This window comes from Methanobrevibacter sp., from assembly GCF_030539665.1.
GTDB lineage: Archaea > Methanobacteriota > Methanobacteria > Methanobacteriales > Methanobacteriaceae > Methanocatella.
This window is the reverse complement of the sequence record NZ_JAUNXR010000001.1, coordinates 280109-337779: the sequence shown is the minus strand read 5'-3', so window position 1 is coordinate 337779 and position 57671 is coordinate 280109. Positions and strand designations below refer to the sequence as shown.

Below are 57671 nucleotides of genomic sequence, written 5' to 3'. Positions count from 1 at the left end.
GGTCACATCATCCGCAAGACCCATATTTATAAAGCCGTTTTTATCATTTGCAAATGAATTGGTTAATTGCCTGTTATCCTCACAAATAACGATGCATGGAACACCAATATGGCAAATCTCATACATTGCTCTTCCTGCAGAAGTGATGACAATATCTGCTTTATGAATCAATTCACTCATACTTCTAACATCCTCATAAATGGCTACGTTATTGAATATTTCATATTTTTCTTCAAACTCTTTTTTATTAGGATAACCTACACCCAATAAAACATCAACAGAACCTGAATAACCTGAAGATAAAATGGCCTGCATTGCCTTTTCAGTGAGATTATGAGGGTCATTACCTAAAAACATAATGAGAACCCTGTTTACATTTTCCTTGATTTCCTTAGTTGGTTGGAAATAGAACTCATCATCCAAAATGTAATATTCATGGCCAGTATAAACGTTTGGAAGATCCAATCCATAATCGGATAAAGAATTGAAAACAAGATTTGCATATTCGACTCCAGGACCCAAATCTTCAAAATTAATAACAAAATAGCCACTTTCCCTTAATTTTGAAATATATTCTGATTTTGTATCTAAGATATCATTAATTACAAAATCCGGGTTCAACTTGTCAATAACATCAAAAATTTCATCGGAATCGTCATAGGTTACAATAGGATAGTTGTTTTCTTTAATGGCTTCGATTCCCATAGGATAATTAACATTTGATACAAAAATAACATCGTGGACAACTAATTTTGAAGCGATTGCAAGAGATCGCCTAATATGATTCAAACCTATTTCATCAAAAGCATTTACGACAATGACAACTCTTTTCTTATTATAATACTTTTCAGCCAACCACAAATCTTCAAATGTATCAACAACAATACTCTCCTTTTTGGACAATTCAACAAGATCTATATTGAGACCTAAAACTGATTCCCCATTTACAAAATGTCTGCGGGTAGCCAATATTGTTCCGGTTTCAATATATTGTGGAGGCAATCTATTAACGTCATCCCTATTAGAATAGATAGGGAAAAACCTCTTGTTTTCAGCGTCGAATCCCCATCTCAAATGCCTGTCTTCCTTAACTGAAATTATACTGTCGATGTTTGGATTATCGAATTTTTCAATGATCACGTTAAGGGAATTTACACTTAAAAGAGGAGCGTTTGGCTGAACAATAAGTATGATATCATATTCATCAAAAGCAGCTTTTTCTCTTTGAATCATTGCTTCCAAAATCTGAGATTCGAATGAAGCCTCTTCTTCTCCTGATGAGCCTCTAAATGGAGTCACACCATATAATTCAGAAATTCTTGCAATATCTACATCTTCCGTTAGCACAACAATATCATCCACATACTCCGATTCCTTCAAGGTATCAATAGTATGGGCAATAAGTGGTTTTTCTCCCAATAAACGAGTATTTTTACGAGGAATCTTTTCCTCACCACTCATTGCGGGAATGACTGCTAAAATTTTATTATTATTAAACATACTATCCCACGAATATAACAAATAATATTAATTAACATTAATATATATTAGACTAATATAATATTAGCTTTACTAAAATACTCTGGTGTTTAATAATGAAAAATCTTTCAAAAACCCTAATAAAAAAAATAAACGAAATAAAAACTCCCGTAAAAATAATGCATGTTTGTGGTTCCCATGAACATACAATAATGGAAAACGGAATAAGAACACTGCTTCCTGAAGAAGTGGAAATTGTTGCAGGGCCAGGATGTCCTGTTTGTGTTGTTCCTTCACGTGAAATCGATGAAGCACTTGAATTAATTGATAAAGGAGTTACAGTAACAACATTTGGAGATATGCTTAGAGTACCGGGGTCAAATGGATCATTAGCTGAAGCAAAAGCTGAAGGTGGAGATGTTAGGGTAGTATATGGAATTAATAAAGCTATTGAAATAGCTGAAAAAGAGGATAACGATGTTGTTTTTATTGCTGCAGGATTCGAAACAACAGCACCGACAACAGCGGCAGAACTATTAGCTACACCTCCTGAAAACTTTTCAGTACTTTCCTGCCATAGGCTAATACCTCCAGCAATTGATTATCTGATAAATTCCGGACAGACAAATGTAAACGCTTTGATTGAACCTGGCCATGTTTGTACAATTATTGGAACCAAACCATTTGATTATTTCTCAACCGAATATAAAATACCACAATCTGTAGCTGGTTTTAACCCATTAGATATTTTAATGTCAGTTTACATGATTTTAAGACAGATAAAAAATGATTCCCCAAAAATGGAAAATGAATACAATCGTGCAGTTCGTGAAGAAGGTAATGAAATTGCACAGGAAATGATGGAACAGGTATTTAATGTGGAAAGCAGAGAATGGAGAGGATTCCCACAAATTCCAAATTCTGTCCTTGAGATAAAAGACGAATTTTCAGAATTTAATGCACGGGAAAAATATGATATTGAAGTGAAAGAAGTTACAGAAGCTCCAAAAGGATGCATTTGCGGCCCTATTCTAAGAGGAATGGCAAGACCGGAAGATTGTAAACTATTTGGAAAAACATGCAACCCTCTTCATCCAATAGGAGCATGTATGGTAAGTAAAGAAGGAACATGTAACATAGCACACAGATATGCAAAAAGGTGATAGATATGAAAATTGAAGCAATCGCAGTAGATATAGACGGAACAATAACAGACTCAAAAAGAAGACTTTGCAATTCAGCCATGCAAGCCATTAGAAAAGCTGAAGAGATTGGAGTGCCAACAATAATAGTTACCGGCAATTTGGTAACTTTCGGATATGCAACAGCCACCCTTATAGGAGCTACAGGAGGGGTTGTTTGTGAAAACGGAGGAGTCATATTCAAAGAAGGCCTTAACGATACAAGAGTCCAAATCTTAACAGAGAAAACATATGTAAATAAAGCTAACGAATATTTGCTTGAAAAAATACCAAAACTTGCAAAAATCAGTGCACAGGATAATGATTATCGTGAAACAGAAGTGGCTTACTACAAATTTATGGAAAAAGAAGACTTAGAAAAAGCATTGATTGGATTTGAAGATGCTGACAAAGTAGAAATTTATGATAGTGGATTTGCACTTCACCTAACCGACAAAAGAGTAAGCAAAGGATCATCCCTCAAGATCTTATGTGAACAGACAGGCATAAACATTGACAATGTTATGGCAATGGGAGACAGTCAAAACGATATTGACTTTTTAAAATATGCAGGCCTTAAAGTTGCAGTTGCAAACGCCGATGAAGGGCTTAAGGAAGAAAGTGATTATGTTTGTGAAAAACCATATGGTGACGGTGTAGCAGAAGCTATTGAAAAATTCGTGCTCGGAGATGAATAATTTATGTTAATCGATAAAGGTGACGATGTAGTAAATGAGGTCTCAAAAATAGCTGAAGAATATGAGATATACATGGTTCAGGGAAAAGAGATTGAACTTGAATCCGAAAAGAACAGACTTAATTTTGCAAAAGAAGAGATAAGTGAAGGTATTGGAATCAGAGTAATAAAAGACAACAAAGTGGGATTTGCATTCACTTCAGACTTCTCAAAAATTAAGGAAACTGCAGAACAAGCTTTATCAAACACTAAATTAAATAAAGAAGACAAAAACATTAAGTTTGCAATGCCTGAAAAACAGATAAACGTCAAGAACATTTATGATAAAACATTTGAAAGCCTGGACATTGAAACAGCTATTGACAATTTGAACAATGTCATCCAACAGTCAGAGGAAAGGGGATGTGAAGTTACTTCATCTGGTTTTTCAGCTAATGAAATTGAAAGAGTCATAATTAATTCAAATGGAGTAAATTCAAGTTTACAAAAGACACTGTTCTCCATAGGATTATCCGTAAATGTTATAAAAGGAACAGACATTTCCACATCTTACGATTCAGTAGTATCCACCAATTACGACAACATAAAGGGTGACGAATTAAGTGAAAACGTTTGCAATCTTGCATTGAATTCTTTAGGAGGAAATAATATTGAAACCGATGATTATAATGTTGTTCTTGATTATCATGCCGCTACAGGCCTCCTTTCAACATTCATCTCAGCATTTTCCTCTGAAAACGTGGAGCGCGGAAGATCAATACTTAAAGGAAAAGAAGGTACACAAATCACTACAGAAGCATTAACACTAATAGATGATGGGGCATATGATGGCGGAATATATTCCAGGCCTTTTGATGGTGAAGGAACAGTAAGTGAAAACACCACACTCCTTGAAAACGGTGTTTTGAATTCATTTTTATATGACATAACAAATGCGAATAAAGCGAATACGAAAAGTACAAGTAATGGAAGCAGAAGTTATGCCTCAACACCATCCGTTGCACCGAGCAATTTGATTTTTAATTTTAAAGAAAGTGTTGGAATTAATGAAATTCAAAAAGGAGTTCTTGTATCAAGCGTTTTAGGAGCACATACTGCCAATCCGATTACTGGAGATTTCTCAGTGGAGGCAAATAATGCATTCAAAATAGAAAATGGAGAAATAACAACCCCTATTAAAAAGGCAATGATTTCAGGAAACATTTTTGAATTGCTAAAAGATTGCCAAAAAGTAGAATCCGATATCAAACAATATGGACCATATATCATTCCTAAAGTATTAGTCCATAATTTAAGAGTTATTGGACAAAATTGAATTTAAAATTAAAAAAAAAGTGAAGAAATTATAAACTATCTAATTTCTTCCTACATCTTTCTACAAAGTCACTGTTGCCGTCGATACTCAAATATTCTGAAAGTGGTTCCTTTTCAATATCAAAATCCTTGATTTTAGCTTTAGATATGTTTTCAATTTCATTATCCAAATTTTTCAGTTCAGCTTCAAATCCCATGTTGCTCTTGAACACATCAAGGTCGTTTTTTCTAGATAATCTTTTGAATTTTTTATCAAAATCACTTTCCTTTTTAGCCATACTATCACCAAATAATTATATCTTAATAATAGGAACTTGAATCTCAGTTATATAATTATCTACATCATCCGCATTATATTTGCTTTTAATCAAAATTTCAGTTGGTGATCCGATTATCTCATATCCATTGTTAACGGAATAGTCAACAATTTTTTCATAGGTATCCATTATTGAGCTGGTGTCTCCCTCATGAATTCCTGCCAAAACATTATGTTCAAATAAATCAACGATTCTGATTAAATCTGTCTTTTCAGGATCTTCATCATCACCCAAGACAATTCCAACATCGAATACGACATCTTCACCATTTCCAACTTCATGTCTTGGAGAATAATAAATAATGAACGGTTCGCCTTTAACATCAATCTCTTCTTCTTCAACCCAGCCCATTAGCTTAGCTACAAGAACATCCATATCTTCAATTGGTCCTTTATAATTAATTACTGCTAGTTTTTGATCAGGTATGTGTTTTTCCTCGCATTGCATTTTATCACACTATATCAATTTATTAAACAAGAATACTTCTACTTCTTCCCCTTCATCAACAAGTTCTACTGACTTAAGGACTTTAACATAACCATCAGCTGTTGAAAGTGAAAATATTGCTCCAGAATCTTTAAAAATAGGATATACCTTATCCCCATCAATTTTTACCAATTGATATTGCATCCTTCCAACAGGAGAATGAATTCTTTTTTGCAAAATTCCATTAATTGAATGTTCTGCAAAATTATAGTCGATTCCAGACAATTTTGTAATAGCTGGAGCTACAAATACATTAAATATCATTAATGCAGAAACAGGATTTCCCGGAAGCCCAATTATTATTTTATCATCTACAACCCCTACAATTGTTGGTTTTCCTGGCTGCACAGATATTCCATGAATATATACTTCACCCAATTCATCCAATACGTGCTTTATTACATCTCCAAGACCGGCAGAGGTTCCGCCTGAGCAGATTAAAATATCTGCCTCTTTTAAAGATTCCTGAATCTTTTGCTTAAGTTGGTCATAGTTGTCCTTGACTATTCCTAAAAATTTGGCATCTCCACCGCAGGAAATTACATCATTTTTAATCATGTTTCCATTAACGTCAAAGATTTTTCCGTAGGTTAATTCATCTTCCTGATCAATTAATTCATTTCCAGTAGATATTACTCCAACAGAAGGTTTTTTAAATACGTTGACAGTTTTAAATCCTTGAGAAAGCAACACTCCTATTTTACCTGGAGTTAAAACTGAACCTTTTTCCATGAGCAATTCTCCCTGACCAATGTCAGATCCTTTTTTAGCTACATCCAATGTTGGTGTTGCACTTTTTAAGATATCTACAGATTTTTCACCCTTATCACAGTATTCCACCATAACAACAGCATCTGCACCTTCAGGCATTGCAGCACCAGTACTTATTTCAATAGCCTTTCCGCTTTCAACTACCTTATCTGTTGTTGAACCGGCTTCAAGAAAATCTATAACTTCCAAAGTGTTTGGATTTTCATCATTTGCACCAAAAGTATCTTCTGCCTTTACTGCAAAACCATCTTTTAACGCCTTATCAAATGGAGGGAAATCCATTGGGCTTAAAACATCCTCAAAAAGAATTCTACCATAAGCATCAGCTACAGGAATTTCTTCACCTTCCGCACGGTAACATTCGTCAAAAAGGTTTTGGATAATTTCAGTAGCTTCTTCAGATTCTTTAATTTTTAAAAATTCTGTTCCCACTTTCATCAACTCATATTTGATTAAGATATATTATATGGAACTATTACTTTAAAGATTTCTATTTAGAATTATACAGAAATAAAAAGCAAAATGTGCTGTTAACTTACAATAAAATAGGATAATTAATCTTAATAAGAATTAAATAAAAACCTACCCAAAATTTAAATAATAACTTCCAACATATTTATTTATAATATAAAATTTTTACGGAGGATGAATATGAGTTGGGATGATGCACCATCACACATTTGTAGAGGCGGAGATAAAAGAGGATTAGCATTTTGCTGTCCGCCGGTAAAGCCATGTCCAATCATGTTTGCATTAGAGGAAGTAAATTTAACTCCACAAGAATATATTGACATTAAAAACAAATTTGCGAAGGAAACTAGATTAGGTGAAGGTCCTGGAACCTGTTTTGGATCTCTCGTATGGTGTTGTAAACCTTCTAAACCATGCCCATTACGTGACATGACCTTAAGAAATATCAATATGACTCCAGATGAATATTTGGACTTGAAAAAACAACTTTCAGAGGCATTGGTTGGTGAGGAAGGAAGTACTCTTGATGAAAATGCAATAGCTCTTTCTCAAAATTTCGATATTTCAAAAACTGAAGCATTGAAGGTATTGGAAGATTGCAATAACGATTTAAGAAAAGCTGTAAAATTATTAAAAGTCAAATCATTAGAAGATTCTGATTAAAATGAATTGGACTTCAATTTATCTTAAAACTGAAAATCATAATGTTTTTATTCTAGGTACTGGAGAAGTGGCTACTAGAAGAGCAAATAAATTTCTTGACCATGGGGCGAATGTTTGTCTGGCTGGAAACCATTTGGATGAAGGATTAAAAGAAAAAGGAGCTCTTTTGAAAAGCACTGATGAAGTTAACGAATTGGTTGAATGGGCAGACATTGTCATAATAGCTAGTGGCGATGAAGAACTTTGCGAATATGTATCTGAAATATCAAAGGATAAGCTGCTAAACCGGGCAGATTTTCCAGACAAAGGAAATATTATTGTTCCGAATAGCTTTTATGTAGGGGATATTGAAATTTCTATTTTTACAGGAGCAAAAAGCCCCTTGATTTCAAAATATCTCCGTAAAAAAATTCAAAGCATCATTACTGAAGAGGACATTATAAAAATCGAACTTCAGGATTATGCTCGAAAGATACTTAAAAAGAACATTGATGACCAGAAGGTTCGAAAGCAATATTTATATGAAATATTTGAAAATCCGAACCTTGAAGACTTAATTAAACAAAGAAAAATTGAAGAATCAAAAATATACATTAATAAATTAATTGCCCATATTTAGGAGGCTGTTTTTGTGATTATTAATATAAGAGTGGATTATACAGTTGCAGACATTGAAACAATGGAACATGTTTCAAAACAAATCGATGAGATTTTTGAAAGGCTTAAAGAAAAGTATTCTATTGATGAATACATTGAAATATCCACATGCAATAGAAAGGAATATTATATTCATAATGACAATTGTGTAATCGATGAACCGCTTCTTGATCATGAAAACAAGTCCATAATAATAGAACATGGTGATGTAGCTATAAATCACTTATTTAGAATGGCCTCAGGTTTGGAATCAATGATTGTTGGAGAGGACCAGATTTTAGGCCAAATTAAAGATTCTTTAAACATTGCTAAAAAAGAACGCCACTGTGGAAAAATTTTAGACACTATTTTTACAAAGGCCATCCATGTGGGACAAGTGGTGCGTAATAAAACCAACATCAACAAAGGTTCCGTCTCAATCGGGTCCGTAGCTGTTGATCTGGCTGAAAAACACTTTGAAACTCTTGAAAACAAGGTAGTTTTGGTTATCGGTGCTGGAAAAATGGGCAGTCTTGTTGCCAAATCATTGGCTGAAAAGAATCTGGAAGCCATTTTTGTAGCGAACAGAACATATTATACAGCAGTTCAATTAGCTAAAGATTTAAATGGGGAAGCAATATTCTTTGATGATTTGAATAAATATCTGAAAACAGCAGATGTTGTGATAAGTGCAACTGGTGCGCCACATCCAATAATTACTAAAAAAAGACTTTTGGAGATAGGAAATGATTTTGAAGGACTTTTTATGGTAGATATTGCAAATCCTCGTGATATCAGCAGTGATGTGGAAGATTTGGGTGTTAACTTATGTAATATAGATGATTTGCGTGAACTTGCAGAGTTCAATAAAAACCAAAGAAAAAGCGAATCAATAGAGGCCGAAATAATCATAGGTGAAGAGTTTGATTTGCTTAAAGAATCATTTAAAATAATGGAAATAGATGACATACTTGGCCATTTACGTTCATCTATGGAAGATATAAGACAACGTGAAACACAAAAAGCTATAGTAAAACTATCTGATGTAGATGGCAGTGTGAAAATCTTAGATAATTTGACAAAATCAATAGTGAATAAAATTTTTTATGATATAAACAAAAACCTAAAAGAAGCCGCAAAGAATGATGAAGAAAAGGTTATAGAAATGGCAGAATACATTTTTAAATAAAACTATTCGAACATTCCCTTTACTTCTGAATTTTTAACTTTGCCTGATTTAAATGCATATTCAATATCTGACATTTCCACAACATCCTTATCAATAGATATTGAATGATGAAGGGCTGTTTTAAGTATTTTTTCCTTAATGTCCCTTCCAGACATGTTTTTAGACAATTTAACTAGTTTTTCCATATCAAGATCATATTCAAGAGGATATGTTTTAAGATTATTTTCAAATATTGCTCTTCTCTCATCGTCATTTGGAAGAGTGAATTCTATTTCCTCTTCAAACCTACTTCTAACGGCAGAATCCAAGGAAGTCGGATTGTTAGTAGCTCCAATTGTTACAATAGCATCGTTCCTATTAATTCCATCCATTTCTGTTAAAAGCGCATTTACAATTTCAGTAACATCCCCTCTTAAAGACTGGAAAGACCTGTGAAGAGCTATTGCATCAATCTCATCGATAAAAATTATTGCTGGAGTATCCTTCTGAGCTTTGTCAAAAAGTTCCTCTATTTTAGATGCACCATCCCCAACATGATCGCCTATTAAAGAAGTGGCCTTGATTAAATACAATGGAACATCAAGCTCATTGGATAATGCCTTTACAAGCATGGTTTTGCCAGTCCCTGGAAGGCCATAAAATAAAATGTTTTTAGGAGCCCAATCACCGAATTTTTCAGGGTCCTGAATGTATTTAACTAAAACTTTGGTTTTGTTTTTAGCATTTTGCTGACCGACAACATCAGCAAGCATTATATTGGACTTGACTGATTTTATCTCATTATTTTTAGAAATAGACTCTTCAACCAATTCTATTTTAGTATTTTCAGAAATGGTGGAGTCATTAGGTTCTGCAGTCAATATCTGAAATCCAAAATCAGGAATGATTTTCTGATCAAAAAGATAAGAGCCTTCCCTTACAACAAGCCCCATCCACTGTTCACGAGCATACTGTTCAAAAAGGTCTTTATCAAGTATCTCCAAATCGTTTTCCATCAAACTGAAATCGAACGGATATCCAACAGCTTTAATAACAACCAATTCCGCATATTTAGTATTTTCAGAGTTTTTAACTACCTTAACGTTAACGGAACTTTTGCTTTCGACTTGTTTTGGATTACTTTTCAATCAAATCACCCTTTATCAATGTAGCTATAATTTTATAACTCATAGTATTTAAGTTAAAGCATTGAAAGATAGGTTTCTTTCATTAGAATTGCATCTTCATCACGATTAGGGGTTTCACAAATTATATTTGCATTCCAACCGTTGTCAATCAGAATTTCTAGCAAATCTTTAATGTCAGGCCCGAATTCATCACCTTCAGCCAATGTATGGTGTTTGATTTCACCCCCATCCCCATATTCAATTGTAGTGAAATGACAGTGCAACATGTCAATGTCCAAATTATCCTCAATGGCTGAAAAAATACAGTTATAATCATCCTTAGTGTTCAAGCAACCCCTTCCACGAGCATGAACATGAGCGAAATCTACAGTTGGTTCAAAATGTTCAAATTCGGAACATAGCTCAACAATTTCATGAACATTTCCCAATTGTGTACGTTTTCCGGTTGTTTCCGGAGAAAAAGTAAAATCTTCAATTCCTTCCTCTTCACACTTGTTCAGAAGTTTATTAATGGTTTTTTTAGCTTCACTCATAGCTATTTTCGGATCCCTTTTGCTGTAAAAACCAGGATGGAAAACAATTCTATAAGCACCCATCCATTCACCCGCCTGTGCTGCCTTAAATAGATGCCCAATGCTTTTTTCCATTGTCTCTTCACTTGTAGAACATAAATTGATATAATAAGGACCGTGCATTGAAACTAGAATATCATTGTCATTAGAACCTTCCTTCAGTACGTTTGCTGATTTTTCGCTGATCCTTACGCCATGAACAGCCCCATATTCAAAAGAGTCAAGACCCTCATCCTTAATATATTTAGTTGCTTTATAAACAGGGCCAGAATAATTAACAGGTTTTCCAGAAGGCCCAAATAGTACCTTTGATTTCATTGTATCAAAAAAAAAGAGTAATAAAGGAATTTATAAAATTCCCATTGCTTTATTAGTTTTAGCTATTGACTTTTCATTGTCGCTTTCCATTTCAAGCATTGCGCGGATTGCATCAACACTTTCAGGAACAACATCTGATTCTTGGTGAACAGCCTGCATATAGAAAAGTTCATTTCCTACAACATTTATTGATTCTCTCCAAACAGGAATCTCATATAGATCATTTCTATTTCTTCCAAGTTCCTTTGCATATTCCATGAGTTCTGCAGTAGAACCTAAACCGGCAGCAGCGTCAACAACCATTACTCTGGAACGTTTTTCCAAAGCGTCAATAACCTCATCGTTAGTTACTTCATTGTTAATCTCAACCATCAAATTATGTTGGTGCATTAATGTGGTTGGAACAAGTAAAGCCATTGTAGTAACATCAATGTCCCCCATTACGGTTTTTACGTCAGGACCGTGGTGTGATGGTACTTTAGGAGGATTTGGAACTATAGCATTAATAGGACCTTTTTTTACTTCACCAGGGTCGGATCCTCTTCTTACCATTACAGCTCTAACCTTTTTGATATCTACAATAGGATCAAGAGTGTGTAATGTACGGGTTAAACCAGTAGTGTTACATGAAACAACTCTAGTGTAATCTGCACCGTAAGAGTCATCATAATTTGCAAATGAATTAAATGAAAGACCTGTTAAATCATGGTCTTCTCCACCTTGATAAATAGCTTTTACACCTGCTTCCTTATACATTTCAAGGTTTTTAGGACCGATATTTCCAGGAGTACAATCAACAACAATATCTGCTTCCTGAATCATGTCTTCCACAGTTCCTGCAATTTCGATTCCAGCATCCTTAAATTGTTGTTCACGTTCTGGGATTCCGATGTATAAATCATAACCTTTTTCTTCAACAGCACTTCTAGCTTCATAGTTAGGTCTTGTTTTACTAACACCAATAACTTTCATGTCATCCTGAGCAGCTACTGCATCAGCTACTCTTTTTCCGATGGTTCCATATCCATTAATAGCTACAGATTTCATATTAACTTCCCTAAAAAAAATTTTTTATAAAATAATTTCTATTGTTTAAATTATATAAAATTTGATATTTAAAAAAAAAGAAAGTAGAATTGAAAAATTTATTCTACTTTAAAACCTGCTTCTTCAACAGCTTCGATTAAATCTTCATCATTGACTTTATCTGCATTGTACTTAACTTCTACATCACCTGTGTCCAAATTTGCTTTTGCTTCATCTACACCATCAATATCAGTTATGGATAATTCTACAGCAGCTACACATGATGGACAATGCATTCCAACAACTTTTAAAGTTTTTTCTTTTTCATTTGCCATTATAACATCTCCGTTATTTTTAATAGTAATTATATGATGTTATTTTATAAAAGATTATCCTTTTAATCTAGAATAATGAAATAAGTTAAAATAAAAAAAAAAGTTAAAGAATGTTATTTTTTGAACATTCTTCTTATTGGTAAAACAAATAACACTAATAAAAGTAATGCTATAGGATTACCAGTTCTTTCAACAGCCAAGTTTTCTTTGAGTGTTTCTATCTGTTTACCTGCATTGTCACCCTTATAAGTGCCATTGCTCTGATCATCAGTTCCGTTTTTCGGGATTGTAAAGTTTAAACTTATTTGTTTACTAGTATAATTCTCATTTCCAGGGAAAGTTATTGTAGTATTATGCTTTCCAGAGGAAATATGAGGTATTGTAAGTTTTCCCTCACCATTTTTAATAGCAACTGTATGGTTAACACCATCAACATTAATAACGATGTTCTTATTTACATCTTCAGGCATTTTAACAGCTAATTCTAAGGAATCTCCTTTAACTGTTGGTACAATATCCATTTCAGGATTTGCCTTTTCAATTACAAATGAAGTTTGATTTGATAATGGATTATAGTTTTTGTTCCCATTGAAAGATAGTGAAAGTAAATGTTCACCTGCAGCCAAATCATTTGGAATACAGAATGAGCCTTTCCCATCAATTAAAGTCAAATTATAATCCTTATCGTCAATTGATACTGTAGCTGTACAGTTAATACCTTCATCATGGTCACCAGTAATTAAGATATCACCAGTTATATCATCACCAAAAGTCAAATTATTTACATTTAACTCATCTTTTGTGTTTGCTTTACTTACAGTGAAAACAGTTGAATTTATAACATCACCGTCAACTTCAGATACAGTAACTCTATATGTACCAGCATCCAAAATACCCATATCCAAATCAATTTTACCATTTACTTCAATAGTTTGACTTTCACCAGGCCTTAATGTAGTAGATAACATTTTAGAATCACTAATTTTATTTAAAGTTACAGTAACGTTAATTGGAACTTCAGCATTTGTTTTGATAGTGATTTCACCATAATCACCATATGTAACATTTAATGAATCAATAGTTATTTCAATTTCTTTTACAGTGATTGATGCATTATTTTCAATATCCTCATAATTACCTCCATTTTCATGGAATTTCACATTAATTGTGTGATTTCCAACAGATAAAAATTCAGGCAATTCTAAAAATCCCTCACCATTTAAAATATCCATAGTATGACTATTTCCATTTATGTTAATGTTTGCAGTTCCATTAAGACCATTTTTCTCACCATAAGCTGAAACACTTAAACTAGGTGTTTCACCATACCTAATATCATTTGCAGTAACTGAAACAGTAGCATTAGCTTTTAAAACATCAATAGTTTTATTGATAGAATATGGTTTGTAATCATCAGATCCATCAAATGATACTTTGATGGTGTTTTCACCAGCTGATAACTCATTTGCAATATTAAATGAAGCGAAGCCATTAACCACTCCAATAGGATAAGTCTTACCGTTAATTACAACATTAACAGTTCCATCAATAGGATTACCCCTGCTTGTTAGAGTTACATTACCAGTTATGTTCTTATTGTAAACCACATCATCCAAGCTAATTTCAAGATTAGAATCTGCTTTTTCAACTGTAAAATTGACTTTACTGCTGTTTGAAGGAAGATAATCTCCATTACCATCAAACTTAGCTACAGCCACATATTCTCCTGAAGCCAAATCATTAGGAAGATTGATATTACCAGTTCCATTAACAATCACAATAGAATAATCATGACCATCAATATTAACTGTTACATTACCATTCAAACCAGCACCAATACCTTTGAGACTAATTTCACCAGTTATGTTCTCTTTAGTTGTGATATTATCAAAAGCAAGAGACAATTCACTGTCTGCCTTATTAATGGTAAATGATGTAGTGTTTTCGCAATCATCATAATTACCATTTACCTCATGGAAAAGCACATTAATCCCATAATTTCCAGCAGATAAAATTCCAGGAACCTCTAATGAACCTTTACCATCCACAACATCAACAGAATATTCATTTTCGTTAATTCCAATTGTTGCAGTTCCGTTAAGATATTCCTTACCATCAAAAGCTGAAATTTCAATATTGGCTGCTTCACCATAAGTCATATTATCACAAATTATAACAACAGTCAAATTAGCCTTTAAAACATCAATAGTTTTGTTAACATTAGCAGAATTATAAACACCATCACCATTAAAAGATGCGGATATATTATTTTTACCAGCTGATAACTCATTTGCAATATTAAATGAAGCGAAGCCATTAACCACTTCAATAGGATAAGTCTTACCGTTAATTACAACATTAACAGTTCCATCAATAGGATTACCCCTGCTTGTTAGAGTTACATTACCAGTTATGTTCTTATTGTAAACCACATCATCCAAGGCAATTTCAAGATTAGAATCTGCTTTTTCAACTGTAAAATTGACTTTATTACTTTCAGATGAAAGATAAATGTCATTTCCCATAAATTTAGCAGAATAATTAGAATAAATTCCAATTTCATAATTCTTTAATGTCATTGAAGCTTTTCCAACATCATCTGTATTTACAGTACCAATTAAATTTCCTTCACCGTCATAAAATTCAATTTGACCAGTTACTGGATTTTCTTCATAGGTTGTTGTTGAAGTTAAAATGATGTCTTCACCTAAATTAACAGGTGAATTTGATGTTAGTTCAACTTTTGGAACATATGATGATACATAGAGAATTTGATTATCTACTTTGGCTGTAACTGTGTAATTTCCTGCCCCTTCTGTTGATAAGGTGGTGGTTACATTATTTTGAATTGCGCCTTCGGTTACGTTTAAGCTTCCTTTGTTGGTGGAAAGAATAAACCCTCTTGCAGGCAACTCACTATTGTAATCATATTCGCCGTTTTCATCCTTTACTTTAAATTCCAAAGTAATTTGATTTTTCTCATTTGAAAGAGCCACTATTAACCAATTAGATACTTCAAATCCTTCCACACCATTTACGCTATTGTTACCCCACCAATTACCATCAGCAACTGTTTGTGCGACGGCATAAACATTGGATGTGTTATTAGCTGTGTTGTTATAGAAAACGGAATTTTCTATATTGGTGTTAGCACGACTGCCTAAATTTATAGCCCCACCATTTCCAATTGCATCGTTTCTAATGAATGTACAATTAACAATATTTAGAGTAACGGAGCCTGAATTGGAAGTTGTACCTTCAGATATTGCACCACCGTTTCTCGCATTATTGGTAAAGAATAATGAATTGGTTATGGTTCCTTGTACATTCCTGGATGGAGTCATTATGAAAATTGCCCCACCATCCATAGAATAAGGTACGGAGTCAACTACTGAACATGCGCTATTGTTAACAAAAAGGAAGTTATCGAATTCAAAGGAATTTGAATTACTTAAATATCCATATATTGCACCACCCCAATAACCGGAGTTATTTATGAATGCGCAATTTCTAAATGGATAGAGAGCATTGTTAAATCCCTTGAAATAGATTGCTCCACCATAGCTTGTCGCTGTGTTATTCATGAATAAACAGTTATCCAATCCATAAAGATAATTTGCATATACAGCTGCACCATAATGGCCACATTTACCATTTACAATAGTTGAATTGACCAAATATATTCCATTAGCTGCAATAGTACCACCCATAGCATAAGCCTCACAGCCACTAAAGTAAGAATTTGTGACTGTAGTTAGTTTACCACTACCAGCAGTGGAGATTGCTCCACCTTGCCATGCAGTACAATTTATAAAATCACAATAGTGAGCGGAAAGTGAACCTGCAGAACATATAGCTCCACCCATACTATTTCCTGAATTCACATGGTTGTTGACAAAATTACAATATTGTACTGAAACAAGAGAATTACCATTTGCAGCATATATCGCACCTCCCTGAGTATTATCTCTTGGAGGTATTCCATTTACAAATTCAATATTGACAAAGTATACCTTAACAGCACCATTCACTACAAAAAGATTTGTCTTCTCCTGACCATCGATTATGGAGCTTACTGAGCTTCCTTTTGAATGTCCATAAATAATAAGGTTCTTATTGACGGTAATGACCTGTTCTCCCTTATAATGAGTACCATTCAAATATATAGAACTTCCAGCATCAGCATTATCAATAGCTGTTTGTAAATCTGCAAAAGTAGCCTCTGGACGTGATGCATCATTTGCACCAAGATTAGTTGAATTTAAATCACTTGCACTAACTGCAGATGAAAAACATAATAATACTAATAAACTAATAAGCATTAGTTTATAAAGTTTCAATTGTTATTTCACCCCAAATATAATAATATAAGCCCATAAAAAATAACATAAAAGATAAACTAAAAATTGAATATTTTTTATATCATTATTTAAAAGACCCGATTAATCACATGCCAAAATGTAATTAACATAAATATTTTTCTAGATATCTTAATATAAAACTATCTATTTATAGCATTTAAAAAAAAAGAAAAAAAGATTAAATTAATCTTTTTAAAAATCACCAGCCAGATGACCTAAGAATTCCTGCATACGCTTATTGTCTGCACTGAATACTTCATCAGGAGTTCCTTCCTCAGCTATGACTCCCCCTTCCATGAAAATAATCTTGTCAGAAACACTTCTTGCAAAATTCATTTCATGAGTTACAATAACCATGGTCATATTTTCAGAAGCCAAATCCTTAATTACCTTAAGAATCTCACCAGTAAGCTCAGGATCCAAAGCTGATGTCGGTTCATCAAAGAACAAAATATCAGGATTCATAGCTAAAGCCCTTGCAATAGATACCCTTTGTTGTTGACCTCCAGAAAGGGAACTTGGATAAGCATCCTCCTTATCTGACAAGTTCATTTTCTTAAGCAAATCCCTAGCTTGCTTGTAAACTTCCTCCTTATTCCTTTTTTGAACCTTAATAGGAGCATTAACAATATTTTCCATTACACTTTGATGAGGGAATAAGTTAAAGTTTTGAAATACCAAACCAAAAGTCCCATTAAAGTTTATTTCACCAGAATCATGAGTTTCAAGGCCTGTTGCACATCTAAGAATAGTAGATTTCCCAGAACCGGATGGTCCTATGATGGATAATACTTCCCCCTCATCCACATCAAAAGAAATATCTTTCAATACTGTATTGTCACCAAAAGATTTTTTAAGATTTTTAATTTCTAATAATTTCATAGAATCACCCAATCTAATAATAATCCATTTGTTTTTCAATATAACTCATAATAGCTGCAACAACAATATTGAATACATAATAGAATACACCTGCAATAAGTAAAGCCATAATTGAAGCATTAGCAGCAGCAATCTGTTTAGCTACTGTAAACATTTCAGGAATTGCTAATACGAATGCTAAAGAAGTATCCTTTACAAGTGTAATTGTTTCATTAGTAATTGAAGGCATAGTAATTTTAAACATTTGAGGTAAGATTATATGGTAAAATGTTTGGAATTTACTATAACCCAAAATTTTTGCAGCCTCATACTGACCTTTAGGAATTGACTCGATACCTCCCCTGAAAATCTCAGCAAAGTAAGCTGAATAGTTTAAGGAGAATGCAATGATAATTGCTACAAACCTATATGTTGAAGATAAATGGAATCCGAATATGAAAAACGGCCCAAAGAATATAATAATCAGTTGTAGCATTAAAGGTGTACCTCTCATAATAGAAATAAAGAATTTCATTATGTCACTTAATGGTCTAAATTTGCTTCTCCTACCTGCACAAATCAATAATCCAAGAGGAATAGCAAATAAAAGTGTTAATAAGAATATTTCTATGGTGGTAAGCATACCTTCACATAGTTCAATAATAATTGTCTCTAATAACATGATTTAATCGCCCGTCTATTTAATTTCATTTCTTTACAAGAGATCCTGGAACACCATAATCTGAATATTTTTCAGCTATTTTTGCTACTGTTCCATCTTTAAACATTTCATCCAATGTTTTTTGAACTTGATCTCTAAGTTCTACATTTCCTTTCATAAATCCAATAGCATACTGCTCTGATGAGATTTCCTCATCTAAAATAATATATTTATTCCCATCTTCTTTGGAGTTAATATTATATTGCGCTACACCTAAATCCATTGCAACTGCATCACACGCACCTGAATCCAAATCCATAAATCCAGTATTGTAGTCCGCAATTTGTGTTAATTTTTCAAATGTATCTGCCAATGGTTTTTGATCGCCTTCTAAAGCTGCAAGAGCAGATGAATCCCTTTGTGTTTCTACAATCTTACCGCTTAAATCACCAAGCGTATTAATTCCAGAATCTTTCTTAACGACAATCACCTGCTTGTTGTCAATATAAGGATCAGACCAAGTGTATTGAGATTCCCTACCATTAATGGTAAAACCACTCCAAATACAATCGATGGTACCAGAATTTAACTCAGTATCCTTTGCATCCCAATCAATTGGCTGTTTAATTAATGTCCAATTGTTTCTATCACAAACTTCTTGAGCTAAATCTAAATCAAAACCAGCATATTCTCCATTATCATCTATAAAACCATATGGTGGAAATTCTGAATCAAAACCTACGATTAAAGTTCCCCCATTATCTTCAGATGTTAATAGATTTGCATTTAAGCAAACAACAGCTATTGTACAAATTATGAAACCAAGAAAAATATATTTAATTTTTTTGTTCATAAACACACTCAAAATTTTTGATATATCTAAAATAAATTCAGATGAATAAATATTTCTTTTATTAAATATTTATGTATATTGGTTTAAAAAAAATCCAGTTTTGAAAAACGGCATTTATAAATAAATAATAAATAATTGAACAAAATTATTAAAAATGAACAAATCAAAGGAAAAATGAAAATAAAATAATAATATTGTATTAAAAAAATAAAAAAAAATAGAAAAAAGCAAGGAAATTAGTTTTCCATAGCTTCCAATTTTTCCGGGAAGTAGGTATCTACTACATACTCAAGACCATATTTGGAAAATGATTGCTGTTCTGCCTTTTTACCAATCTTAAGCATTTTCTTAATTTCACTTTGCCAGAAATCATTTTTATACCTTGGGTCTTTTGCAAGTTCTTTTAATCTCATTACGTCAACATCTTTAAGTTTATCGGTTGGTAAATCGTAATTGACAATATCACTTGCAGTTACTCCCATAAATCTAGCATCAGGAGTAGCTAAATCATGATTTACGTGAGCTAATTTAGCACTTCCAGAAATAATAACCTGTGCAATGTGGAATCCCCATGGGTCTCCGTCGTTACAGATATAAACTGGCAAATTAAATTCTTCATTAACCCTTTTGATAAATCTTCTTGTAGCACGTGCCGCTTGCCCTTTTAAACCTACAATCAAAGTATTAAACCTATCATAAGCTTTTTCCTGAACCATCCTATGGAACATTCCCATAGTTTCTACAGCAATAACACGTTCAACATTATGATCTAAAAATTCAACCTGATCAATGGTTGGTGAAATTGTATAACCTGATTTTCCTGCCTTTAATGCATTAATTTCAACATCACTGTCTTTTAATGTAATGTCACCATAAACAGAAGCCCCATCTTCCTCAGGCATTAAACCCAAATCCTCACGAGTAGTACCGAGAGTTACTTCAAGGTCCTCACCAACAATGTTGGATTCCTGTTGTGTTTTGAAACTTATTCCCCAACCTTCAGAAACATAATACATTTCCCTGATAGTTGCGGTTTTTTCTCTTTGAACTAAATCCTTACAGAAATTAGCCACATAAACCATCTGGCCTAATTTTCTGATTTGTTTTACATTACCAAGAGACCTTTTACCATATCTGTCTCCAAGAACGTAATATCTTTTAGCATCATCATAAACAATGTTGGAAGTTCCTCTTGATGGAACTTTAACGGCAGGGACTTGCTTTTTAGCTATTTCTTCTACAATATCCTCACCTAAATTTTTCAATTTGTTGTAAGTATATTCTTTTCTCATCTCTTTATGAGACTTTTCCTGTGTTTTTTCATCTGCCATTTAATTCCCCCTATTCAAATTCCTCTTCTTCCATTGATTTATTTAAAGAACTATTTTCATCATCAACCGCATAACCATATTCATCCAATTCTTCCATGATCAATGCATCTTCTTCAATAAGTTCTTCATCATCATCTTCAACTTTCTCACCAAGCAATTCAGCAAGAGACCTTTTAGTTACCTTGGATAAAACATCCTGAATGTCCTGTTGTGGTGGTAAACTAACTTCACCAAGTTTTGCAGCCTCTTCGATAATAATTGGAACATAATCTTCAAATACTTTTGAACGCATTTCTTTTTCTTTAGCTGCCTTTTTCCTTCTTAAATGCTTTTGAAGTTGACGAGCCAATTTCATTGTAGCTTGTCTGATTTCCTGAACAATCTCAGGTTCTGGAGAAACACTTTGCTTTCCAGTGGAAAGATATGGGACTTGTGTTGAAATAATATTGATGAACAAAGTCATTGGAGTGCTGTCTAAGTCTTTAAGACCGTAACGTTTCCAATCAATACTTTTTAAAGCTTCAGTAATTGCACAGCTTCCTTGATCGAAAGTTAGTGGAACCCTGTTTGCAAACCTCATAATTTCAGATTTCTTTTGATCGTTTACAATTCTTCCAGCATCCCCACCATATGCAATTCCTGCTTCAATAATGAAGGATACACCTCCCCTATATGTTACAGGTTTTCTTGTAAGGGTTGCTACAAATTCCGGCTTTAGAATTTGTTTCATACCCTTTTCTATTTGTTCAGAACCGATTGGTATCAATCCGTCAGTTGGTGGAGCCATAAATTTCATTTCACTGAAAGCATTTACAATAGCTTCTGCTTCAGCCCATTTCATGTTTTTAGGACGCTTATTCATATCTACGCCAGTAAGTTCCTCAATTTCTTTTATTCTTTTGTTGGACATTCTTGAAAGGGAACTGGTCAACATGCTTTTATATCTTCTTTTGTCAGTATGCTTTGCCATGAACAATATATCATCAGCACTTACCCCTTTTGGATGAGGTAAAACTTCTTTTGGCAAAATTGGGACAATATCCGCTGCTCTTTTGAAGATATACTTATGTCCTGTTGGGTCTTTAAAAGTAATTTTTGCATGAGGGTTTCCAATCATTGTTCTTCTAATGTATTCAAAAGCTCCTTGTTCAGCCATTGAATATGAAACATCCTTAAAGTGAAGTTCGATGCAAACGCCAGTGTGTTCCGGTTTAATGTACTCTTTTTCCATTAATAAACCTTTATTCTGTTTTACATCCATTTTGAACTTCATTTTAACTCCTTTAAGTTCATCCCCTTCCTCATAACAAGAGATAACCCTTGCAGGTTCACCTGTTGTCATCTGTGAAAGAAGTACACAACCACTACAACCTAAACCTTGTTGTCCTCTGGATTGGATGTTTCTGAATTTAGAACCTGCAAACATACTACAATATACCTGCATCACATAGTCTTCAGGAATTCCAGGACCATTATCAGAATGTCTGAGAATATAATGATCTTTATCTACTCTTTTTAGTTCGATATTTAATTCAGGCAATATTCCTGCTTCTTCAGCAGCATCAAAACTATTTGTAATCAATTCGTGGAAAACAATAGTTAATGATCTAATCTTACCTGTAAATCCTAACATTTGTTTGTTTTTTCTAAAAAACTCTGATGGAGTCAATTGTTGAAAATTGTCAAAGAGTTCATGCGCTTGTTGAGACAAAATCTTCCCCCTAATAATTTTTAAGATAATATAATTAAAGTCTTTAAAATATAGTATTTAAATAAAATCTGAGAGCATTTAAAAAGTAATATTGAAAACTCAAAATAAAAAAATGTGAGAAAATACTATACTTATTTTAACATATGTATATATGTCTATCAAAGTATATAAATTTTTATCGAAAAAAAATTAAGAAAAAACAACAATAAAAAAAAATTACATATCCATGTAATAACTACAGTTCATGTAAATATTATACACAAATGTTTTTTATACAAACTAAATTTAATAAATATAAGAGATTGATTTTAAAAAAGAAAAAATGTAACATTTTAGAAAAATGCTACAAATTTAATCTGTAATTTCTGCTTCACAGGTTACAATTACACCTTCTTCAGTATATCTGATGATTCCACCAACATCTAAATCAGCAGCTTGGGAATAGATAATTCCAGAGTCAGCTAATTTTTGAAGGTTTGCGTAGAACTCATTGTAGATAGCAGAATCTACACAATCACATTCTCCTTTTACATCTTCAGGAGAACCTCTTTTGTAGTCATTCTCGAAGAAAGCATTTGCGATGTTGTCATCCCATTCTTTATCCGGATCGTTAAAGAATATTTTTAATCTTAGCTGAATGTCAGCCCCATCGTATTTTTCTATGTCACTTTTTACATTATATAATAATCCATGCATATTTTTCACCTCAAATTAAAGATGAACAACCAAGTATATAAATGTTTTCATTTTAATTTTAAAAACTACAAAATATGTGTAAAAAGTAGACAAAAAATCCAAAAAAAAGAATCTGATTAATCAGACTCTTTTTCATCTTCCAAGAAATCGTCACGATATTCAATCTTATCTTCGTCGATTCCTACGATTGTTTTAAATTCTTTTACTTTAAGCTCGTGTTGTTTTTGTTCTAAAAAGCTATAAACTGATTTATGTCTAGAACCATTGATTATCATTTCAACAGCCTCTTTAGCAATCATGATATTTTCTATTTTTCCGATGAAGGAAACGGTTTTACCATATACTGCCATATCAACTTCTGCCATATCCATAATAATCTCACGTGTTTTACCATCTTTTCCGATTATCCTGCCTTTATATCTTGCAAGGGCATTTTTGGATTTGCCAACAAGCAAAGGCAATTGAATAATTTCAAGATAGATGTCATCATCCACTAATTTTATTGCAACGTCAGGATTAAATCCTCTGGCAATCGCCTTTACAATATGATTAGCATTCCAAACACCTAATGGATCTTCCATATCTTTTTTTGGAGAAATGTCAACTATTCCGTCTTCACTGTCAATGTCAATATAGGTTCCTGTTGCATCTTCAATAGCTTTTTTAACTTCTCCATTTTTACCTATTAATGCTCCAATCCTTTTTTGAGGAATTTTTACATAATCTGTTTCGGGCATTTTTCCACCTCTACTTTTATTTTTCAATCTTTATATTAATATTAATTGTTATAAAGTTTTCCACACATCCACACCCATCCTCATTTTATCGACAAACCTTTAGAAATACATGAAAATTTACAAATTGATTTTAATTTTTTTAAAGAAAACTTTAAATATGTTGAATAATACTTTTAATAATAAAGACACTAGGAGATGAGAAAATGGAATTGACGGAAATACATCCTGGAATTTTAATAGCATATTATGTATTATTAGCCGTGTTTTCGTTTGTTTTTACAAATCCTTATTATATGATAACGTTTATTTTAATGATATTATTACTAATCTATCTCCAAGGTGGGAAAAAAGACATATTAAATCAGATAAAAATATTCATTCCCATCGGAATTTTTATAGTGGTCCTGAATTTTTTATTCAATTACACTGGAGACAATAGAATTTATATTTGGGGAAGCTATTTTATTACAATTGAAGCAGTTTCATACGGATTCATAATGGCTGGATCATTTTTCCTTATATTGCTAACACTGAATTCCTACAACCAGATGGTTTCATACCAGGAAATGCTCTATATTTTATCTAAAAAATTTCCAATAATCTCAATGATTTTAGTGATGGCATTAAGATTCATCCCGCTTCTTGAAAAAAGAACAGTAGAAGTCAGCAATTTAATGAAATTAGAAGAAAAAGACAAAACAGGAGAAAATTCCAAATTCGACAAATTAAAAGAAAGAATAAAAAAAGTTGGAAACATTATGGGAGTGACTGTAGCCTGGTCTCTAGAAGAGGCAATGCTTACAGCAAAATCCATGAAAGCCAGAGGCTATCTAAGTTCAAAAAGAACCAGTTACCTGAAATATACAATGAACAAAGCAGATTATTGTTTTATTTTGTTAATGGCCATAACATTAACTGTCCTGATTTATGGACTAATTTATGGAAACGGATATATTTCAATCTATCCAAAAATGAACTTTTCATGGAATGATTTTCCACTAAATATCTACTATTTTGCATTCATAGTATTTTTATTACCTTTAATTTATTTAGAGCTTGAGGAGGTGTGGATATGGCACAGATAGAAATTAAAGATTTTGATTTTTCTTATATCGATGAAGAGGGCAAAGCGAAAAAATGCCTAAAAAATATTAATTTAGAAGTTGAGGAAGGTGACTTTATCCTGTTATGCGGACCTTCAGGATGCGGAAAAACCACATTATTAAGCAACTTAAAAAAGGAATTGATTCCAAACGGTGAAAAAAGTGGAACAATAAAATATGATGGAACTGAAATTTCCAATCTTGATGAATTGACTTCCGCATGCGATATCGGCTATCTGTTCCAAAATCCTGACAGCCAGCTTGTAATGGACACGGTAATTCAGGAAATAGCATTTCCACTTGAGAATATTGGACTTCCAACTGACGAAATACGCAATAGAGTCAGTGAAATCGTTACTTTCTTTGGAATTAATGACATTTTGCATAAAAATGTCAATGAACTTTCCGGAGGGCAGAAGCAACTTGTAAACCTCTGTTCCCTTTTAACATTAAGACCTAAAGTGTTGTTGTTAGATGAACCCACTTCACAGCTGGATCCAATAGCCACCCATGATTTCATATCAATTTTAAATCGTTTAAACGAGGAGTTTTCCATTTCAATTATTTTAAGCGAGCATAAGGCAGACCATGTCTTTTCATCCATCAACAGACTTGTTTTTATGAAGGATGGAACCATTGAATATTCCGGAAATCCATATGAAATAGCTAAAGAAAGCTTCAGTGACGAAACATTTATTCACTACCTTCCATCAGTAAGCAGATTATATAACCTATTATCTAAAAAATACCCTATTTTAAATGAAATCGAGGTTCCATTAACCATCCGTGAAGGTAGGAAATGTCTCAATTTAATACATGACCAATTAATGAAAATGAAGGATAATGGAATAAATTTGGAAAATGATTATGGGAATATGGATGTAGATAAAGAAAAACCATATGTTATAAAAGCAGATGGCCTGTACTTCGCATACGAAAAACACAACCTTGTTCTTAAAAACATAAATCTGGAAATTTATGAAAACGATTACATCAGCATAATCGGAGGAAACGGCTCTGGAAAGTCAACATTATTAGAATTGATGGCCGGACTATTAGACCCAATCAAGGGAAAAATAAAATATAAAAAAGGCCTTAAAATCGGTTTCGTTTATCAAAACCCAATGATTCACTTTTCAAAGGATACCGTAAAAGAAGAGCTAATATCTTCAATCAATATTCCAGACGAATATAGGGAACAACTCATGGAACTTGACGATTATGACTTAATTACAGACAATGAATTGAATGAGATTACCTATGACAATTCCAGTTTAAACTTTGAAAAGCTAATAAATTTATTTGGAATAGGGAATCTGCTAAGTCGCAACCCCTATGATTGTAGTGGTGGGGAACAGCAGAAAATAGTCATAATGAAAACAATGCTTCAGGATACTGACATCCTAATTTTGGATGAACCTACGAAAGCATTGGACCCGATTTCAAGTTTAAAGTTGGCAAAAATCTTCGAAGAGATTAGAAAAGATGGAATGACAATAGTAATGACAAGTCATGATTTGCCATTTGTTGCAAATAACTGTGAACGCTGTTTGATGCTATTTGACAAAGACATTCAAATAGATACATTCCCAAAAGCGATATTTAGAGAAAATAACTTTTACACAACATTCATCAACAGAATGGTGAAAAATTACTGCCCAAAATGCGTTACAATACCTGATGTTCGCAAAAAATGGGACTTATAAAAAAATATAGAGAGTGATAACTATGGATACAATTATGATGACAACCCTAATCTTGTCCGCAGCGATAATATTAGGATTCGTATATGTTGCATTTAAGATGTATGAAAAATCAAAGCCAAGCGTTGAATCAATTGTCTTAATAGCTATTCTGGTAGCTATTGCCACAATAGGTCGTCTGGCATTCATTGCAGTTCCTGGAGTTCAGGCCTGTTCGTTCATTGTGATAATGGTAGGTATTGTCTATGGCCGTAACGAAGGATTCCTTGTAGGGGCTCTCGCAGCACTGGTTAGTGATCTTTTCACAGGACTCGGATATTGGTCCCTATTCCAAATGATTGGATGGGGATTGATGGGTTATACTGCAGGACTAATAACTACAAAATTGGACAATACAATTGCAAGAGCAGCATTCGGGTTTGCATGGGGATTCCTATATGGATGGATAACTGACATTTCAGGAATATTCTACATAGTGCCAACTGCAACTTCAGTTATCGCATTATTCGCAGCCAGCGCATTCTTCGATTTATTGCATGCGATTGCTAACGCTGTATTATTGGTAATATTCTACAAATGGTTTAAGAAAATATTCCTACGTGCAAAAACCAAGTTTTTGCAAACCAATTAAATAAATTAAAAAACTAAAATGGTATTATGAATAAATTTAAACTAACAAGAAAATTCAACGATGGAGACAAAATTTATTCAACCGACAATACCATTTTAATTAAATTTAGAAATAAAAGAAATGGAATTATAACCTCTCTGGTAAACGGAGGCTATAGTGAAGATTTCCAGGCTGTTTTTAACCATCAGCTTTCCCAAAAAAATATTGATGAAAATGAAAGTGGGGAAGTTGACATCAATGTTTACCTCAACAGATTAACTAAAAATCTGGCCGATGAGTTTAATTTAAATGAGGAAAACATAAGCGGACTAATAACATCGGCTAAAATGAAAAATGCCGGAATTGCTGTTGAAAGATTTAGAAAACTGGAAGTCGTTGCCATTTCAACCGCCGGAACCAATGTAAATGCAGTTGCAGCAGGAGATCCGGCAGGCTATTACGAGGAAAATGGAGAATTTGACTTGGAAATTGGTACGATAAATACCATAATACTCATAAATGCAAGATTAAATGAATCCTGCCTATTGCAGGCAGAGATGACCGCAACAGAAGCAAAAACTGTAGCTTTAAGGGAACTGATTGTCCCAAGCAGATATTCGTCAAAGGTTGCAACAGGGACTGGAACTGACGGAATAGCTATCTTTTCAGAACCAAATTCGGAAAATCATTTATCAAATGCAGGCAAACATTCAAAACTCGGAGAGCTAATTGCCAAATCAGTGATAAAATCGATTAAGGAATCATTGGTGAAACAGATTTGGCTAACCCCCACATACCAATCCAATGCACTTATCAGATTATCCAGATACGATGTTGACATAAATGAGTTCTATAATGACATTCCCGACAAGGAAGAGTTCTTAATTGAATTGAGAAAAGCCAATAGAGATTCAGAGCTTGTTGGATACGTTTCCCTGATTCTGCATGTTCTAGACCAATACCAAAATGGATTGGTTACTGAAAAAACCGCTGAGAAAATTATTGATTCCATTTTTAAAAATCAGATAAGCAAACCAGAATGGTCATCCATGAAAAAATTAGTGAATCATATTGTAAAAGTTTATTTGAATAAAAAGTAGCTATGAAAAATGAGGATTTACATATTCATAAACTTCATCGAAGCTTGTTTCAACACCAAGTCTCTTATATTCATTTACAAGAGTATTGACATCCCTTTCGAATAGCTCCTTTGCAATAGGATTGTCTAAAACCACAGACTGTGAAACATCGATGATTACAGGTTTTTCGTTGTGATTGAGAATGTTGAAATTAGACAAATCACCATGAACCAATTTGGCATCATTTACAAAAAGTTTTAATTCGACAAGCAGTTGGTTAAAGAAGCTTTCAGGATCTTTTGGTGGTTGATTTTTAACTGTGTTTGAAGGATTGCCCTCATCATCACCAATGAACTCCATTATGAGAACATTATTGGAATGAGTAATTGGTTTTGGAACGTTGACACCAGCATTATACAGTCTGGTAAGGTTCTTAAGCTCCTTACTAACCCAATTATAAATTATTTGACGTTTATTTTTTGTCTTAACATTGAATCTTGGATCCCCATCAATATAATAGTTCATCTTTTTAAAATCAGAAGTAGCTATTCTGTAAATCTTAACAGCCACAATATTATCGTTTTTTTCTATGCCTTTTAGAACATTAGCTTCCTTTCCAGTACTAATTGCTCCATTAAGAACATCAATATATCCCTGATTAGCTAGCTTATAAAGAGTTTCCAAAGTAGACTTGTCAAATATTTCGCTGCCTACTTTCCTGTCTGAGCTGTCCTTTTTTCTTTTGCGCTCATTCATGTCCTGAATTTTTTTATCTGCTTTAGCTATTTTAGGATCCATTAAAATCAGTATAAATAAAAAAAAGAAATTTAGATTACATTTTTAAGTAACCTTTTCTTTCAAGCCAGTTAGATTCTGTTTTTGTGTATCTCCAAATTACATCTGCCTTTTCATCAGATTGGAAATCCCATGGTTTTACAAGGATTACATCACCTTCACGAATCCAAATACGTTTTTTCATTTTTCCAGGGATTCTAGTCATTCTTATATTTCCGTCAGCACATCTAACCTTAAGTTTTCCATGTCCCATGATTTGTTCAACAACTCCAGGAATCTCACCCTTTTTTGGAGTTCTTACTCTTCTATATTCTTGTTGATTATTATCTGGTTTTGACAAATACTCTCCTCCATTTATACTTAAAACTATAATTAACTAATAATTTAGAATATTAATATTTATTGACTTTTTAATATATTAATGTTTTTTTTATTTAAAGCTAATGATATTAACACAAAAAAGAGCAAAGGATACAAAAATAAAAAATAAAAAAAGAAAAAGAAAATTTGAAGGAATTTAATTGTTTCCGAACATTCCTTCTTTTTCATCAGCAGTTAAAATTTCAACGATTTCTTCAGGACTGCTAATGTTCAATACTTTTCCGCCTCTCATAATAGCTGCCCTATCACAAACATCAAGAACGAATTCCATATCGTGAGAAATAATAATAAAGGTTTGATCTAATTCTTCACGTGCTCTTAAAATAGAATCTGATACTATAACTCTGGTAACTGGATCCATAGTACCTGTCGGTTCATCTAAAATAATGATTTTAGGTTCTTTAATTAATACTTGTGCTAAAGCAACCCTGTGTTTTTCCCCTACACTTAATTCGTCAGGATATTTGTCAAGCAATGCTGCAGCTGCATCATTAGTAAATCCAACAGCAGTCAATACATGAATAGCTTTAATCTTTGCAAATTCTGCAGGCAAATCAAGACTAATAGCATCAGTTAAATTTCCAATGATTGTTCTGTGAGGATATAAAGAATATTCTTGATGTAATAAACCTAAATAAGGCATGATACGGCCTCTGTTAAGTGGACCTACTTTTGTCATGTCAATCCATTCGTCACCAAGTTTAATTACGATTTCGCCGCTACTTGGTTCTGTAAGGCCTATAAGCATCCTACTTAAAGTGGTTTTACCAGCACCACTTAAACCTACTATACCGAAGATTTCGCCCTTGTGGATTTCCAAATCGATTCCATCTACTGCTTTTACAACCCCTCTTTCAATTGAGAAGTAATGTTTTTTAACGTCATCGATTTTGATTTCAACTTCACCAATTTCAGGGTTTTCAGCCTTTTCGGTTACAGGCACTGTTTTCATGAAGTTTTCCACTACCTCATCAGCAGGACCTTCCTCTATCATTTTACCTTCATCTAACCAAATTACCTTATCTGCAAGCTCCACCATAACTTCAGGCCAATGAGAAGTGATTAACATTGTAATTCCTTCATCTTTAACCCCTTCGATTAATGTATTGTGTAATTTTTTTGCAGTTTGAGGATCCAAAGTTCCTGTAGGTTCGTCTGCTAGGAACAACATTGGTGCTTTTGCCAATTGCCTTGCAAGAACTACCCTTTGTTTTTCTCCTCCACTTAAATCACGAGCAATGTGGGTAATCCTATGATTCATTTGAACCATTTCTAAAAGTTCTAAAGCCCTGTAGAGTTTCTCTTCATATTCCCCTTCGTCACCCATAGCCCTCATTACATTTTCGATTACGGTTTCCTCATCGTACAATGCAAAGTTACGTTGTAACATGATAGCTATTCTTCTTTTTATGCTTGCGAATAGTTTTCTATCACAATTGTAGAAGTCCACTACTTGAGACTCATAAGTTCCGCCACAAGCACATTTTTCACCAACATGAGATGGGGATTCTACTGCTAAACATTCTGGACATACTGCAAGATTGAGAATTACTTGACCTTCATCAGGCTTATAGTCCAATGTACCTCTAAGCATGTTAATTAAAACTGATTTTCCACTACCACTACGGCCCAAAATACCTAATGTTTGGCCTTCCTCGATTTCTAGATTAATATTTTTAAGAACATCAACTCCACCAAAATTCTTTGTAATATTTTTAAGAGTTATGAATTCCATTAAATCACCTTTATTATAAATTACTATATATTTATAGAAACATCCATTAATAATACTTTCTAATAATGAAGATTATATAACATTGTTATTAGACTTTTTATAAACTAAATCAAGCTAATCATAAGTCAAATTAAAAATCAGATATGTTAAAGTCCAGTTTACCTGAAATAACCGCTCTTGCAATAGAAAAACCAGAAATACCTGTATTTAACATTTTAATTATTTTTTCTTCACTATCAATTGAATTATTGCCAATGACCGGAATATCCAAATTGGAACATAATCTTGTTAAAAGTTCATAATCAGCATCAAAAACACCTGGCTTCATAGCATCCACATGCAAATAATCCGCCCCGGAATCCTGGATAATTCTGCAGACAGCCAAATCATCAACAACATTGGCCCGAATCTTAACAGAAACCTCCTTAGAAACATTGTCAACAACTTCTGAAATGAATTCCCCCAAATCATTTCTTTGAAGCATGTTCTGACCACAGCCAATTTCCAGAAATTCAGGTTGCCTGCAATGGCAATTTATCTCAATAATATCAAGATCTTCAATTTCATCTAATCTGATAATGGGATTGGGAGTTGTAGAACGCACATTAACTGAAACCTTAACATCATCATTCTTATCCTTAATCGATGATGCCTCATTAGCAATATGAGTAAAAATTAGATTTTTAGGGAAATGAAATTCCTTTCTTCCCCTTTCAAGGATTTTTCCAGAAGCTTCAATTGTAGGCTCATCCAAATTGAAACCTCCTAAAGTAGCTACATCAAAACCAAAAGGAATTACCTTATTTAGAAAAGCAGCATCAGTAATCCCTGCCATTGGAGCAACTACTTTAATAAGAATTCCCCCTATAATTTATCGATAACACAAGTCCACATTTCATTGTTTTTGTCACGGATTTCTTCAAGACCAATATCAGCCATATAAGCAGAATCTTCGGCATTGTCGGATCTTCCAATACCTGCTTTAAGGCCGATTCCAATTTCCTCATCGATTTCAACCAAGATATCTTCAATATCTTGTTCTGATAATCCATTACATGGTGACATAAAATTATCTCCACCAATGAAGAATAATAAAGCGCCTTTTTTAACTAATTTGGTCATTAAGTAATGTTGTGTTTTATTAACCATGAAACTAGTGTCAAATGCAGATTCAATATCTGTCAATGTTTCTGTAACACTGTTAATATCAATATGAGCTACTTGAACAAATGAATCTTCAGGATCTTCAATAATGCTGTCCACTGCCAAGATTTCTTTCCTATCACTGGATTGAGCTCCTCCTTTTTCCTGAAGTGCAATAGTAGCCAATTTTTGAGCTTCATGAGGAGTTTCTGCAGCTCCAATTCCCATACTAATAGTAATTGGATATCTATTCCTAATGGACCTTTGTATTCTCAAATGATCCTCTACGCTAAGACCATTGGTAATTGCAAGTAAATTATCAAATCTTGTATAAAATACTAATCCTTTTCTAGCAGCAACCTGTCTTTGAATGTCTGCATAAAGTTCTGCTTGTAAAATCTGAAGATCAGATTCAGTTCTTGGTCTTGGAGTAACAGTCCATGGACCATAGTTATCAATTTGAATTAAAGTCATTTGTATCATATTATGTCACCAAATTAAAATACACATATAAAAATATAGTTTATATATTATTTAAAATTAATTCAGAAAGCTTTTTCTTATCATCTAAATTTTTCATTATTGTATTTGTAACAGTAACTTCATCAATGAAATTTTCTATTTCTTCTTTTAAATCGCTGTCCTTATCATCAATTACAAAATTATTTAAAAAATCCTTATATAGTGACGCAACACCAACAGATGATACTGGAATGCCCAAAGCTTTCATAAACTTACTTGCAGGTCCTGAAACAGAATCGTTGCCGATTATAGGAGAAACTGCAACAACATGCGTTTCTTTAAGAGCTTCCCTAACACCATCCAAAGATAAAATTGGCAAAATTGAGGTTATAGGATTTGAAGGACCTATAATAACCGCCTTGGAATTCTTGATTACTTCAATAATTCCAGGAGCAGGTGCAACTTCACTGAAAACCACATCTAAAACTTCAGGTTCGCTTTGATGCTTGATTAAAAAATCATGAAATTCCAATTCGCCGATATCGGTTACTATCTTAATATCAGAATTTTCATTACTCATTGGCATAATATTAGCTTTAATACCCATATTCCTTGCTTGGATTTTAACAACTTCATCCAAAGGATGGTTTTCCAACAATAGAGTCTTCTGTATTTTAGTGGCTCTATCAATATCCCCTATTCTAAGCAACTCTGGAGTGCCAATTTCATTAAGTCGTTCATGAGTTATGAAAGTGTCATCCCTAACACCATACCAAAATTCCTCATTAATCATATCGGCCATAGTATACAGTACAGTATCAATATCGGCAGAAACATAAACGCCAGAAAAATACTCGTTTTCCAATGTATTAACAATAATATTCAATTCATCATTATCAACGAGTTCTTTAATACCTTGCAATAGTTTAGGAGTTCCAGTACCTCCAGATAAAACAGTAATCATAATAACAACCTAATTTCTAAATGCATCAAATTTCTTTGGTCTCAATAGCTTGGAAATGTCAGAATCAACATCCCGAAGTAAATCAAAACTATCAAAACCTCTCAACAATACAACAGGAATACCCTCATTAGCCTGACCCATAATCAAAGAAGCAGCCGCCGCAAGTTCATCGGCAGTAGCTATTTCAGTAGTTTCAAGTTCACGACCATAAAGATCAGTATCTCCAACTCTACGCCACAATGGAGAAATTCCACTACAACCGATTGCAGTGCCTATTGCACCTACCCTAAATGCCCTGCCCTGAGTATCTGTAACGATAACTGCAATTTCGGTAGAATATTTTTCTTCCAGAGATTCTCTAATTTCACGAGCTGATTTGTCAGGATCGTCCGGCATAGGAGTAGCCAAATCATCATCAACATTGGACTCGTCAATTCCTGCATTAGCACAGACAAAACCATGTTTTGTTTCAGTGATTATAAAATCAGGACCGACCTTGACAACCTCATTGGAAGCCTGAAGAATGCTTTCAACAAGTTGAACATCCTTACCACATTTTTTAGCAAGTTCAATCGCTTCATCTGAAGGAACCAATTCATTCAAATCTATAAAATTACCTTCAGCTTTAGAAATTAAAGTTTCAGCTATTAATAGAATATCTCCATGCACCAAATCAATATCCTGTTTATTTAAAGAATCTTCAATTAAATCAGAAATATTATCATCCTTTTTAACTAAAGGAATTTCAGTAAGACCAATTAATTCAATAGTCATAAAAATCAACACTAAAAATAAAAAAAATAAAAAAAATTATGGATTAAGGGACTCGATAGTCCATTCTCCATCAAAAATAGCTGCACCAGATGTAACTGGTTTCTTATAATTTGCAAAGATACCTTGATCGAATATGTATTGAGCCGCTTCTTTGGAATCCTTAGCTTCAAAATCAACATGATCATAATCCTGTGAACCATAAGTTGAAATAAAAGCAGCCTCACCATACGGAACCCTGTCAACCAATAACTTTTCATCATTAGCAATTCCAATATAACATTGATATTCCTCTTTATTATTGGTGGAAGTTACAGCACCTGCAATTCTTGGAGTATGATAATCGTCTTTCTCATAATCCATAGTCAATAAAGAATATGCAATAGCATCTTTAATATTCATTCCAACATGTATCTTATCCGCAATCACATCTGTATGTGAACCATTAGATACAATAGCTACACCATTTACAATCCTAATACAGTTGTAAGTGATATAAGTATTTTCAAAAATATCTTTTTCAAAACCTTCTTTAGGAACGATTGCTGCCCTATTTTCAAAAGTAAGGCATTGTCTATTTGGAAATGACCTACTTGAAACCCTGTAGGCTACAAAAGGTTTACCATCAACATTCATCCCAATTGATAAAATTCTCCCAGTATATTTCATTTTATAAAATCCCCATCATTAATTAATTAGGAACATGAACAGCTTCCTGAGGTGAGATACCATCAGGAGTTGTGATAATGATTTCTCCAGGCTTAATATTAACTTCACCCTTATCCATGACCGATGCCAGCACACCAATAGCATTATTCTTAATCATGCTAGACATATCTTCACCGTTTACTGTAACCTTATGCAAATTAGCTACAGGAACTACATAATACTCTTTTACACCACTACTGTCAGTCATGTTTGGTTTTCCAGTGCCTCCATCCTGATCTGTTGCTGCCACATCGCTAGCAGGTGCAAAACTGCTTGTAACAACTAAAAAAATCATAAGAGTAAATAAAATATCGATAAATGGAACCAAATTGAAGTTTGGCTTTTGACTTGAAACTCTCTTTTTGTATGATTTAACATCAATTGCCATAAAAACCCCTACTGTTTCAATTTACTCTCAATTATTTCAGAATTAACATTACATTTCTCTAGAATAACATTGGAAATACTCTTATCCAACATACTTGGTTTGAATGAAACTTTAATGTTAGCATAAGGATCTGAAATAGCTCTAGTATTTACAACACCTTCAGCTCTTTGCAAAGCTTCCAATGCACATTCTACATTTGCATCTACTCTTACCTTAGCAATTCCATAACCCCAATTGGTCATTTTTGTAGCAAGTTCAATTTTATCCATTTCATTGTCAATTAAACCTTGAATATAAGTGAAAATTGGCAATAAAATAATAGCTACGGTCAATCCCATAATTGTGGTAATAAGAGCAACATAAATACCTTGTGCCATTGCAGTTGCATCCGCACCTACTCCCAATGTTTTAAAAGTCATCCAAATTCCAATAACTGTACCGATAAGACCTAAAAATGGAGCTAATTCAATAATGGTTTTAAGAGTATTGATATTTTTTGTCATTTTACTGACTTCAACAATAAAAATCTGTTCAATACTTTCTTCAACTTCAATCTTATTTTTATAACCAATTTTTAATGTCTCAGATATAATTCTTGAAATTGGATTTTTATAAGTATTTAATTGTTTTAACGCTTCAACAGCTCCGCCTCTTTCCATAGAAGCAGTTACAACACCAAAAATCTCTGTTGCATCAACTTTACTAATTTTTTTAAGATAATGGATTTTTCTAGCCGCAATGATAATACCATAAATACCTATAAACAATATGACATAGGTAATTATACCACCCTGACTGAATATTTCCATTAACATTTCGAAAAATTGAGCAAAATATTCAAATATCATTATTAACCTCAAAATTAATAAATTAAAAAAACTCTATAAAAATATTTTATTAATTCAAATACTTAAATATTTATAAAAAAAAGAGAAAAAATCGATTTTATTTCATTTTTTTAACAGTTGCCCATGACCTTCTAACAAAATCCGGCATTTCATCATAAGTAAAATTGGTTAAAAACTTCTTGGTTGTTGGGTCACTAGGATATCCTGAACCGATTCCCCCAAGTTTCCTATAATCCTTATTGATTTCCTGAATGTATTCATCACGGGTTTGCTTTGCAATGATAGATGCTGCACTAACCTGAATGTAATTGTCATCAGCCTTATGCTCTGCCAAAACATCACATCCAGTCATCTCACACAAAAAGTTTTGAAAACGTTCAGGCTTAACATCCACCGCATCAACAATAGCCTTTTCAGGTTTGATTCTTGAAACAATCTCGGCCATCGCATTTTTTTCTATTTCATTAAGATTAACGCCTTCTGCCCTTAAATTGTCAATATCACGAGCTGATAAAACAACTATCTCATATGGAAACATTTTTTTAAGTTTGCGAGCTAAAACATATCTCCTATTGGGAGTTAACCTTTTAGAATCTTTAACACCCATTCTTTCAAGAACGGTTAACATGTTATCCGGAACCACTACTCCTGCGACAACTAACGGGCCGAGAACAGAACCCCTGCCTGCCTCATCTACACCAAGAATTTCCATAAATATCAAAAAAAAAGTAAAAAATGAAATAATAATTATTTCATTGCTCTTATACGTACGTCAGGTTCTAATGCTAAAGGTTCAGCAGCAACAATAGCTGTTCCTTTTGCAACAACAGTCATAGGATCATCGGAAATTTCAATAGGAATTCCAATTTCTTCATAAATTCTTTCTTTCAATCCACGGAAACCTGAACTTCCTCCAACAGCAATAGCATTGTGGTAAACACCAGCCATTAATTCAGGAGATAATCTTTCAAGGATAATATTTAAACCATCAATTATTTGCTCAATATAAGGTTCAGCAGCATCAGCCACTAAATTTGAGTCAATAACTACTTTTTTAGGCCTATTAGTTTCAAGAGACTTACCGATGACTTCAAAACTTAAATTTTCGAATTGTTCACCGGAATGAACCATACCAACTTCCATTTTAGCCGCTTCCGCATCATGAATACCAATAGCTACATCGTATTTCTCAGCAACTAATTCAACAATCCTATTATCCACATCATCTCCACCACATCTGACGGTTTCAATATCGTTAATACCACCAAGAGAAATAATTACAATATCTGTGGAACCAGCACCAATATCAACAACCATAGTTCCATGAGCCTCTGCAATAGGCAATCCTCCACCAATAGCTGCAGCCAATCCTTCACTAATTACACGAACATATTCGGCACCTGCTTTTCTACCAATTTCTTCAGCAGCATTCTTTTCTACCTCAGATGCATCTCCAGGAATACCAATAACAATCCTGCCCACAGTTTCTCCTTCATTAATTCCGATTTGCATTGCTTTAATAAGTAAAGCTTGTGCTTGCATTACGTTTTCAATTACTCCTTTTTTCAAAGGTCTAACTGCAATAATGTCTTCAGGAGTTCTTCCAAGCATTTTTTTAGCTTCTTCACCAACAGCCAAGACTTCTGATGGATCATCCTTTTTAACTGCAACAACAGATGGTATTTGATACAATTCAAATTTGTCTCCTGCTGGTTTTGCAATAACAGTATTTAAAGTACCTAAATCTATTCCTAAGCTATTTCTAATAATTCTTGTTTCAGGATTATTATTTAATTCAGTTTCTTCCTCGCGTCCGAAAATATTCATTTGGTGGCCTCCATATTTAAATTTTTAAAATCTTTAAAATCTATAACGAAAATTTTATTTGATGTAGCTACACTCTGAACTTTAAAAACATCACTATCATTTTTGGCAGATACTAAAACAGTAGACAATACAACATCTTCAGCACTATAAATAGGTTTTAAAGCCTTTTTAATGAAATTTGGTAGCTTAACATTAGCACTTACATCAACATCAATAAATGCGGTTGTTTGAGATTCGGATAAAATATCAAGTGGGATTTTAGATTTTCCCAAGTAAGCGACAGTGTCCTTTATAACATTTTCAGGAGCGATGAATGCCATTAAATTGGATTCCTGTTTTAGATGAGAATGGGAGATTCTGATAAATGCCCCTCCTTTTTCATCACAAAACTTCTTAAATTCATCAATTTTAAATGATTTTCCATATAACATAATGAAATCAAATTTTTTGCTTAATTTATTTTCATTTATTATTACATGCTCCCTAAATAATATTTTTACAGTACGATTTGATGCAATAGCCTTATATGCAATTTCATCAACCAACTCAACATTTCCTGCAATAATACACCACATGTGGTCATCTAAATCATCATCTCCAGATGAAATTCTTGCAAGACGTCTAAGAGCCTGAATATTATCTTCTATCATTTAACTACTCACAATATATTAATATATAATCTCATACTCAAACAATGTTACTACAAATGATAAAATAACTGCTATTTATAGCTTATTTTAGTTAATAACCAAAATTATAGAAAACATCATTAAAGTTCTAATAATTAATTATTACTGATTATTATTATATATATTTTATCTTTGTTTAAAAATAAATTAAAAACAAGCAAAAAAATTAAAAAAAATAAGTTTAATAAGAACTGCCGATAAATATATTCTAAACAAACATAAATTATATTATAACAAATCAATCGTCTTATTTTTTTAAAAAAAATATTGTCTAAACCTTAAGAATAGACATTGAAAAAACTAAGTTCATTGACAAGAGAAAGTTAATAATAAATAACTAAAAAAGTATTACCATGGGTCGAAACATGAAAATAGAAAACACCAAAATAACAAGCTTTATGGCATTATCAGATATTGTATCCTTATTGAATATGATAAGTGGATTTGTATCCATAATATTATCAATGAACGGTTATTTTGAATATGCTGCTACAGCTATGTTTTTTTCACTCTTGTTTGACTCTGTAGATGGTTGGGTGGCAAGAAAAATTAATAGAAATGACCAATACGGATTTGGAAAAAATATTGATTCATTATCCGACGTGGTATCATTTGGAGTAGCCCCTGCATTATTCCTTTATTCCGTCTCTAAAACAATACAAAATTCTCCAGAAATACTTGTACTGATCGTATCTGTACTAATGGTAGCATGTGGAGTATTGAGACTGACAAGATATAATGCAATAAACGATTATATCGATTTTAAAGGATTTATCGGATTTCCAATCCCTGGAATTAGCGTAATACTTGCTAGTTATTACCTGACAGGAGCATTCAATATTTATATTGCATTAGTCTTAATGACAATCGTTTCATTGTTCATGATAAGCAATTTCAAATACAAAAAAGTAGATAATTTTACAATAATTGGAATCGGAGCCGTGCTAATTATCCTTTTGATATTGCAATTACCACTAATAGCATTCAATATTAATATTCCAGCACTATTTTTATTAATTATATGCCTATATTGCTTAATAAGTTATTTATTTAGATAAACACTAATCATCTACTTATTTATATAAGTAGAGGTCATCAAATGAACAATAAAATACCTGAAGATTCCATTTATCCATATGAATACGAAGAAAACACAGAAAGCCTAAAAAGAAAAATTCAAAAACAAAAGGAATTGAATAGGCCAAGATTGAAAGAGGAACACGAGGAAAATATAACAAACGATTTGAAAATCTTTGAAAAAATAAATGAAAGACTTTCAAAAATATTCAAGAGCAGCTCATCAGACATCGGCGAAGATGAAAAAAAGAAGAAAATAGGAATAGCCATAACAACACTGATTGTAATTGTCCTAATAACATCCTGCTATTATTTTTTAATATATGAACCTTCACAAAAAAGTCTGGAGGAAGCCCGAACAGAAAAGCTGAATGAACTCCATTCGTTGTATAAAGGCCCATTAGCTTCATCAACTGAATCATTTACCTTGGAAAAACAAATCAAAAAAGCCAAAAGTGCCCATGAAGTAAATGCAATTAACATAATGGGGCCGGCAACAAAGGATTGGAGAGAATTTCAAAAAAAGGCCATTAATGAGAATCATGACAAATTCAATAGAACAATGGCCATTTATCAAACGGAAGACAATAAAACAGTAATAATGCCTATTTCAGATGCATTCACCATTGTAAATAACAATGGAGCGAATATCCTGTCAAATATTGAATTTAAAAAACCGAATACAATATCAGTTCCAATACTGTTGTCTCGCCTTCAGGCGGGAGCAGGACTGATATCAGTAGGTAGCATAGTGGACATATATACTCAAAACAACCTAAACAACAGTCAAAATCTGGAAAACGACAGCTCCCTTGCAATTAGCGGATGCACGGTAGTTTCAATAATGAGATGTGAGGCAAGTGGAGAAATAGAATCAGAATATGGAACATCCCAGACATTAGTAAAAGGAAACAACACAAATCCCAATGAAAACACAAAAACATTCACAGCAAATGTAATTGAAATGATAAAGGGATCATTGGCTGGGGGATATAATGAAAGGCAAACATTAAATCTCCTTAAAAACTACGGGGTAAAATTAGCCAACTGCGAAAGAGGAATAAATTTGGCAGAACTTGATGCACAGTATCTGCTGCTATTGGAAGTCCCCCATGACAAAGTGAATTACGTTTTAGACAACATGGACAATATAATTTTGACAATACCTACAAGCAATGCCCCAACATGGATGGTGAATGAACTGAAAGACACATATGAAAAATAAAAATAATTATAATTATTGAACTAAATATATAGATATTATGAAAAAACCAACAATTTCAACAATCATTCTGATAATTGTTATTGCAATAATAGGTTTGTATGCATTAGGTGAAGTTGACTATTATTCAATGAAAATAACAACAGAACGTAATGTTGACTCTCCCGTAATAACAATTCCTGCAATTGGACTATCGGAAAAAATAAATAACATATCACTTTCACAAGGGGTATATAGGCAGATTGACACTTATACTCCAGATACTGGAGATGTTGTGCTTTATGGACATAGAACGCTACAGGGATCACCATTTTTAAGGCTAGATCAGGTAAATAAAGGTGATGAACTTGTAGTGGAATGGCCTGAAATTGGAGAACTCAAATACACAGTTACAAATAAAGAGATAGTGCCTGCAAACTACCAACTAACAACTGTGCAAGGAGGGCATAAACTATTCTTGGTAACATGTGATCCAATAGGATCCACAGCTAATAGATTAATAATAGAAGGAGAATTAAGCTCACAAGGACCTATTCAAGAACAGATAATTAAAGACAACCCTCAAGAATATTATGGCCTAATAATAGCAACATTATTCCTTATTGGAGGATTAATATTCAGTTGGTTCTATTCAAAAGACAATAGAATTTATTTAATTGTTACTGTCCTTATAATTTCAGCAATAATATTCTATTTCTACCTATTCCCAATACCACCAGATATTATATTCTCAAAAATAGGATTCCTGAATGGTGAATTTGCATAAGGAGACGATAAAATGGACGTTGATAAAGAATACTTTTCAAATATAAGTTCCAGAGAAAGAGCAATATTTGAAGGAGCTATAAGTATGGGAGCATTATTCCATCAATTCATTGGAACTCCTGTAAACAACAATACAAAAGAAAGCTTGGAAATAGCTATAAAAAACTCTTTGAAACTTCAACCAGCTATTGAAGATGTAGAAGTAAAAATAAACTTTGAAAGATTAGAAGAAGCATTATCTGAATTTGATTACACTTCCTTAAATGGCGACATGTTAGATGTGAAAATATATACAAAGGTAGGTAATGTAAAGGCAACCATTAGAATGGAATTTATTGAAGAATTAAATTATCCACTTATGTATGTTGAAGATATAGAAGATTAATATAAATCTTTTAAATCTTCCAATAATTCTTCCAAATGACTTTTTTTAATATGATTCATTAAAATAATGCGAATAGCTACAGGACAAGAAGCTACTGAAACTTTCCATCCTCTCTCATCAAGCAAATCAGAAAGCTCTTCAGCTCCGATTGTAGGATGATTAAAGGCAACAATATTCAATTCAGGTTCAACAACAATATTATAACCGATTTTTTTAAGCTCTTCCTTGAAGAATATGGTGTTGCTCATCAAATTTTGTATCAGTTCCAAATAGCCTTCTTTTCCAAAGTATTTCATAATACCATAGGTAGCTGCCGAAGCCGCACCTAACCTTGTTCCAACAATGGTTGATTGTGTTTTAACAGTAAGATATGGGGAATCAATAGCCATAACTTCAAGATATTCTTTTTTTCTAAACAAAATCCCACCTGCAGGAATAGGTGCCAAACCCATCTTATGCGGATCAACAGTAATTGAACAGACCCCTGGAAGTGAAAAATCGAAGTCTGGAAAATCATAACCTATTTCCTTTAAAAACGGAATTGAAAAACCACCGAATGCAGCATCTACATGAAAATAGATATTGTTATCATATGCTATTTTTGAAATTTCATCAATAGGATCCACAAGCCCCAATTCAGTTGTTCCGGCAATAGCCACAATAGCAACTGTCTTATCTGAAATGGAGTTTTTCAATGATTCAATGTCAATCTTATAATTATCATCCAATTTAGCTTCAACAATTTTAAGATCCATCATGTCTGCGGCTTTTTTAAATGAAAAATGGGCTGATTCAGGAACTATTATTTCGCCCTTTTTAATTCCCTTATATTTCCTTGCATGATTTCTAGCAGCCCTGATTGCCATTATATTAGCTTCAGTACCGCCAGTTACAACATTACCATAAACTTCATCAGCAGACAATAATCCACCAATAGATTTAATAACAGAATCTTCAATCTGTTTAGTTCCTTTAAAAAGACCAGGATCTCCCAAATTTGAATCTAAAAAATTACAAAAAATTTCTTTTGCAAAAGGATGTGCTTCAGTACACATTGAACCTAAAATTCTACCATCACTATATTTTAAATCCTGAGATTGAAAATCTTCTAAATTTTTTAGAATAATATCTTTTGATACTGGCTTTTCTTCCATAAAATAACCTTATAAAAGTTTTTGAAAAAAATAAAAATAAAAAAAAGATGAAAAAATTAATTTAGATTCTTACGAGCAGCATCGAGAATTAATTTTTTCTCAGCTCTAGCTACAGTTTTTCTAACTTCAGCTACAGCATCCGCATTAGATGAAACGCTTGTAATTCCATATCCAACAAGTTTTTCAACAATACGAGGTACACTACCTGCTTGACCACAGATACTACATTTTACTCCTGCTTCAACACATTTTTTAATTGTTCTTTCAATTAGCATCATAACAGCAGGATGCTCTTCGGTATAATGTTTAGCAACGAATTCGTTGTTTCTATCAACCGCTAAAGTGTATTGGGTTAAATCGTTGGTTCCTAAACTTACAAAGTCAATACCTACAGCAATATAATCTTCAATGGTTAAAGCAGCAGCAGGTATTTCCACCATCATACCAAAGTCAATATCCTTGTGAGGAATGAGACCTACAGAAGCACAAAGCTCTTTTGCTTTTTTAAGCTCTTCAGGACTTTGTGACAATGGAATCATGATACCGAGGTTTGTGTATCCTTGATCGTATAATTTTTTAATAGCTTTAAATTCGCATTTAAGAATTTCAGGTTGGTCCAATTCTCTTCTGATACCTCTCCAACCTAACATTGGGTTGTGTTCTTCAGGTTCGTTCTCTCCACCTTCTAAAGTTATGAACTCATCGGTTGGAGCATCAAGAGTCCTATACCAAACAGGTTTTGGATAGAATGCATCAGCTACGATTTTAACATTGTCTGCAATAATGTCAATCAATTCATCTTCCCTACCTTCAGCAACGAATTTTCCAGGGTGAATACCGCTAGTCAACATCATGTGTTCAGTTCTAAGTAAACCAACACCATCTGCACCGGTAGCTGCAGCCCTAGCAGCAGCTTCAGGCATACTTACATTTGCTTTAACTTCAGTTACGGTGATGATTGGAGCTGCTTCCACATTGGTTGCTGCAACAGGAGCCTCTTCTTTGGTTTCAGTTAAACCTTCAAATACCAATCCTTTTTTACCGTCTAAGGTTACGCCATCGTCTTCAGTTAAAGTTGAAGTAGCTGAACCAGTTCCTACAACACAAGGAATTCCTAATTCACGAGAAATAATGGAAGCATGACAGGTTACACCACCTTCATCAGTAATAATTCCAGCAGCCCTTCTCATAGCTGGAACCATATCAGGAGTGGTCATTGTAGTGACCATAATGTCTCCATCTTTAACTTTATCTAATTCATCAATATCTCTAATAATTTTTACTAACCCAGAAGCAATACCTGGACTTGCACCAAGACCTTTGATTATTACTTCACCATCAACAACAGAATCAGAGCCTTCATCTGCAGGTGAATCCTTGTCGAGAGTAGTGATTGGTCTTGCTTGTAATAAGAATAACATGCCTTTTTCAAATGCCCATTCAGTATCCATTGGTTCTCCATAATGAGCTTGAACTCTTTTACCCATTTCAGTTAATTCAATGAGTTCTTGATCAGACAATACCCTTTCATTTCTTAATTCTTCAGGAACATCGACCTTTACACTAGTTCCTGCTTCATCGTTGGTGTACATTACTTTTTTATCACTAACGGTCACGTTAACAATTTCATCGTTCTTTTTGTCAACTGCATAATTATCAGGAGTTACATCACCTGAAACTACAGCTTCACCAAGTCCCCATGAACCTTCGATTAAAGCAATTTCCTCACCGGTAGATGGGTTTACAGTGAACATTACACCTGCCTTATCAGCGTTAGCCATTTTTTGAACTACAACAGCAATATATACTTTTGAGTGTTCAAAATCATTTTCTTCCCTGTAGAAGATAGCTCTTGCTTCAAACAATGATGCCCAACATTTTCTTACATATTCAATTACATCCTTATAACCTGAAACATGCAAGAAGGTATCTTGTTGACCTGCAAAAGAAGCTTCAGGCAAATCTTCAGCAGTTGCGGAAGAACGTATAGCCACATCAGTGTCTTCTTCACCAACTCTTTGGCAGAGCTGATTGTAAGCTTCAATAATGAAAGTGGTTATTTCATCAGGAATAGGAGTTTTAATAATAAGAGACTTGATTTCTTCAGCAGCAGCTTGAAGTTCTTTAGTATCGTTAATATCAATTCCTGCTAAAATTTCCATAACTTTATCATTAATTCCACCATCTTCCATGAACTTTTGATAAGTTTCAGCAGTTACTACAAAGCCTGGTGGAACAGGAATACCTGCTTGGGTGAGTTCTCCTAAATTTGCACCCTTTCCACCTGCAATTCCAATATCAGATTTATTTAAATCCTCAAATTTTACAACATACATGTCATAACCTCTTGGTTTGAAAAAATTATTTTGAAAATTGACATCTTAGACAAGTAATGCCAATATAATAATCTTATATTTGCTTTTCATAATTAATATATCTTAAGTAAAAATTAGAGATTATGAATTTTAAAAACAGCATTAACAAAAATCAATCAACCGAATGATGAAATGAGATACCTAATACTAACAGACAAACATGAAAAAATTAGAAAAAAAAGTTAAAAAAAAAAAGGAAAAAAGTCAGAAGAATTATTTGAGTAATTCTTGACCTCTATCAACCACAATTCTACAAGGAACTGGGAATTTCATTGAAGCTCTTTTCAATGCTAATTTAGCATCTTCAAAGTTTTTAGGTTGAATCTCAATAGTGATAACTCTTTGACCAGCTTTTAAGATAGCTTCAACACTAATAGGTTTACCGAAAGCGTTTCTCATACCACTTTGTACCCTATCTGCTCCTGCACCGGTAGCCATTGGGTTTTCTCTTACAATGTGGTGTGGGTAAGTTCTTAATTTCAAGTGGTAACCTAATCTACCAGCTTTTCTTTGCATTAATCTGTTAGAAGCAATCCTTGCAGCTTCTAAAGAATTGTGTCTAAGATGAGTAGGTTTTTTAACAACTAAACTTACTGCAACTGGAAACTCTTCTCTTAAATTACCCATATCATATTGTACAATTCTTGAATTTGGGATTTTTCTAATATAATCTCTTCTTGTATAAGCACGAACCATTACAATTCCTCCACAATAAATAAATAACACAAACTTCTCGTTTGATTGAAAAATAGCTATTTAAAATAGTGACCTTACTAGCTATGTAAACATTATATATTTATGAATATATAGAATACTTAATTATTTTATTTTAATTATTAATAAATGTTACCATAATTTAACAGTAAAAAAATTAATTTTAAAAGAATAATAAGATAATATAAATCCATACTAAATTTAAATAATAATTATATATATTGAAAAACATACTTTTTAAATGTTGAGATATTATGAAAATTAATGGAGAGCTTAAATTAAGATACAACAACTCGAGAGATTGTGAAACTGTATTTAAGAGTTTGGAAATCGACAATAAAAATTTCATTGAATCGGAATACAATGAAAATGAAATAACATATAACATTTCGAGCGAATCACTTGGCAGCTTTCTATCGACTGTTGACGATTTGATTGCATCAGAAATTGTTGTTGAAAAAATAATAGTCTCTACTAACGATAATTAATTTATACGGAAAAATAAAAAAAAGGAGCAAAAATATGAAATTTAGATTAAACGGATCAGTGACATTTAGTAAAGATGCTAAAGACGCTGAATCAGACATTAGCGAATTTATTAATCAGGCAAATAGCGAAATACTTTTGAAAGGACTTGGAAGTGCAGATGAATCCGAAGCTGCAAGAATAACAGAATGGGAACTTGATGGAGATAAATTAAATCTTACCATTGAATCAGGTTATAAAATTAGAGCTCACGACGGATTGCTTAGAATCAAAAATCCTTTGAGCCAACTGTTAGGAAAAAAATATCATTTGGGTGTAAGAAAACTCCATATTGATGAATATGAAGTTACAATTCCAATAGGGGAAGGAGAATATAGTTTTGATTTAGATTCCGCTAAACAGTTTACACAATTAGAAGATATAAAAATAAAAGATGGTGCAGTATCCTTTTTAATTAAAGACTTGGATGAATCAATCATTAAAAAACAAAGTGTAAACAGGATCATCAAACAAGTAGCTAAAAAACAGGAAGAAATTGCAATTGGTGAAGATGGTGAGGAATTAGACATCACATACAAATTAAATGCAACTCCTGGAGAAATTATAGCTGAAAGTGAAGAATTTGAAACATATTTCGAAGGGGATATGACTGAAGAATCAATGAAACGTGGATGGGTAAAACCATTCCCTGGAAAAGGACAATGGTTCTACGGTCCTGAAATAACCGCCCTTGAACGTGCTTTAGAAGAAATTATTGTAGAAAGAGTCATTGAAAAAATAGGATTCCAAGAATGTTTATTCCCAAAACTTATCCCGATTAACGTTATGGAAAAAATGAAATATCTTGAAGGATTGCCTGAAGGAATGTATTATGTAAGTGCTCCAAAAAGAGATCCTGAAACATTTACCCAATTCAAAAACGAGTTAATAGTGAATAAAGAGGTCCCTATAGACTTATTAAAAGAAGGGCTTAAAGATCCAGGTTACGTGAATGCAGCTGCTCAATGTGAACCATTCTACCAATTCTTCTCACATGAAGTCATAGACGAAAGCGAATTGCCAATCAAGTTCTATGATAAAAGCGGATGGACCTACAGATGGGAAGGTGGAGGTGCAAAAGGCCTTGACCGTGTTCATGAATTCCAAAGGATAGAATGTGTATGGATGGGAAGTCCAGAGGAAGTAACAAAAATCAGGGATGCAACCCGTGATTTATCACATGAACTTGCAAACGAACTTGAACTTGAATGGTATACTGAAATTGGAGACGACCCATTCTATCTTGAAGGAAGAAAACAAGACGACAGAGGAATTGAATATCCTGATGTTGCAAAATATGAAATGAGATTAAAGATACCTGGTCAGGAAAAAGGTGTGGCAGTTGTTTCAGCAAATGTCCATGGAACACACTTTATTGAAGGTTTTTCAATTAAAGAAGCTCATGGTCATAAAATTTGGACAGGATGTACCGGATTTGGAATTACAAGATGGGTATTCGGATTTATCTCACAAAAAGGATTCGATAAGGAAAACTGGCCACAACTTGTAAAGGATAAGCTTAAAGAAGCAAAATCCCCAAAAGTATTAACTTGGCCATGATTAATATTGGTCCTTTTAAATTTTTTTGATGATTTTTCAGCAAAAACAAATATAATTTGAAACAAAATCGATTATAAAGAAAAATTATATATAATCTGAAAATTAAAAATATCATAAAATAAAAATTTGTGTTTATTAACTAAAAGAAGTGTGAAACATATGGAATGTCAAAACCATCCGGGAAGAGAAAGTACAAAAACATGTGATATATGTGGAAAATCTATTTGTGACGAATGTAGTATTGAATTAGCTGGCCAAACATATTGTAAGGATTGTTTAGAAAATATTGTTGGAGGAAGTAAAAAAGAAAGCACTCCAGAACCTATTGTGAAAGAGCAAAGCATTTCAGAAACAATACAGGAAATGGACAATGCATATGCAAACAATGAACATGATTACTTTGAAGAACCCCAAGCACCTTCATTTAAATCAGAGATTCCAAACAGAGAAAACATTCTTGAAGATGTTTTGGGAAATGACAGTCAGAAATCAATGTATTCCCAATATGACGAACCACAATTCGCTTCTCAAAGTTATAGTGAACCACAAACACAATTTGACTTTAATGAACCTATAAACAGTAATCCTTATGACATAAATCCAAAGGTTGAAGAAAGTTACTATGCACCAAAAGATACACAAATTAACCCATATCAAGAAAATGTGCAACAAAACAACTTCGACGACGGATTCATATATCCTGATCACACTTATGAACCTCCTGAAATTCAGGGTTACCATAACGAACCAAATTATGACAGTTATCTAGATGACTTATACTTTGACGAGCCAAATATTCCTTTAAGCGAACAATTGGCCAAAGATGAAGAAAACTTCGGTTCCCTAACAAAAAATCCATATGAACCTGTTGAAAGAACACAATACGCAGAAACCATTTATGAACCTGTTGACAAATCAAAATACACTGAAAACATGTATGAACAACAATATGTTCAAAATGACCCATATGCTCCAAATAGTCCATATCAACAACAACCTGGAGAATTGCAAAGGGAAAGTTTCTTAGATATAAATAATGTCACATACAACAACCCTCAAGGAGATTACATACCTCCAAGACAACATTATCCTCAGCAAAATGAACACTATGGACAACCATCCATTAGACAAGGACCAAACGATGCTGGAATGAGGCCGTCAACAAGATCAATCCGTAATATTCCAACCGAAAAGCAAAAAGAACCGATTGGAGCAGTAGACATTCTTTTGACTATAATATTAATAATTTTAATAATTGTTGTAGTGTTCTACATTGTTTATATATTCCTATTAAGTTCATCATATCCGACATTCCTAGATGCGATTTACGGATTATCAAACCCAAGCGCATTCTTTAGTAACTTAATAGGCAAATAAAATTTATGATGAGTAAATAAGAACTATTTACTCTTAAAACTTTTTTTTTAAAAATTAGCTAAAACAACATTTTTATGATTTATTTTCTCTTTGAATTTTTGTAAAACATCCTCGTTTTTATAACCCAGTACCCTGATTACAGATGGATAATAATCAATATAGCTGGAAATATCTTCTTTGGAGACATTCGCTTCCAATACGCTTAGGATACGTGTTTTGAAAAATCTTGAAAATCCCTGATCCAAAATATCATATATTTCATCAATGCTGTTGAATGGGCGATTATCAAGAATTTTTTGAGCCAAATTATCATTGAACAAATTTAAATTGGACAATTGCTCAAAACTTAAATTGTTGGCATTATCAATTATTCTTTCATCATACCTTAAATCATGTAAAGGTGCCCTATTGCCGTCAATTTCCCTTTTTAGAATTTCTATTGTTTCTGCAGGCATCATGTCCCTTACCAATTCAAAATCATTGTTTGAAACACTTTCTCGAATTTTACTTCCGGAAACTCCTGAAATTCTTTCAACGAATAAAAACTTATCTTTAAAATCAAATCCTATTTTTCTAAGGGATTTTGAAAAACTTACAATGACATAATTGTCTTCAGCCAACTTGTCCTTAAGAAGAACTTCCTTTGTTTCCATATCTACAATTTTATAGGGTTTGGGAGCAATTCCATGACCTAAACTTATTCTTTCCAGAATTTTATCAAAGCCATCTACTGGATTATATCCCCTGGGAATAATATCCGTATTCAGGGCTTTGAACATTTTAGAAAGAGCTAAAGAATATTGGCCTGAACCCATTATTCCCATGGGAGGGCCTTCAACAACAATGTCGGCACCTACAGAAATTGCTATTTCAGCCCTAACTTCACGAGGCAATATATATGGAAGGCCCCTCCCACTTCTTTCAAATAAACCCGGCACAATAGCTACAAACAACGCATCAGGAAACTGTGACTTTGCAACATTCATGCAATGAAAATGACCGTTATGTAAAGGAGAATATTCAGTAAAGTCGGCGATCAATTTAACATTATCATTTCCCTCTTTAAAACAATCGTTTTTTCGGTTCTCAAAATCATTTGAAAAAATACTCATGTCCCTTTCATTGATGGATTTTACAAAATCATTAAAATACATATAAATAAAATTTATTTTAAGCATAAATAATCTTTTCTTTTAAAAAAGACATAACATCAATAAAGAATTAATGAGGGTCAAAAATGGATTTGATAATCAAAAATGCAAAACTGATAAACCATCCTTGGGAAAGCAACATAGGCATTGAAAATGGGAAAATAGCTGAAATTTCAAAACAACCATTGAATGGAGAAGAAAAAATTGATTTGAAAGGAAATATCTTGCTACCCGGATTTATCGATCCGCATGTGCATTTTAGAGATCCGGGCCTAACAAAAAAAGAGGATTTTAGAACAGGCAGTGAAAGTGCTGCAAACGGAGGATTTGCAACCGTAATTGATATGCCCAACACATTGCCAAAAACCAATACATACAAAGATTTTAAAGATAAGCTAGCTATCGCTGAAAAGAAAAGTATCGTGAACTTCAAATTGCAGGCAGGAGTGAATACATATGAAGAAATGGAAAAAATAGTCGGACTTGAACCTGCTTCATTTAAAATATTCATGGATCTGGAAACTGATGAGGAGCTGGAAAAAATATTTCATGATTTAGGAGAACTTAGAGTAAGAAGCGATTATAATGGGCTTGTTGCAGTCCATGCAGAAAACCAGGCCATTGTTAGAGCTGAAAGTGAAAAATTAAAAGACAGTACCAATCCTATTGACTACAGTTACGGAAGACCTGATGTTGCCGAGGACGTTTCAGTAAAGCAAGCAATAGACCTTGCGTATAGAAATAATTTAAGATTGCATATCTGCCATCTAAGTACAATTAAATCATTAGATTTAGCAACAACTGCTAAAAATTTTGTAGACATAAGTACGGAATTTACACCACACCATTTGTTATTGAATAATGATTCATATAATACATATGGTACAATAGTAAAAACCAATCCTCCACTAAGGGAAAATGAAAAAAGCATACAAATAGCAAATCTGGATGAAAATTCAATAATAGGAACAGACCATGCCCCACACACACTTGAAGAAAAGAATCAGGGAACATGGAATTCATCACCAGGAATACCAAATCTTGAAACAGTAGTGCCCCTATTGCTGAATGAAGTTAACAAAGGAAACATAAAACTAGAATTAATACCTAAAATCCTATCAGAAAATGCTGCAAAAGTATTTGGACTTGAAAATAAAGGAGAAATAGCTATTGGAAAAGATGCAGACTTTACAGCTATCGATCTAAATAGAGAAGGCACTATAAATATTGAAAAATTCAAAACAAAAGCAGAATATTCACCATTTGACGGTTTCAAATACAAAGGCGAACCAATACTAACAATAGTAAATGGAAAAACAGTAATGAATAAAATATAATTAAAAAACTTTTTTTTTAAAAAAAAAATATTTAGGTGGGAATTAATCCACCTATTTATCATATAATGCGTGTTCAGGACATACTTCGATACATTGACCACATAAAGTACAGAATCCTTTAATTGGTAATTTATCATCATCAGTTAAATGAATCATGTTATATGGACATGCAACGACACAGTCACCACATTTAGTACATTTTGAAGGGTTGAACTCGATTCTGTCTCTGAGTTGGAGTTTGCCGTCAATCATTTTTTCGATAGAACCGACAACTAAAGCATCTTCAGGACATACTGCAGCACAAGCTCCACATCTAATACAGTTTACAAATGAAGGGTCTTCATCAGTTTGTACTAAAGATGGGCAAGCCATACCGGTTTTGGTTACAACACGAATAGCTTCGGTTGGACATTTATTAGCACAAGCACCAATAAATTCACATTTTTCTGGGTCATAACCTAAACCTTCTGCATTTACAGGGTGTGCTTCTCCCCATTCAACTACTAAGTCTAAAGAATCAGTTGGACATACCTTTACACATAAACCACAAGCAGCACAGATTGAAGGAAGCTCAATAGTTAAGTTACCTGAAACTTTCTTAATGAAGTCACCAGGACATGCTTCTACACAAGTGTTACATCCGATACATCTGCTTGCATCAAAGGTAAAGTCAATGATTTCTTTTTCACGTTTAATTGGGTATTTTTCTGAGATAAATACAGCGTTCCAAGGACAAGTTTGGGAACATACACCACATTTGATACATACTGATTCATCGATAGAGATGGTTCCACCGATTTTATCAAGAGTAATTGCATCAACAGGACAAGGTTCTACACAAGTTCCACATCCTACACAATTTACGATGTAAACTACACCTTTACCTTCAAGATCGATACCGCAATCTTTAGGTTCAATAATACCTGGAATACCGATAACTTCAACAGGACAGATTTCTACACATTGTTTACACATTACACAGAAACCTTCTACTTCCATGTTTGGGTTATCTACAACTACACAGGTTTTTTGTGGACAGACTTCTTCACATTTACCACAACTGGTACATAATGAGGAGTTGAAAGTTAATCTTGGTTGGTCAAGTGCATTTTCATCAACAGTGAACATTTCTACTTTTAATGCTCCTTCTGGACAAACTTCTGCACATTTTGGATCTTCTCCACACATGTCACAGTGTTGGATATAAGTTGGAGTTACAGTGATGGATGAAGTTGGACATGTACCTTGACATGCTCCACATTTAATACATCCATCTTCATTAAATACAATCATTATTAATCCCCTTTATTTAGAATTTTTTAATGATGTTTCCTTCGCTGTCTACAATTTCTACTTCAGCTAATCTCATTTGACTATCCATGGTGTGGGTAGCACAGGATAAACATGGGTCGTAAGCTCTAATAACCATTTCCATTAAATTGAAGATTTTATCATCCACTTCTACACCAGGTTTGATGTAATCTTTAGCTACTTTTTGGATACCTTTTTCCATAGCAGGGTTGTTTTGGATAGTAGCTACAACAATGTTAGCTTCGGTTACTAAACCTTGATCATCAGTTTTATAGTTGTGGATTAAAGTACCACGAGCAGCTTCTACAATACCTGCACCTTCACCAGCAGTTCTTTCTAATTCATCTGGGAATTTTTGACCAGATAAGTCTTGGTCTAATGTGTCAGCAGCACATTCAGCAGCAGCTAATAATTCGATAAGTCTAGCCCAGTGGAATAATAATGGAGCTTGAGCATATCCGAATCTGTCACGGAAGTCTTCTAATGCAGCTTGTGCTAATGGTGCAGCATCTGGCATTTTGTCACAAACGTTAATCCTTGATAATGGTGCTACTCTGTAGATACCTTCTGGGTAACCTAATTCTTTAATGTAAGGGAATTTTAACCAGGAGTATGGTTTTACGTGTTCAGCAACAACATCTTTGTATTCTAAGTTGTTGTATTCGCAGTAGATATTACCATCTTTGTCTTTTATTCTTACGTCACCGTTGTAAACATCCCATACACCATTGTTTACGAGACCACAGTGTCTGGTGTCACCAAAGTTACCTAAGGTTTCGACTAAATCCATTTTACTTTCTAAAATAGGTACTGCTAAGTCTAAGGTAGCTTGTGCTAACTCAATGTTTCTTTTAGCTCTGTTTAATAAATCTTTTTGGGTTTCAGCGTCTAATTCGGTTGAAATACCACCAGGGGTGGATGAAGTTGGGTGAATTGGACGACCACCGATTTTTCTAACCATTTCTAAACCGTTTCTTCTGATTTCAATTGCTTGAAGTGCAATGTCAGGTTGGTCTTTGATGATTTGGAAAACGTTTCTGTTAGTTCTGTTTGCGTCAGGAATAATGAAATCTGGTGCAGCTAAGAAGTAGAAGTGAAGTGCGTGAGAGTGCATGAATGAACCCCAGTTCATAATTTCTCTCATTTTGTATGCTGCAGGTAAAATATCATCATCTTTGAATCCGAAGATTTGGTCAGCAGCTTTTGCAGCAGCTAAGTGGTGTTGTACATCACAAATACCACAGATTCTAGGAACGATTCTTGCAATTTCTTCAATAGGACGACCTTGTAAGAATTTTTCGAATCCTCTGAATTCCATAACATGTAATCTTGTGTCAACAACTTCTCCAGCGTCGTCGAGGTGTACAGTAATTTTTGCGTGTCCTTCAATACGGGTTACAGGTTCCATAGTAAGTTTTACCATAATTATTCTCCTCCTTTTTGCATTTTAACAGGTACTAAAGCTGCAGGTAAGGTGTAAGTGTAGAAAGTACCTACAATATCATCTAATTGATCAGCTACTGCTTCTGGGTCGACAGTTTTATCTTCGTCTACACCGTAGTCAGAAGCGATTGCACTAATCATTTTTGCTCCTTGATCTAATACTTTAGAAGTAGGTCCGTAACATCCTCTACATTGGATAGCAATACTTGGACATTCTGCTCCACATAATGAAACAGTAGCAGGACCCAAACAGATTAATCCTTGACTAATTAAACATAAATCTGGTGCAGGAGCTCCGAGTTCGAATTGTCTTTTAATGAAATCCATAGCTAAACCTTCAGGTGGTTTTTCTCTAGGACAAACTTCACAAAGGTTGGTAGCTGGTAATTCAATAGTTTCACCATTTAATAATGCTAATACTGCTTGAGCAACAACATCAGAACGTGGTGGGCAACCTGGAATCATTAAATCGATATCCATTACAGAATCTAAAGGTCTTACTCTGCTTTCGAGATGTGGTACATCTTCGTGTGGAATAATACCTTCTGGGTTTACAGTGGAAACTGAGTTTACGTAAGCTTCTTGTTCTAATTCTTCAACGGTCCATAAGTTTCCGAGACCTGGAATACCACCGTAACATGCGCAAGTTCCGTAAGCGATTACCATGTTAGCTTTTTCTTTTAACATTTCAGCTAATTCTCTGTTTTCATCGTTTCTAATTCCACCTTCTACAATGAGAATATCTAATTCAGGTACTTCATCATATTTGGTATCCATAAGAACAGGTGAGAATTTGAAATCAGCTAATTCCATAACATCTAATAATGATTCGTGGAAATCTGCAATAGATAAGTGACAACCAGAACATCCACCTAACCACATAGTTCCTATCTTAACTTTATCTGCCATAATTAACTCCTCCGATTTAGTTTTCAGCTTGGATTTGACCTTTTAATGGTGCAGGTCCTAATTCTTTGATTCTGTTAACCATCATTTTAACAGCTTCAGAGAATTTTTCACCTTCAGATGCGGAAATCCAGTCGTGATGGACTCTTTCTTTACCGATTCCCATATCTTCAACTAATTTATAAACTAATCTCATACGACGATCTAATTTATAGTTACCTGCATCGTAGTGGCAGTCACCCATGTGACATCCAGCTACAAATACACCGTCAGCACCTTCTTGGAATGCTTTCAATATAAATTGTGGGTCAATTCTTCCAGAACACATTACACGAATAACTCTAATATTCGGTGGGTATTGCATACGTGCAGTACCTGCTGTGTCCGCTCCTCCATAGGAACACCAGTTACAACAAAACATTACAATTTTTATATCATCAGCCATAGAGTTTTTCCTCCTCTATAATTTACATTTTGAAAATTTCCAAAATATAATTTGTTTTTTTAAAAAATTTTTTAAATTCGTTGTTTTAAGACAAAATTTGCATAATGCCCTAATCAAATTTAATGTACTTAATGAGCTAGCTCAGCATAACATTACGTACTGTATATTATTTATATGAATAATTAATATAAAGGTTACTTAGAATACCAAGCCAAAAAGTTTATATACTAAAACATTGAGGCTTATAAAAATTCGTTTGTAATAAAACAAAAAAAGAAAAAAAGAAGAATAAAGGGATTACATCCCATCTAAACTCATATCAATCATGGATTGTGTCTCTTGAGCGAGTTCATCAGGCAATCCAGTAATATCCATGCTTAAAAATCCTCTTACAATCATAGAAGCAGCATCCTCTTCGGAAATTCCTCTTGCTGTTAAATAATTGATTTCATCTTCATCGATTTTACCAACAGCCGCTTCGTGAGACATTTCAAGATTTGCAGAGCTAGCTTCCAATTCAGGAACCGCATAAATCAAACTATCATCAGATAGCACTAACCCATGACATTCCAAATGTCCCCTTACTCCAGGAACTGTTCCAGCCAAGTGACCTCTTGAGTAAATTTGAGATTCATCCTGTGAAACAGCACGAGAAATAATCTCTGAACGAGCTCCAGGAGCATTTAAAATAGCCCTTGAACCTACGTCAATTATGGAATCCTTTTTACCCCCTTGAATACTTTGGAAGATTGCTCTTGAATTAGCACCATCACAGTAAGCAGTAGGATATGATTGTAAAGTACTTACAGGACTTGTCAATATATAATTGTTTAAATAAGTAGCATTTTCAGCTAACTTGACACCAGTTCTAGGACGAACTTCAACCTGTTCAGCCCAATTGTGAATCATGGTAAATGTTATTTTA

Annotated in this window: 56 protein-coding genes (2 of these 56 running past the window's edge); 18 read left to right on the top strand and 38 right to left on the bottom strand. The window is 33.4% G+C overall.

What is annotated here, in order from left to right:
- On the bottom strand, window positions 1-1500 hold the 5' portion of the coding sequence (locus Q4P18_RS01610) for a glycosyltransferase (protein ID WP_303334826.1). It extends 153 nt beyond the left edge of the window; only the first 1500 of its 1653 coding nucleotides appear in the window; it begins with the start codon at window positions 1498-1500; the stop codon falls past the left edge of the window.
- A 95-nt stretch (window positions 1501-1595) separates the two neighbouring features.
- Between Q4P18_RS01610 and hypD the strand changes: the two genes are divergently transcribed.
- Genes hypD through Q4P18_RS01595 form a run of 3 tightly spaced genes read left to right on the top strand, consistent with a single transcriptional unit; the run spans window position 1596 to window position 4672 of the window.
- Entirely contained in the window at window positions 1596-2642 is a 1047-nt protein-coding gene (hypD, locus tag Q4P18_RS01605) for a hydrogenase formation protein HypD (RefSeq protein WP_303334824.1), read from the top strand.
- 5 nt (window positions 2643-2647) lie between these two features.
- The gene (locus tag Q4P18_RS01600) at window positions 2648-3358 is read left to right on the top strand and encodes a phosphoglycolate phosphatase (RefSeq protein ID WP_303334821.1); all 711 of its coding nucleotides are present in this window, start codon (window positions 2648-2650) and stop codon (window positions 3356-3358) included.
- A 3-nt stretch (window positions 3359-3361) separates the two neighbouring features.
- Window positions 3362-4672, top strand: a complete 1311-nt coding sequence (locus Q4P18_RS01595) for a TldD/PmbA family protein (RefSeq protein ID WP_303334819.1) — start codon at window positions 3362-3364, stop codon at window positions 4670-4672.
- Between the two features lie 28 nt (window positions 4673-4700).
- On the opposite strand, the gene Q4P18_RS01590 is transcribed toward Q4P18_RS01595, so the two are convergent.
- The 3 genes from Q4P18_RS01590 to glp are packed head-to-tail and all read right to left on the bottom strand — an operon-like array spanning window position 4701 to window position 6677.
- On the bottom strand, window positions 4701-4949 hold the full coding sequence (locus Q4P18_RS01590) for a hypothetical protein (RefSeq protein WP_303334817.1): 249 nt from the start codon (window positions 4947-4949) through the stop codon (window positions 4701-4703).
- A gap of 15 nt (window positions 4950-4964) precedes the next feature.
- Complete coding sequence (locus Q4P18_RS01585) at window positions 4965-5435, bottom strand: GyrI-like domain-containing protein (RefSeq protein WP_303334815.1); 471 nt, start codon at window positions 5433-5435, stop codon at window positions 4965-4967.
- A 9-nt stretch (window positions 5436-5444) separates the two neighbouring features.
- Window positions 5445-6677 carry a gephyrin-like molybdotransferase Glp gene (gene glp, locus Q4P18_RS01580; RefSeq protein WP_303335154.1) on the bottom strand — a complete coding sequence of 411 codons (1233 nt, stop codon included), beginning with the start codon at window positions 6675-6677 and terminating at the stop codon, window positions 5445-5447.
- A gap of 219 nt (window positions 6678-6896) precedes the next feature.
- Between glp and Q4P18_RS01575 the strand changes: the two genes are divergently transcribed.
- The 3 genes from Q4P18_RS01575 to hemA are packed head-to-tail and all read left to right on the top strand — an operon-like array spanning window position 6897 to window position 9204.
- Window positions 6897-7379 carry a methanogenesis marker 9 domain-containing protein gene (locus Q4P18_RS01575; RefSeq protein WP_303334813.1) on the top strand — a complete coding sequence of 161 codons (483 nt, stop codon included), beginning with the start codon at window positions 6897-6899 and terminating at the stop codon, window positions 7377-7379.
- 1 nt (window position 7380) lies between these two features.
- Window positions 7381-7998, top strand: coding sequence for a bifunctional precorrin-2 dehydrogenase/sirohydrochlorin ferrochelatase (locus Q4P18_RS01570; protein WP_303334811.1), 618 nt, complete (start codon window positions 7381-7383; stop codon window positions 7996-7998).
- Window positions 7999-8010: 12 nt separating this feature from the next.
- Window positions 8011-9204: a glutamyl-tRNA reductase gene (hemA, locus tag Q4P18_RS01565; RefSeq protein ID WP_303334809.1), complete on the top strand. Its 1194-nt coding sequence runs from the start codon at window positions 8011-8013 to the stop codon at window positions 9202-9204.
- A gap of 2 nt (window positions 9205-9206) precedes the next feature.
- Here the strand turns inward: hemA and Q4P18_RS01560 are convergent, their stop codons facing one another.
- The 12 genes from Q4P18_RS01560 to Q4P18_RS01505 form a co-directional block, all read right to left on the bottom strand.
- Window positions 9207-10331: an AAA family ATPase gene (locus tag Q4P18_RS01560; RefSeq protein WP_303334807.1), complete on the bottom strand. Its 1125-nt coding sequence runs from the start codon at window positions 10329-10331 to the stop codon at window positions 9207-9209.
- A 53-nt stretch (window positions 10332-10384) separates the two neighbouring features.
- The gene (locus Q4P18_RS01555; RefSeq protein ID WP_303334805.1) at window positions 10385-11221 is read right to left on the bottom strand and encodes a TIM barrel protein; all 837 of its coding nucleotides are present in this window, start codon (window positions 11219-11221) and stop codon (window positions 10385-10387) included.
- Window positions 11222-11251: 30 nt separating this feature from the next.
- The gene (locus Q4P18_RS01550; RefSeq protein ID WP_303334803.1) at window positions 11252-12268 is read right to left on the bottom strand and encodes a type II glyceraldehyde-3-phosphate dehydrogenase; all 1017 of its coding nucleotides are present in this window, start codon (window positions 12266-12268) and stop codon (window positions 11252-11254) included.
- A 98-nt stretch (window positions 12269-12366) separates the two neighbouring features.
- On the bottom strand, window positions 12367-12582 hold the full coding sequence (locus Q4P18_RS01545) for a heavy-metal-associated domain-containing protein (protein WP_303334801.1): 216 nt from the start codon (window positions 12580-12582) through the stop codon (window positions 12367-12369).
- A 113-nt stretch (window positions 12583-12695) separates the two neighbouring features.
- On the bottom strand, window positions 12696-16922 hold the full coding sequence (locus Q4P18_RS01540; protein ID WP_303334799.1) for an Ig-like domain repeat protein: 4227 nt from the start codon (window positions 16920-16922) through the stop codon (window positions 12696-12698).
- A gap of 213 nt (window positions 16923-17135) precedes the next feature.
- Window positions 17136-17825: an amino acid ABC transporter ATP-binding protein gene (locus Q4P18_RS01535; protein ID WP_303334797.1), complete on the bottom strand. Its 690-nt coding sequence runs from the start codon at window positions 17823-17825 to the stop codon at window positions 17136-17138.
- A gap of 13 nt (window positions 17826-17838) precedes the next feature.
- The gene (locus Q4P18_RS01530) at window positions 17839-18486 is read right to left on the bottom strand and encodes an amino acid ABC transporter permease (protein ID WP_303334795.1); all 648 of its coding nucleotides are present in this window, start codon (window positions 18484-18486) and stop codon (window positions 17839-17841) included.
- A gap of 25 nt (window positions 18487-18511) precedes the next feature.
- Window positions 18512-19318 carry an amino acid ABC transporter substrate-binding protein gene (locus Q4P18_RS01525; RefSeq protein WP_303334793.1) on the bottom strand — a complete coding sequence of 269 codons (807 nt, stop codon included), beginning with the start codon at window positions 19316-19318 and terminating at the stop codon, window positions 18512-18514.
- A 236-nt stretch (window positions 19319-19554) separates the two neighbouring features.
- Window positions 19555-20649 carry a DNA topoisomerase IV subunit A gene (locus Q4P18_RS01520; protein ID WP_303334791.1) on the bottom strand — a complete coding sequence of 365 codons (1095 nt, stop codon included), beginning with the start codon at window positions 20647-20649 and terminating at the stop codon, window positions 19555-19557.
- A gap of 10 nt (window positions 20650-20659) precedes the next feature.
- A complete protein-coding gene (gene top6B / locus Q4P18_RS01515; protein ID WP_303334789.1) occupies window positions 20660-22360 on the bottom strand; it encodes a DNA topoisomerase VI subunit B in 1701 nt (566 codons plus the stop codon).
- Window positions 22361-22711: 351 nt separating this feature from the next.
- Window positions 22712-23056, bottom strand: a complete 345-nt coding sequence (locus tag Q4P18_RS01510) for a hypothetical protein (protein WP_303334787.1) — start codon at window positions 23054-23056, stop codon at window positions 22712-22714.
- Between the two features lie 116 nt (window positions 23057-23172).
- Complete coding sequence (locus Q4P18_RS01505) at window positions 23173-23793, bottom strand: KH domain-containing protein (RefSeq protein WP_303334785.1); 621 nt, start codon at window positions 23791-23793, stop codon at window positions 23173-23175.
- Between the two features lie 203 nt (window positions 23794-23996).
- Between Q4P18_RS01505 and Q4P18_RS01500 the strand changes: the two genes are divergently transcribed.
- Genes Q4P18_RS01500 through Q4P18_RS01485 form a run of 4 tightly spaced genes read left to right on the top strand, consistent with a single transcriptional unit; the run spans window position 23997 to window position 28309 of the window.
- Window positions 23997-24878, top strand: a complete 882-nt coding sequence (locus Q4P18_RS01500; protein ID WP_303334783.1) for an energy-coupling factor transporter transmembrane component T — start codon at window positions 23997-23999, stop codon at window positions 24876-24878.
- On the top strand, window positions 24866-26602 hold the full coding sequence (locus Q4P18_RS01495) for an ABC transporter ATP-binding protein (RefSeq protein ID WP_303334781.1): 1737 nt from the start codon (window positions 24866-24868) through the stop codon (window positions 26600-26602). Before Q4P18_RS01500 ends, Q4P18_RS01495 begins: the two co-directional genes overlap by 13 nt.
- A gap of 22 nt (window positions 26603-26624) precedes the next feature.
- Window positions 26625-27230, top strand: a complete 606-nt coding sequence (locus Q4P18_RS01490) for an ECF transporter S component (protein ID WP_303334779.1) — start codon at window positions 26625-26627, stop codon at window positions 27228-27230.
- A gap of 26 nt (window positions 27231-27256) precedes the next feature.
- Window positions 27257-28309 carry an adenosylcobinamide amidohydrolase gene (locus Q4P18_RS01485; RefSeq protein ID WP_303334776.1) on the top strand — a complete coding sequence of 351 codons (1053 nt, stop codon included), beginning with the start codon at window positions 27257-27259 and terminating at the stop codon, window positions 28307-28309.
- Here the strand turns inward: Q4P18_RS01485 and Q4P18_RS01480 are convergent, their stop codons facing one another.
- From Q4P18_RS01480 to Q4P18_RS01420, 13 genes are all read right to left on the bottom strand, one after another.
- Window positions 28310-29086 carry a serine protein kinase RIO gene (locus Q4P18_RS01480; RefSeq protein WP_303334774.1) on the bottom strand — a complete coding sequence of 259 codons (777 nt, stop codon included), beginning with the start codon at window positions 29084-29086 and terminating at the stop codon, window positions 28310-28312.
- 34 nt (window positions 29087-29120) lie between these two features.
- A complete protein-coding gene (eif1A, locus tag Q4P18_RS01475; RefSeq protein ID WP_303334772.1) occupies window positions 29121-29423 on the bottom strand; it encodes a translation initiation factor eIF-1A in 303 nt (100 codons plus the stop codon).
- Window positions 29424-29600: 177 nt separating this feature from the next.
- Window positions 29601-31199 carry a methyl coenzyme M reductase system, component A2 gene (gene atwA, locus Q4P18_RS01470; protein WP_303334769.1) on the bottom strand — a complete coding sequence of 533 codons (1599 nt, stop codon included), beginning with the start codon at window positions 31197-31199 and terminating at the stop codon, window positions 29601-29603.
- A 130-nt stretch (window positions 31200-31329) separates the two neighbouring features.
- Window positions 31330-32034, bottom strand: coding sequence for an MJ0144 family RNA dihydrouridine synthase-like protein (locus Q4P18_RS01465; RefSeq protein ID WP_303334765.1), 705 nt, complete (start codon window positions 32032-32034; stop codon window positions 31330-31332).
- 29 nt (window positions 32035-32063) lie between these two features.
- Complete coding sequence (locus Q4P18_RS01460) at window positions 32064-32825, bottom strand: GTP cyclohydrolase III (RefSeq protein ID WP_303334763.1); 762 nt, start codon at window positions 32823-32825, stop codon at window positions 32064-32066.
- A 40-nt stretch (window positions 32826-32865) separates the two neighbouring features.
- A complete protein-coding gene (gene cofD, locus Q4P18_RS01455) occupies window positions 32866-33768 on the bottom strand; it encodes a 2-phospho-L-lactate transferase (protein WP_303334761.1) in 903 nt (300 codons plus the stop codon).
- A gap of 9 nt (window positions 33769-33777) precedes the next feature.
- Window positions 33778-34551, bottom strand: coding sequence for a coenzyme F420-0:L-glutamate ligase (locus Q4P18_RS01450; RefSeq protein ID WP_303334758.1), 774 nt, complete (start codon window positions 34549-34551; stop codon window positions 33778-33780).
- Window positions 34552-34578: 27 nt separating this feature from the next.
- Entirely contained in the window at window positions 34579-35208 is a 630-nt protein-coding gene (locus tag Q4P18_RS01445; RefSeq protein WP_303334756.1) for an IMP cyclohydrolase, read from the bottom strand.
- A gap of 22 nt (window positions 35209-35230) precedes the next feature.
- Window positions 35231-35635 carry a biopolymer transporter ExbD gene (locus Q4P18_RS01440; RefSeq protein WP_303334754.1) on the bottom strand — a complete coding sequence of 135 codons (405 nt, stop codon included), beginning with the start codon at window positions 35633-35635 and terminating at the stop codon, window positions 35231-35233.
- 8 nt (window positions 35636-35643) lie between these two features.
- The gene (locus Q4P18_RS01435) at window positions 35644-36483 is read right to left on the bottom strand and encodes a MotA/TolQ/ExbB proton channel family protein (RefSeq protein ID WP_303334752.1); all 840 of its coding nucleotides are present in this window, start codon (window positions 36481-36483) and stop codon (window positions 35644-35646) included.
- Between the two features lie 97 nt (window positions 36484-36580).
- Window positions 36581-37195, bottom strand: coding sequence for a ribonuclease HII (gene rnhB / locus Q4P18_RS01430; protein WP_303334749.1), 615 nt, complete (start codon window positions 37193-37195; stop codon window positions 36581-36583).
- 35 nt (window positions 37196-37230) lie between these two features.
- Entirely contained in the window at window positions 37231-38310 is a 1080-nt protein-coding gene (locus Q4P18_RS01425) for a rod shape-determining protein (RefSeq protein WP_303334747.1), read from the bottom strand.
- Window positions 38307-38960, bottom strand: coding sequence for a hypothetical protein (locus tag Q4P18_RS01420; protein ID WP_303334745.1), 654 nt, complete (start codon window positions 38958-38960; stop codon window positions 38307-38309). The genes Q4P18_RS01425 and Q4P18_RS01420 overlap by 4 nt, the downstream gene beginning before the upstream one ends.
- A gap of 392 nt (window positions 38961-39352) precedes the next feature.
- Here Q4P18_RS01420 and Q4P18_RS01415 point away from each other — a divergent pair, with 392 nt between their 5' ends.
- The 4 genes from Q4P18_RS01415 to Q4P18_RS01400 are packed head-to-tail and all read left to right on the top strand — an operon-like array spanning window position 39353 to window position 42448.
- On the top strand, window positions 39353-40057 hold the full coding sequence (locus Q4P18_RS01415) for an archaetidylserine synthase (protein ID WP_303334743.1): 705 nt from the start codon (window positions 39353-39355) through the stop codon (window positions 40055-40057).
- 41 nt (window positions 40058-40098) lie between these two features.
- Window positions 40099-41301 carry a DUF515 domain-containing protein gene (locus tag Q4P18_RS01410; protein ID WP_303334741.1) on the top strand — a complete coding sequence of 401 codons (1203 nt, stop codon included), beginning with the start codon at window positions 40099-40101 and terminating at the stop codon, window positions 41299-41301.
- Window positions 41302-41338: 37 nt separating this feature from the next.
- Entirely contained in the window at window positions 41339-42064 is a 726-nt protein-coding gene (locus tag Q4P18_RS01405) for a class E sortase (RefSeq protein WP_303334739.1), read from the top strand.
- A 12-nt stretch (window positions 42065-42076) separates the two neighbouring features.
- The gene (locus Q4P18_RS01400; protein ID WP_303334737.1) at window positions 42077-42448 is read left to right on the top strand and encodes a dihydroneopterin aldolase family protein; all 372 of its coding nucleotides are present in this window, start codon (window positions 42077-42079) and stop codon (window positions 42446-42448) included.
- Here the strand turns inward: Q4P18_RS01400 and mfnA are convergent.
- The 3 genes from mfnA to rplJ form a co-directional block, all read right to left on the bottom strand.
- Complete coding sequence (gene mfnA, locus Q4P18_RS01395) at window positions 42445-43602, bottom strand: tyrosine decarboxylase MfnA (protein WP_303334733.1); 1158 nt, start codon at window positions 43600-43602, stop codon at window positions 42445-42447. The two genes, Q4P18_RS01400 and mfnA, sit on opposite strands and share 4 nt — an antisense overlap.
- Window positions 43603-43658: 56 nt before the next feature.
- Window positions 43659-45938: a phosphoenolpyruvate synthase gene (ppsA, locus tag Q4P18_RS01390; protein ID WP_303334731.1), complete on the bottom strand. Its 2280-nt coding sequence runs from the start codon at window positions 45936-45938 to the stop codon at window positions 43659-43661.
- Window positions 45939-46190: 252 nt separating this feature from the next.
- On the bottom strand, window positions 46191-46673 hold the full coding sequence (gene rplJ / locus Q4P18_RS01385) for a 50S ribosomal protein L16 (protein ID WP_303334730.1): 483 nt from the start codon (window positions 46671-46673) through the stop codon (window positions 46191-46193).
- A 272-nt stretch (window positions 46674-46945) separates the two neighbouring features.
- Here rplJ and Q4P18_RS01380 point away from each other — a divergent pair, with 272 nt between their 5' ends.
- From Q4P18_RS01380 to Q4P18_RS01370, 3 genes are all read left to right on the top strand, one after another.
- Window positions 46946-47179, top strand: a complete 234-nt coding sequence (locus Q4P18_RS01380; protein WP_303334729.1) for a KEOPS complex subunit Pcc1 — start codon at window positions 46946-46948, stop codon at window positions 47177-47179.
- Window positions 47180-47213: 34 nt separating this feature from the next.
- Window positions 47214-48776 carry a serine--tRNA ligase gene (gene serS / locus Q4P18_RS01375; protein ID WP_303334727.1) on the top strand — a complete coding sequence of 521 codons (1563 nt, stop codon included), beginning with the start codon at window positions 47214-47216 and terminating at the stop codon, window positions 48774-48776.
- 159 nt (window positions 48777-48935) lie between these two features.
- On the top strand, window positions 48936-50153 hold the full coding sequence (locus Q4P18_RS01370) for a hypothetical protein (RefSeq protein WP_303334725.1): 1218 nt from the start codon (window positions 48936-48938) through the stop codon (window positions 50151-50153).
- A gap of 47 nt (window positions 50154-50200) precedes the next feature.
- On the opposite strand, the gene Q4P18_RS01365 is transcribed toward Q4P18_RS01370, so the two are convergent.
- Complete coding sequence (locus tag Q4P18_RS01365; protein ID WP_303334723.1) at window positions 50201-51265, bottom strand: nucleotidyltransferase family protein; 1065 nt, start codon at window positions 51263-51265, stop codon at window positions 50201-50203.
- A 125-nt stretch (window positions 51266-51390) separates the two neighbouring features.
- Between Q4P18_RS01365 and Q4P18_RS01360 the strand changes: the two genes are divergently transcribed.
- Entirely contained in the window at window positions 51391-52641 is a 1251-nt protein-coding gene (locus Q4P18_RS01360) for a dihydroorotase family protein (protein ID WP_303334721.1), read from the top strand.
- A gap of 51 nt (window positions 52642-52692) precedes the next feature.
- Here Q4P18_RS01360 and Q4P18_RS01355 read toward each other — a convergent pair whose 3' ends face one another.
- The 5 genes from Q4P18_RS01355 to Q4P18_RS01335 form a co-directional block, all read right to left on the bottom strand.
- Window positions 52693-53934 carry a 4Fe-4S binding protein gene (locus Q4P18_RS01355; RefSeq protein WP_303334719.1) on the bottom strand — a complete coding sequence of 414 codons (1242 nt, stop codon included), beginning with the start codon at window positions 53932-53934 and terminating at the stop codon, window positions 52693-52695.
- Window positions 53935-53950: 16 nt separating this feature from the next.
- Window positions 53951-55375, bottom strand: coding sequence for a Ni/Fe hydrogenase subunit alpha (locus Q4P18_RS01350; protein ID WP_303334717.1), 1425 nt, complete (start codon window positions 55373-55375; stop codon window positions 53951-53953).
- Window positions 55376-55377: 2 nt separating this feature from the next.
- Window positions 55378-56304 carry a F420-nonreducing hydrogenase gene (locus tag Q4P18_RS01345; RefSeq protein WP_303334715.1) on the bottom strand — a complete coding sequence of 309 codons (927 nt, stop codon included), beginning with the start codon at window positions 56302-56304 and terminating at the stop codon, window positions 55378-55380.
- Window positions 56305-56320: 16 nt separating this feature from the next.
- Complete coding sequence (locus Q4P18_RS01340) at window positions 56321-56746, bottom strand: hydrogenase iron-sulfur subunit (RefSeq protein WP_303334713.1); 426 nt, start codon at window positions 56744-56746, stop codon at window positions 56321-56323.
- Window positions 56747-57043: 297 nt separating this feature from the next.
- Window positions 57044-57671, bottom strand: partial view of a SufD family Fe-S cluster assembly protein gene (locus Q4P18_RS01335; RefSeq protein WP_303334711.1) — the 3' portion only. It continues 617 nt past the right edge of the window; the window shows 628 of its 1245 coding nt (coding positions 618-1245); its start codon lies off the right edge, out of view — the gene reads right to left on this strand; the stop codon is at window positions 57044-57046.

Coding starts and splice junctions, on each gene's coding strand:
- Q4P18_RS01575 (WP_303334813.1), top strand. CDS start 6,897: ATGAGTTGGGATGATGCACCATCACACATTTGTAGAGGCGGAGATAAA.
- Q4P18_RS01510 (WP_303334787.1), bottom strand. CDS start 23,056: ATGCATGGATTATTATATAATGTAAAAAGTGACATAGAAAAATACGAT.
- Q4P18_RS01440 (WP_303334754.1), bottom strand. CDS start 35,635: ATGGCAATTGATGTTAAATCATACAAAAAGAGAGTTTCAAGTCAAAAG.
- Q4P18_RS01530 (WP_303334795.1), bottom strand. CDS start 18,486: ATGTTATTAGAGACAATTATTATTGAACTATGTGAAGGTATGCTTACC.
- Q4P18_RS01500 (WP_303334783.1), top strand. CDS start 23,997: ATGGAATTGACGGAAATACATCCTGGAATTTTAATAGCATATTATGTA.
- Q4P18_RS01380 (WP_303334729.1), top strand. CDS start 46,946: ATGAAAATTAATGGAGAGCTTAAATTAAGATACAACAACTCGAGAGAT.
- Q4P18_RS01350 (WP_303334717.1), bottom strand. CDS start 55,375: ATGGTAAAACTTACTATGGAACCTGTAACCCGTATTGAAGGACACGCA.
- hypD (WP_303334824.1), top strand. CDS start 1,596: ATGAAAAATCTTTCAAAAACCCTAATAAAAAAAATAAACGAAATAAAA.
- Q4P18_RS01420 (WP_303334745.1), bottom strand. CDS start 38,960: ATGATAGAAGATAATATTCAGGCTCTTAGACGTCTTGCAAGAATTTCA.
- serS (WP_303334727.1), top strand. CDS start 47,214: ATGAAATTTAGATTAAACGGATCAGTGACATTTAGTAAAGATGCTAAA.
- Q4P18_RS01415 (WP_303334743.1), top strand. CDS start 39,353: ATGGGTCGAAACATGAAAATAGAAAACACCAAAATAACAAGCTTTATG.
- atwA (WP_303334769.1), bottom strand. CDS start 31,199: ATGGAATTCATAACTCTTAAAAATATTACAAAGAATTTTGGTGGAGTT.
- Q4P18_RS01485 (WP_303334776.1), top strand. CDS start 27,257: ATGAATAAATTTAAACTAACAAGAAAATTCAACGATGGAGACAAAATT.
- cofD (WP_303334761.1), bottom strand. CDS start 33,768: ATGATTACTGTTTTATCTGGAGGTACTGGAACTCCTAAACTATTGCAA.
- Q4P18_RS01570 (WP_303334811.1), top strand. CDS start 7,381: ATGAATTGGACTTCAATTTATCTTAAAACTGAAAATCATAATGTTTTT.
- Q4P18_RS01460 (WP_303334763.1), bottom strand. CDS start 32,825: ATGATACAAATGACTTTAATTCAAATTGATAACTATGGTCCATGGACT.
- Q4P18_RS01340 (WP_303334713.1), bottom strand. CDS start 56,746: ATGGCTGATGATATAAAAATTGTAATGTTTTGTTGTAACTGGTGTTCC.
- Q4P18_RS01585 (WP_303334815.1), bottom strand. CDS start 5,435: ATGCAATGCGAGGAAAAACACATACCTGATCAAAAACTAGCAGTAATT.
- rplJ (WP_303334730.1), bottom strand. CDS start 46,673: ATGGTTCGTGCTTATACAAGAAGAGATTATATTAGAAAAATCCCAAAT.
- Q4P18_RS01590 (WP_303334817.1), bottom strand. CDS start 4,949: ATGGCTAAAAAGGAAAGTGATTTTGATAAAAAATTCAAAAGATTATCT.
- Q4P18_RS01465 (WP_303334765.1), bottom strand. CDS start 32,034: ATGGCAGGGATTACTGATGCTGCTTTTCTAAATAAGGTAATTCCTTTT.
- Q4P18_RS01425 (WP_303334747.1), bottom strand. CDS start 38,310: ATGAATATTTTCGGACGCGAGGAAGAAACTGAATTAAATAATAATCCT.
- Q4P18_RS01370 (WP_303334725.1), top strand. CDS start 48,936: ATGGAATGTCAAAACCATCCGGGAAGAGAAAGTACAAAAACATGTGAT.
- Q4P18_RS01355 (WP_303334719.1), bottom strand. CDS start 53,934: ATGATTGTATTTAATGAAGATGGATGTATTAAATGTGGAGCATGTCAA.
- rnhB (WP_303334749.1), bottom strand. CDS start 37,195: ATGGAAATTCTTGGTGTAGATGAGGCAGGCAGGGGTTCTGTTCTCGGC.
- Q4P18_RS01480 (WP_303334774.1), bottom strand. CDS start 29,086: ATGGATCCTAAAATAGCTAAAGCAGATAAAAAAATTCAGGACATGAAT.
- Q4P18_RS01410 (WP_303334741.1), top strand. CDS start 40,099: ATGAACAATAAAATACCTGAAGATTCCATTTATCCATATGAATACGAA.
- Q4P18_RS01505 (WP_303334785.1), bottom strand. CDS start 23,793: ATGCCCGAAACAGATTATGTAAAAATTCCTCAAAAAAGGATTGGAGCA.
- Q4P18_RS01360 (WP_303334721.1), top strand. CDS start 51,391: ATGGATTTGATAATCAAAAATGCAAAACTGATAAACCATCCTTGGGAA.
- ppsA (WP_303334731.1), bottom strand. CDS start 45,938: ATGTATGTTGTAAAATTTGAGGATTTAAATAAATCTGATATTGGAATT.
- Q4P18_RS01525 (WP_303334793.1), bottom strand. CDS start 19,318: ATGAACAAAAAAATTAAATATATTTTTCTTGGTTTCATAATTTGTACA.
- Q4P18_RS01595 (WP_303334819.1), top strand. CDS start 3,362: ATGTTAATCGATAAAGGTGACGATGTAGTAAATGAGGTCTCAAAAATA.
- Q4P18_RS01405 (WP_303334739.1), top strand. CDS start 41,339: ATGAAAAAACCAACAATTTCAACAATCATTCTGATAATTGTTATTGCA.
- Q4P18_RS01435 (WP_303334752.1), bottom strand. CDS start 36,483: ATGATATTTGAATATTTTGCTCAATTTTTCGAAATGTTAATGGAAATA.
- Q4P18_RS01600 (WP_303334821.1), top strand. CDS start 2,648: ATGAAAATTGAAGCAATCGCAGTAGATATAGACGGAACAATAACAGAC.
- Q4P18_RS01365 (WP_303334723.1), bottom strand. CDS start 51,265: ATGAGTATTTTTTCAAATGATTTTGAGAACCGAAAAAACGATTGTTTT.
- mfnA (WP_303334733.1), bottom strand. CDS start 43,602: ATGGAAGAAAAGCCAGTATCAAAAGATATTATTCTAAAAAATTTAGAA.
- Q4P18_RS01555 (WP_303334805.1), bottom strand. CDS start 11,221: ATGAAATCAAAGGTACTATTTGGGCCTTCTGGAAAACCTGTTAATTAT.
- Q4P18_RS01520 (WP_303334791.1), bottom strand. CDS start 20,649: ATGGCAGATGAAAAAACACAGGAAAAGTCTCATAAAGAGATGAGAAAA.
- Q4P18_RS01345 (WP_303334715.1), bottom strand. CDS start 56,304: ATGGCAGATAAAGTTAAGATAGGAACTATGTGGTTAGGTGGATGTTCT.
- Q4P18_RS01550 (WP_303334803.1), bottom strand. CDS start 12,268: ATGAAATCTGTAGCTATTAATGGATATGGAACCATCGGAAAAAGAGTA.
- Q4P18_RS01545 (WP_303334801.1), bottom strand. CDS start 12,582: ATGGCAAATGAAAAAGAAAAAACTTTAAAAGTTGTTGGAATGCATTGT.
- Q4P18_RS01535 (WP_303334797.1), bottom strand. CDS start 17,825: ATGAAATTATTAGAAATTAAAAATCTTAAAAAATCTTTTGGTGACAAT.
- Q4P18_RS01445 (WP_303334756.1), bottom strand. CDS start 35,208: ATGAAATATACTGGGAGAATTTTATCAATTGGGATGAATGTTGATGGT.
- Q4P18_RS01400 (WP_303334737.1), top strand. CDS start 42,077: ATGGACGTTGATAAAGAATACTTTTCAAATATAAGTTCCAGAGAAAGA.
- Q4P18_RS01495 (WP_303334781.1), top strand. CDS start 24,866: ATGGCACAGATAGAAATTAAAGATTTTGATTTTTCTTATATCGATGAA.
- Q4P18_RS01490 (WP_303334779.1), top strand. CDS start 26,625: ATGGATACAATTATGATGACAACCCTAATCTTGTCCGCAGCGATAATA.